General features: G+C 59.8%; 44 protein-coding genes, 1 other RNA gene and 2 pseudogenes. 20 read left to right on the top strand and 27 right to left on the bottom strand.

All coding sequences use genetic code 11. The features are described from left to right. Positions 1–104: 104 nt before the first annotated feature. From PMI21_RS07330 to PMI21_RS07340, 3 genes are all read right to left on the bottom strand, one after another. Complete coding sequence (locus tag PMI21_RS07330) at positions 105–743, bottom strand: peroxiredoxin (protein WP_007940388.1); 639 nt, start codon at positions 741–743, stop codon at positions 105–107. 291 nt (positions 744–1,034) lie between these two features. Next, a complete protein-coding gene (locus PMI21_RS07335; RefSeq protein WP_007940387.1) occupies positions 1,035–2,417 on the bottom strand; it encodes an OprD family porin in 1,383 nt (460 codons plus the stop codon). A gap of 392 nt (positions 2,418–2,809) precedes the next feature. Further along, positions 2,810–4,165 carry an OprD family outer membrane porin gene (locus tag PMI21_RS07340; protein WP_007940386.1) on the bottom strand — a complete coding sequence of 452 codons (1,356 nt, stop codon included), beginning with the start codon at positions 4,163–4,165 and terminating at the stop codon, positions 2,810–2,812. Between the two features lie 291 nt (positions 4,166–4,456). Between PMI21_RS07340 and tauA the strand changes: the two are divergent. Continuing rightward, positions 4,457–4,635: pseudogene (tauA, locus tag PMI21_RS29935) on the top strand (taurine ABC transporter substrate-binding protein); the annotation flags it as partial. A gap of 219 nt (positions 4,636–4,854) precedes the next feature. Here the strand turns inward: tauA and argA are convergent. Continuing rightward, positions 4,855–6,153 carry an amino-acid N-acetyltransferase gene (gene argA / locus PMI21_RS07345; RefSeq protein ID WP_007940384.1) on the bottom strand — a complete coding sequence of 433 codons (1,299 nt, stop codon included), beginning with the start codon at positions 6,151–6,153 and terminating at the stop codon, positions 4,855–4,857. Positions 6,154–6,288: 135 nt separating this feature from the next. After that, on the bottom strand, positions 6,289–7,446 hold the full coding sequence (gene argE, locus PMI21_RS07350) for an acetylornithine deacetylase (protein WP_007940383.1): 1,158 nt from the start codon (positions 7,444–7,446) through the stop codon (positions 6,289–6,291). Between the two features lie 157 nt (positions 7,447–7,603). Here argE and PMI21_RS07355 point away from each other — a divergent pair, with 157 nt between their 5' ends. After that, positions 7,604–8,971 carry a CYTH domain-containing protein gene (locus tag PMI21_RS07355; protein ID WP_007940381.1) on the top strand — a complete coding sequence of 456 codons (1,368 nt, stop codon included), beginning with the start codon at positions 7,604–7,606 and terminating at the stop codon, positions 8,969–8,971. 125 nt (positions 8,972–9,096) lie between these two features. Here the strand turns inward: PMI21_RS07355 and PMI21_RS07360 are convergent, their stop codons facing one another. Further along, positions 9,097–9,567, bottom strand: a complete 471-nt coding sequence (locus tag PMI21_RS07360; RefSeq protein ID WP_007940379.1) for an Lrp/AsnC family transcriptional regulator — start codon at positions 9,565–9,567, stop codon at positions 9,097–9,099. A gap of 126 nt (positions 9,568–9,693) precedes the next feature. Here PMI21_RS07360 and PMI21_RS07365 point away from each other — a divergent pair, with 126 nt between their 5' ends. The 5 genes from PMI21_RS07365 to PMI21_RS07385 all read left to right on the top strand — a co-directional run bounded on the left by PMI21_RS07365 (position 9,694) and on the right by PMI21_RS07385 (position 13,927). Then, positions 9,694–10,032, top strand: coding sequence for a hypothetical protein (locus PMI21_RS07365; RefSeq protein WP_007940377.1), 339 nt, complete (start codon positions 9,694–9,696; stop codon positions 10,030–10,032). Between the two features lie 101 nt (positions 10,033–10,133). Next, positions 10,134–11,918: a GspE/PulE family protein gene (locus PMI21_RS07370; protein ID WP_007940376.1), complete on the top strand. Its 1,785-nt coding sequence runs from the start codon at positions 10,134–10,136 to the stop codon at positions 11,916–11,918. Between the two features lie 256 nt (positions 11,919–12,174). Continuing rightward, positions 12,175–13,089 carry an SPFH domain-containing protein gene (locus PMI21_RS07375; protein WP_007940374.1) on the top strand — a complete coding sequence of 305 codons (915 nt, stop codon included), beginning with the start codon at positions 12,175–12,177 and terminating at the stop codon, positions 13,087–13,089. Positions 13,090–13,100: 11 nt separating this feature from the next. Further along, positions 13,101–13,538, top strand: a complete 438-nt coding sequence (locus PMI21_RS07380) for an NfeD family protein (protein ID WP_007940373.1) — start codon at positions 13,101–13,103, stop codon at positions 13,536–13,538. Positions 13,539–13,606: 68 nt separating this feature from the next. Beyond that, positions 13,607–13,927, top strand: a complete 321-nt coding sequence (locus PMI21_RS07385) for a DUF2388 domain-containing protein (protein ID WP_007940372.1) — start codon at positions 13,607–13,609, stop codon at positions 13,925–13,927. Between the two features lie 189 nt (positions 13,928–14,116). Here PMI21_RS07385 and gcvP read toward each other — a convergent pair whose 3' ends face one another. Continuing rightward, on the bottom strand, positions 14,117–16,990 hold the full coding sequence (gcvP, locus tag PMI21_RS07390) for an aminomethyl-transferring glycine dehydrogenase (RefSeq protein ID WP_007940371.1): 2,874 nt from the start codon (positions 16,988–16,990) through the stop codon (positions 14,117–14,119). A 153-nt stretch (positions 16,991–17,143) separates the two neighbouring features. Here gcvP and PMI21_RS07395 point away from each other — a divergent pair, with 153 nt between their 5' ends. Further along, the gene (locus PMI21_RS07395; RefSeq protein WP_007940370.1) at positions 17,144–18,283 is read left to right on the top strand and encodes a DegT/DnrJ/EryC1/StrS family aminotransferase; all 1,140 of its coding nucleotides are present in this window, start codon (positions 17,144–17,146) and stop codon (positions 18,281–18,283) included. Between the two features lie 96 nt (positions 18,284–18,379). On the opposite strand, the gene gcvH is transcribed toward PMI21_RS07395, so the two are convergent. From gcvH to PMI21_RS07435, 9 genes and pseudogenes are all read right to left on the bottom strand, one after another. Then, a complete protein-coding gene (gene gcvH / locus PMI21_RS07400) occupies positions 18,380–18,763 on the bottom strand; it encodes a glycine cleavage system protein GcvH (RefSeq protein WP_007940369.1) in 384 nt (127 codons plus the stop codon). Positions 18,764–18,813: 50 nt separating this feature from the next. After that, on the bottom strand, positions 18,814–19,914 hold the full coding sequence (gene gcvT, locus PMI21_RS07405) for a glycine cleavage system aminomethyltransferase GcvT (RefSeq protein ID WP_007940368.1): 1,101 nt from the start codon (positions 19,912–19,914) through the stop codon (positions 18,814–18,816). 156 nt (positions 19,915–20,070) lie between these two features. Beyond that, positions 20,071–21,687 carry an ABC transporter permease gene (locus tag PMI21_RS07410; protein ID WP_007940366.1) on the bottom strand — a complete coding sequence of 539 codons (1,617 nt, stop codon included), beginning with the start codon at positions 21,685–21,687 and terminating at the stop codon, positions 20,071–20,073. Between the two features lie 161 nt (positions 21,688–21,848). Next, positions 21,849–22,853 (bottom strand): extracellular solute-binding protein, encoded by a 1,005-nt coding sequence (locus PMI21_RS07415; protein ID WP_007940365.1) that lies wholly within the window; start codon positions 22,851–22,853, stop codon positions 21,849–21,851. Between the two features lie 161 nt (positions 22,854–23,014). Next, positions 23,015–24,232, bottom strand: a complete 1,218-nt coding sequence (locus PMI21_RS07420; RefSeq protein WP_177318301.1) for a 2-octaprenyl-3-methyl-6-methoxy-1,4-benzoquinol hydroxylase — start codon at positions 24,230–24,232, stop codon at positions 23,015–23,017. Positions 24,233–24,241: 9 nt separating this feature from the next. Next, positions 24,242–24,337 (bottom strand): annotated as a pseudogene (locus tag PMI21_RS29930) (tetrameric acyl-CoA thioesterase); the annotation flags it as partial. A 10-nt stretch (positions 24,338–24,347) separates the two neighbouring features. After that, on the bottom strand, positions 24,348–25,535 hold the full coding sequence (gene ubiH, locus PMI21_RS07425) for a 2-octaprenyl-6-methoxyphenyl hydroxylase (RefSeq protein WP_007940363.1): 1,188 nt from the start codon (positions 25,533–25,535) through the stop codon (positions 24,348–24,350). Continuing rightward, the gene (gene pepP, locus PMI21_RS07430; protein ID WP_007940362.1) at positions 25,532–26,866 is read right to left on the bottom strand and encodes a Xaa-Pro aminopeptidase; all 1,335 of its coding nucleotides are present in this window, start codon (positions 26,864–26,866) and stop codon (positions 25,532–25,534) included. Before pepP ends, ubiH begins: the two co-directional genes overlap by 4 nt. A 27-nt stretch (positions 26,867–26,893) precedes the next feature. Then, a complete protein-coding gene (locus tag PMI21_RS07435; protein ID WP_007940361.1) occupies positions 26,894–27,448 on the bottom strand; it encodes a YecA/YgfB family protein in 555 nt (184 codons plus the stop codon). Between the two features lie 125 nt (positions 27,449–27,573). On the opposite strand from PMI21_RS07435, the gene PMI21_RS07440 reads away from it, so the two are divergent. The 4 genes from PMI21_RS07440 to PMI21_RS07450 all read left to right on the top strand — a co-directional run bounded on the left by PMI21_RS07440 (position 27,574) and on the right by PMI21_RS07450 (position 28,999). After that, entirely contained in the window at positions 27,574–27,783 is a 210-nt protein-coding gene (locus tag PMI21_RS07440) for a TIGR02449 family protein (RefSeq protein ID WP_007940359.1), read from the top strand. Continuing rightward, on the top strand, positions 27,780–28,097 hold the full coding sequence (locus PMI21_RS07445) for a cell division protein ZapA (protein ID WP_007940358.1): 318 nt from the start codon (positions 27,780–27,782) through the stop codon (positions 28,095–28,097). The genes PMI21_RS07440 and PMI21_RS07445 overlap by 4 nt, the downstream gene beginning before the upstream one ends. A 30-nt stretch (positions 28,098–28,127) precedes the next feature. Next, positions 28,128–28,306: non-coding RNA, 6S RNA (ssrS, locus tag PMI21_RS29095), on the top strand. An 87-nt stretch (positions 28,307–28,393) separates the two neighbouring features. Continuing rightward, complete coding sequence (locus tag PMI21_RS07450) at positions 28,394–28,999, top strand: 5-formyltetrahydrofolate cyclo-ligase (RefSeq protein WP_007940356.1); 606 nt, start codon at positions 28,394–28,396, stop codon at positions 28,997–28,999. A gap of 35 nt (positions 29,000–29,034) precedes the next feature. On the opposite strand, the gene PMI21_RS29735 is transcribed toward PMI21_RS07450, so the two are convergent. Then, positions 29,035–29,184: a hypothetical protein gene (locus tag PMI21_RS29735; protein WP_007899400.1), complete on the bottom strand. Its 150-nt coding sequence runs from the start codon at positions 29,182–29,184 to the stop codon at positions 29,035–29,037. Positions 29,185–29,379: 195 nt separating this feature from the next. Here PMI21_RS29735 and PMI21_RS07455 point away from each other — a divergent pair, with 195 nt between their 5' ends. Further along, positions 29,380–29,829, top strand: coding sequence for an EVE domain-containing protein (locus PMI21_RS07455; RefSeq protein WP_007940355.1), 450 nt, complete (start codon positions 29,380–29,382; stop codon positions 29,827–29,829). Between the two features lie 106 nt (positions 29,830–29,935). On the opposite strand, the gene PMI21_RS07460 is transcribed toward PMI21_RS07455, so the two are convergent. After that, positions 29,936–30,343, bottom strand: coding sequence for a flagellar basal body-associated protein FliL (locus tag PMI21_RS07460; RefSeq protein ID WP_019580533.1), 408 nt, complete (start codon positions 30,341–30,343; stop codon positions 29,936–29,938). Between the two features lie 150 nt (positions 30,344–30,493). Between PMI21_RS07460 and PMI21_RS07465 the strand changes: the two genes are divergently transcribed. Both PMI21_RS07465 and glpT read left to right on the top strand, forming a co-directional pair. Next, positions 30,494–31,471 carry an NADPH:quinone oxidoreductase family protein gene (locus PMI21_RS07465; RefSeq protein ID WP_007940353.1) on the top strand — a complete coding sequence of 326 codons (978 nt, stop codon included), beginning with the start codon at positions 30,494–30,496 and terminating at the stop codon, positions 31,469–31,471. 204 nt (positions 31,472–31,675) lie between these two features. Continuing rightward, on the top strand, positions 31,676–33,025 hold the full coding sequence (gene glpT / locus PMI21_RS07470; protein ID WP_007940352.1) for a glycerol-3-phosphate transporter: 1,350 nt from the start codon (positions 31,676–31,678) through the stop codon (positions 33,023–33,025). On the opposite strand, the gene PMI21_RS07475 is transcribed toward glpT, so the two are convergent. The 7 genes from PMI21_RS07475 to PMI21_RS07505 all read right to left on the bottom strand — a co-directional run bounded on the left by PMI21_RS07475 (position 33,001) and on the right by PMI21_RS07505 (position 41,358). Continuing rightward, on the bottom strand, positions 33,001–33,669 hold the full coding sequence (locus PMI21_RS07475) for a gamma-glutamylcyclotransferase (protein ID WP_007940350.1): 669 nt from the start codon (positions 33,667–33,669) through the stop codon (positions 33,001–33,003). The two genes, glpT and PMI21_RS07475, sit on opposite strands and share 25 nt — an antisense overlap. Positions 33,670–33,891: 222 nt before the next feature. Beyond that, entirely contained in the window at positions 33,892–34,860 is a 969-nt protein-coding gene (locus tag PMI21_RS07480) for a CDP-6-deoxy-delta-3,4-glucoseen reductase (RefSeq protein ID WP_007940348.1), read from the bottom strand. Further along, positions 34,860–36,326 (bottom strand): 4-hydroxy-3-polyprenylbenzoate decarboxylase, encoded by a 1,467-nt coding sequence (gene ubiD / locus PMI21_RS07485; protein WP_007940347.1) that lies wholly within the window; start codon positions 36,324–36,326, stop codon positions 34,860–34,862. The genes PMI21_RS07480 and ubiD overlap by 1 nt, the downstream gene beginning before the upstream one ends. A gap of 80 nt (positions 36,327–36,406) precedes the next feature. Continuing rightward, on the bottom strand, positions 36,407–38,362 hold the full coding sequence (locus PMI21_RS07490) for an acyltransferase family protein (RefSeq protein WP_007940346.1): 1,956 nt from the start codon (positions 38,360–38,362) through the stop codon (positions 36,407–36,409). Between the two features lie 331 nt (positions 38,363–38,693). After that, positions 38,694–39,953 (bottom strand): transcription termination factor Rho, encoded by a 1,260-nt coding sequence (gene rho / locus PMI21_RS07495; RefSeq protein WP_007899384.1) that lies wholly within the window; start codon positions 39,951–39,953, stop codon positions 38,694–38,696. A 247-nt stretch (positions 39,954–40,200) separates the two neighbouring features. Beyond that, positions 40,201–40,530 (bottom strand): thioredoxin TrxA, encoded by a 330-nt coding sequence (gene trxA, locus PMI21_RS07500; protein WP_003206727.1) that lies wholly within the window; start codon positions 40,528–40,530, stop codon positions 40,201–40,203. A gap of 120 nt (positions 40,531–40,650) precedes the next feature. Beyond that, entirely contained in the window at positions 40,651–41,358 is a 708-nt protein-coding gene (locus PMI21_RS07505; RefSeq protein WP_007940344.1) for a FadR/GntR family transcriptional regulator, read from the bottom strand. Positions 41,359–41,615: 257 nt separating this feature from the next. On the opposite strand from PMI21_RS07505, the gene PMI21_RS07510 reads away from it, so the two are divergent. The 5 genes from PMI21_RS07510 (at position 41,616) to ppx (ending at position 46,210) form a co-directional block, all read left to right on the top strand. Then, positions 41,616–42,401 (top strand): transporter substrate-binding domain-containing protein, encoded by a 786-nt coding sequence (locus PMI21_RS07510; protein ID WP_007940343.1) that lies wholly within the window; start codon positions 41,616–41,618, stop codon positions 42,399–42,401. 22 nt (positions 42,402–42,423) lie between these two features. Continuing rightward, the gene (locus tag PMI21_RS07515; RefSeq protein WP_007940342.1) at positions 42,424–43,104 is read left to right on the top strand and encodes an amino acid ABC transporter permease; all 681 of its coding nucleotides are present in this window, start codon (positions 42,424–42,426) and stop codon (positions 43,102–43,104) included. Beyond that, positions 43,101–43,751, top strand: a complete 651-nt coding sequence (locus tag PMI21_RS07520; RefSeq protein WP_007940341.1) for an amino acid ABC transporter permease — start codon at positions 43,101–43,103, stop codon at positions 43,749–43,751. The genes PMI21_RS07515 and PMI21_RS07520 overlap by 4 nt, the downstream gene beginning before the upstream one ends. Beyond that, positions 43,738–44,475, top strand: coding sequence for an amino acid ABC transporter ATP-binding protein (locus PMI21_RS07525; protein WP_007940340.1), 738 nt, complete (start codon positions 43,738–43,740; stop codon positions 44,473–44,475). The genes PMI21_RS07520 and PMI21_RS07525 overlap by 14 nt, the downstream gene beginning before the upstream one ends. 232 nt (positions 44,476–44,707) lie before the next feature. Beyond that, positions 44,708–46,210 carry an exopolyphosphatase gene (gene ppx, locus PMI21_RS07530; RefSeq protein ID WP_007940339.1) on the top strand — a complete coding sequence of 501 codons (1,503 nt, stop codon included), beginning with the start codon at positions 44,708–44,710 and terminating at the stop codon, positions 46,208–46,210. Positions 46,211–46,363: 153 nt separating this feature from the next. Here ppx and ppk1 read toward each other — a convergent pair whose 3' ends face one another. After that, on the bottom strand, positions 46,364–48,586 hold the full coding sequence (ppk1, locus tag PMI21_RS07535) for a polyphosphate kinase 1 (protein ID WP_007940338.1): 2,223 nt from the start codon (positions 48,584–48,586) through the stop codon (positions 46,364–46,366). An 18-nt stretch (positions 48,587–48,604) separates the two neighbouring features. Next, positions 48,605–49,618 carry a porphobilinogen synthase gene (hemB, locus tag PMI21_RS07540; RefSeq protein WP_007940337.1) on the bottom strand — a complete coding sequence of 338 codons (1,014 nt, stop codon included), beginning with the start codon at positions 49,616–49,618 and terminating at the stop codon, positions 48,605–48,607. Between the last annotated feature and the right edge of the window lie 192 nt (positions 49,619–49,810).

Genomic DNA, 49,810 nt, shown 5'->3' with positions numbered 1-49,810 from the left:
CCACGCTCTGCGTGGGAATGCATCCATGGACGCTCCGCGTCCACTGTGACGCAGAGCGTCACGGGCGGCGCTCCCACGCAGAGCGTGGGAGCGATCTTTTGACGTTAACGATTCGGCTGCGGCGTCAGGCGCAGGTACGGTTTCACCGCGCGATAACCCTTGGGAAAACGTCGCTGGATTTCATCTTCGTCCTTGAGCGACGGCACGATCACCACCTCATCACCGTCCTGCCAGTTGGCCGGGGTGGCCACCTTGTAGTTGTCGGTGAGCTGCAGCGAATCGATCACCCGCAAAATCTCATTGAAGTTACGGCCGGTACTCGCCGGGTAAGTGATGGTCAGCCGAATCTTCTTGTTCGGATCGATCACGAACAACGAGCGCACGGTCAGGGTGTCGTTGGCATTCGGGTGGATCAGGTCGTACAGGTCGGACACTTTACGGTCCGCATCGGCGAGGATCGGGAAGTTGACGATGGCGTTCTGGGTTTCGTTGATGTCCTCGATCCATTTGTGATGCGAGTCCACCGGGTCCACGGACAGGGCGATGGCTTTGACGCCACGCTGGGCGAAATCTTCCTTGAGCCTGGCGGTGAAGCCCAACTCGGTGGTGCACACCGGCGTGAAGTCCGCCGGGTGGGAAAACAACACGCCCCAGCTATCGCCCAGCCATTCGTGGAAACGGAGGGTGCCGGCGCTGGAATCCTGTTCGAAATCGGGGGCGATATCGCCAAGTCTGAGGCTCATGGTGCTGCTCCTGGTGAGTGCTTGTTGAGCCCAACTGTGCCTGTGTTCTTATTGAATTAAAAAGAATAAATATTGATTTGTTTAGACCTTAAACGAATATTAAAGATCTGTTCACTGGACCTGCCTCGCCATCGGGACGAACATCGATCCCGAGGTTCGAGAAGGCCTTGAGTTGTTGCAAAAAGGGAACTTCAAGGAGGGTTTACGGGGGTGAGCCCGCCTTGAAAACGCAAAAGCCCCGCCCGGCGTGATGCCGGGCGGGGCTTTTTTATGTCGGTTACGCGAGCGCTATTACAACAGCGGGATCGAGTAGCTGACGATCAGACGGTTTTCGTCCTGGTCGCGCTGACCTGGGATGTCGTTGCGCCACATGGCGTTTTTCCACATGAAGCCCAGGTTTTTCAGCGTACCTTCTTGTACTACGTACGCCAGGGTCAGGTCGCGTTCCCACTCGGAACGGCCAGTTGCGTTGACGCTAGTCTGAGCCGCCCCCACTTTACCGGTTGTGTCGATGTTATCGCCACGCAGATAAACCATACCTGCGGTCAGACCCGGGACGCCGACTTTGGCAAAGTCGAACGAGTAGCGAGCTTGCCAGGTACGTTCGCCGGCACGGGCAAACTTGGAGATCTGACTGTCGGTAGTCAGGTAAGCCGACGAGCCATCACCCTGGTTCAGCCAAGGGAAGTCGCTATTACCATTGCTGGCCTGGTAACCGCCACCGAAGGTGTGACCGGCAACCGAGTACAGGAAAAGACCGCTATACAGGTTGTTGTCGACTTTACCTTTGGTAATGCCGGTACCGTAGTCACCTGTAGTGAAATAGGCAGAGTCATGGCCGTTGGCGCCATCGTCACGGCTGTTGAAGTAACGGAAGTCAGACTTCAGTACGCCTGGACCAATCGACCAGTTGTGAACCAGACCCAGGAAGTGCTGCTTGTAGAAATCTTCCAGGTTGCCGTAGTAGTACTGGGCAGTCAGGTCTTTGGTGATTTTGTAGTCGCCACCGCCATAGATGAACTTGTTGCTGTCACGACCGGCAGCAGTGTGAGCGTTGGCGCCAGCAATCGACAGCTCTTCGTTGTTACTGGAGTTACGCCCCTTGGCGTGCTCGATCTGACCGCCGACCAGTGTCAGGTCTTTGATTTCGTTCGAGGTAATCTGACCGCCCTGGAAGGTTTGCGGCAGCAGACGACCGTCGTTGGTCACAATCACCGGCAGTTTTGGCTGCAGGGTGCCCAACTTCAGTTCGGTCTGGGAGATCTTGGCTTTGGCAGTCAGGCCCAGGCTGGAGAAGTTATCAACCGCTTCGTGGTTGGACTCGCTTGGGAAAACAGTGCCGCCGTAAGAAGTCGAAGTGGCGCCGTTAGTACCGCCGCCGGTGTCCAGACGCACGCCCAACAGGCCGATGGCATCGATACCGAAGCCGACAGTGCCTTGGGTGTAGCCGGAAGTGAAGCGCAGATCGAAACCTTGGCCCCATTCTTCGTTCTTGCTTTGAACGCCGTTGGCCTTGACCTTGGCGGTACCCGCGTCGGAATCGCGGTTATCGGTGTTGATGTAGAAGTTGCGCAGCCCCAATGTAGCCTTGCTGTCTTCGATGAAACCGGCGGCGCCTGCCTGCTGCGCCAAAACCCCTACGGCCACAGCCAGGGCCAAGGTGGACTTCTTCATTGTTTCGCTCCTCTCATTTCTAATTCTGGGTTCCTGGTCCTGGGTCGAGTGCCCGGATCCAAAGATGCGCAATTAGCGCCGGATGGTCAGGCCACCTTGATTTTGGCCGGCATGACAAACTAAAAAGATCTACATATGCATTTTTAATGCGATTTAGATATATACATGCCGGAACACAAGGTATCGGCTCATGAACCAATTCCTTGACCTTCAAAATCGGGGTTGCTGAATCTGATACTCGTGTTGCTGCCAATGAGTACCTGATGGATTCATTTTATAGATTCGGGGTGAAAACAAAAAAGAATAAATAATAAACTGAAGCTATTTTTTTGGAATATCAAAAAACACAAAAAAAAGCCTCGCCAGCAGGCGAGGCTCTTTTTTGGGGGTTATTACAGGAAGCTGTAGGTGTAGTTGAAGATCAGACGGGTCTGGTCTTGGTCAGCGGTGCTGGTGTTACCACGATAGGTACCGTGACGCAGCGTCGTACCAAACCCTTTCAGCATGCCCGTTTGAATCACGTAATCCACGCGCGCGTCGGTCTCGTGCTCACTCAGGTCTTTACCCGCACCACTGGTTGCCCTGATGTCTTGGCCATTCAAGTAACCAATCGACGCTTTCAAACCTGGCACGCCCAGTGAAGCGAAGTCATAGGAGTACTGACCGTACGTGGTGTTTTCACCGGCACGGATAAAGCTGCCCACGGTGGCGTCGGTGAACGAGTAGAAGCTGGCGCCGCCGGCACCTTCTGGACGACCGTTGTCATTAACAAGGCTGCCTTGGTTCAAGAAAACAAAGCCGCCGTCATCGCTGACACGCTGATGCCCGAGCAGGAATGCGCTGCCACCCAAGGTATAGGTGAAGGTGGCGTTCCAGGTCTTGTTATCAACCACGCCCTTTTCCTTGGCGTAGCCACCGTTGTTGTTGAACTGGTAGCCGGCGTCGCCGTTCTTGCCGTCGGAGCTGCTGTCGAAATAACGAATATCGGTCTTGAATGACTGGTTGGCAGCAATCGGATAGACGTGCACCAGGCCGAGGAAGTTCTGCTTGTAGAAGTCTTCCAGATTCGCATAGTAGTACTGCAACGTAAGGTCTTTGGTGACCTTCCAGTCAGCACCGGCATACTGGAATTTGTTGCTGTCCTGAGTCGCGCCAGCCACAGACAGGCCAGTGGAGTTAGAGGAGGCGCGACCCGACGCGTGCTCCAGTTGACCCAGGTTGAAGGTCACGTTGTCGATTTCTTTGGAGGTGATGGTGCCACCTTCAAAGGTCTGCGGCAGCAGACGGCTGTCGTTCGCGATCAGGATCGGCAGGTTAGGTGCCAGAGCGCCACCCAAGTGGGCCTCGGTCTTCGAGAAACGCGCCTTGACGTTGGCATCCAGACGGCTCCACTCGTCGGCCGACTCCTTACCATCGCTAGGGAAGAATGAGTTGTCATTACCGGTCGGGTGATGACCCTTGCCACCATCCAGATGTAAACCGACCAACGCCTGGGCATCGATACCGAAACCAACGGTACCCTGGGTGAAGCCAGACAGGTAATCGAACTTTAGCCCCTCAGCGGTTTCACGCTGTCTGTACTTGGCATTAGCAGGACTAGTGCCACTCGGGGTATTACGCGTATCAGCGTCGTAATACATGGTCCGGGAACTGACGGAAGCCTTGCTGTCTTCGATGAAACCTGCGGCGCCTGCCTGCTGCGCCAAAACCCCCACGGCCACAGCCAGGGCTAAGGTGGACTTATTCATGTTTCGCTCCTCTCGTTTTCTAATTTTTGTGTTCTTTGGTCTTGGGTCGAAAGCCCTGGATCCACAGATGCGCGATTAGCGCCAGACCGTGACTACCAAGTCAATCTAACCATGTATGTCTACGACCAAGGTCTAACGTCGAATATTGAGTCCCTGCCGGCGGATCATCGAATCGGACATAACGGCATTGGCCTAAAAGCTAATTCCTAAAAGGCATTTATCAGCCTTTTTTTAGATCAATTAGCTTTGGCACATCCCGTACACGTCAATCCCTATCGAAAAGGCGACGTCATGATGGCTAAACGCGCACTATCTAGTCAATTTGTTACAGTTTGTGTATCGCTATTATTTTCTCTTTCCACTCAGGCGGCGACGCTCACGTTCGGTTATCAAACCAGCGTCGCCCCAGCAAAATCCCTCAAGCTGACAGCGATTACGGGAAAACCATAGGCCATAAAATCGATTGGAGAGACGGCGAAGTTCTTGAAGGAGCAAGGGAAGGTAGAAACGGTGCTGCCGGATTTTTCGCCGTATGTCAGCGCCAAATACGTCACTGAGTGATGATCGTTCCCACGCTCTGCGTGGGAATGCCTCTTCGGACGCTCTGCGTTCGGCTCTCGATGGGACGCGGAGCGTCCCGGGCTGCATTCCCACGCGGAGCATGGGAACGATCACACAGCCCCCCCAAATCAGAGGGCTTTTTCGAAGATCTTCGAATTACGCTGATAGTTGTAAAGCGACGCCCGCGCCGACGGCAGGCGATCGACGCTGCTCGGCACGAAACCCCGCTCACGGAACCAGTGGGCGGTCCGGGTAGTCAGCACGAACAAGGTTTTCAGGCCCTGCGCCCGGGCGCGGGCTTCAATGCGCTCCAGCAATTCATCCCCGCGACCGCCATGGCGGTACTCCGGGTTCACCGCCAGACACGCCAGCTCCCCCGCATCCGAATCGGCAATCTGATACAGCGCCGCGCAGGCGATGATCATGCCTTCACGCTCGACCACACTGAACTGCTCGATCTCGCGCTCCAGAACCTCGCGAGAACGACGTACCAGAATGCCCTGCTCTTCCAGCGGGCTGATCAAGTCCAGCAAACCGCCGACGTCCTCGATGGCCGCCTCGCGCACCACTTCGAATTGCTCCTGGGCCACCAGCGTACCGCCACCGTCACGGGTGAACAGTTCGGTCAGCAGCGCGCCATCTTCGGCATAGCTGACGATGTGGCTGCGCGCCACACCGCCCCGGCACGCTTCAGCCGCCGCGTCCAGCAGCTCGGCTTGGTAGTTGCTGCCCAGACGCTGCAGGTGTGCCGGCACCTGTTGCGGACGCAGTTCGCGAACCAGGCGACCATTTTCATCCAGCAGTCCGAGTTCGGCGCCAAACAACAGCAACTTGTCTGCGCCCAGATCGATGGCCGCGCGGGTCGCGACGTCTTCGCACGCGAGGTTGAAGATCTCACCGGTCGGCGAGTAACCCAACGGCGACAGCAGGACGATGGAGCGTTCGTCCAACAGGCGATTGATGCCCTTGCGGTCGACCCGGCGCACTTCGCCGGTGTGGTGATAATCGACACCTTCGAGCACGCCGATCGGCCGCGCAGTGACCAGATTGCCGCTGGCTACCCGCAGGCGCGAGCCCTGCATCGGCGACGAGGCCATGTCCATGGACAACCGCGCTTCGATGGCAATGCGCAGTTGACCGACCGCATCAATCACACACTCCAGCGTCGCCGCATCGGTGATGCGCATGCCGTGGTGGTAGTGCGGGGTCAGGCCGCGAGCAGCGAGGCGGGTTTCAATTTGCGGACGCGAACCGTGAACCAGCACCAGTCGCACGCCCAGGCTATGCAGCAGCACCAGGTCGTGGACGATATTGCCGAAGTTCGGGTGCTCTACGCCGTCGCCGGGTAGCATGACGACGAAGGTGCAATCGCGGTGGGCGTTGATGTAAGGCGAAGCGTGACGAAGCCAATTGACGTATTCGGGCATGAACCTGGGCCTGTAATAAATAGCAGCCGAAAAAAGAGTAACGCAGTAAACGCACAGCGGGCTGATGGTTATCGTCGGAACAGGCTTGGCGACACGCGCGCTCTCCTCATAAGTACGGGTTGTGACACGGGCAATTTATACGAGCGACGCCGGCGTCAGGCAGTAATGTTCGATCAGTTGACGTAATAGATGCACGGTAGGCTGCAAACGTGACATTTCGAGGTATTCACCCGGCTGGTGGGCACAGGCGATGTCGCCGGGGCCCAAGACCAATGTTTCGCAGCCAAGGCGCTGAAGATAAGGCGCTTCTGTGCCGAACGCCACTGCTTCGGCGCGATGGCCGGTGAGCTTTTCGGCGATCCTCACCAATTCCGAGTCCTCGGCCTGCTCGAAGGGCGGGACTTCGGGGAACAGCGGCGCGTAATCGATCTTCACCTGGTGCCGCTCGGCAATGGGGTTGAGCTTCTGCAAGATCGCTGCGCGCAGGGCGCCGGGATCCATGCCCGGCAGCGGGCGCAGGTCAAACTCCAGTGAGCACTGGCCGCAGATACGGTTGGGGTTATCGCCGCCGTGAATGCAGCCGAAATTCATGGTCGGCTGCGGCACGCTGAACTGCGGATTACGAAATTCCCGCTGCCACGCCAGGCGCAAGCCGCGCAGTTCGCCGATGGCATCGTGCATGGCTTCGAGGGCGCTATGGCCCAGGCTCGGGTCCGAGGAATGGCCACTCTGACCGAGGATGTCGATGCGCTCCATCATCACGCCTTTGTGCAGGCGGATCGGCTTCAACCCCGTCGGCTCGCCAATCACCGCCGCACGACCTAGTGGCCGCCCGGCTTCGGCCAAGGCACGCGCACCCGACATCGAGCTTTCTTCATCGCAGGTCGCAAGAATCAGCAAGGGTTGCTTGAATGGTTGGTCGAGCAAGGGTTTGACGGCTTCGATGACCAGGGCGAAAAAGCCCTTCATGTCGCAACTGCCCAGGCCGACCCAACGGCCGTCCACTTCCGTCAGTTTCAGCGGGTCGGTCTGCCACAGCGCCGCGTCGTACGGCACCGTATCACTGTGACCGGCCAGCACCAGGCCGCCGGGGCCTGTGCCGAAACTGGCCAGCAGGTTGAATTTGCCGGGGCTGACCTGCTGGATATCGCAGGCAAAACCCAGATCCCCGAGCCATGTCGCCAACAAGTCGATGACCGGCCGATTGGTTTGATCCAGGCTGGGTTGGGTACAGCTGACAGACGGCGCGGCGATCAGCGCAGCGAACTGATCTTTCATGGACGGCAAAGGCATCGCTGACTCCCAACTCCCGAATTGAAGTCCATCATAGAACCATCCGGCGACAGGAATAAACCGTCGCGGCGCGTAGGATGAACGAGTCCTGTACACTGCACGACCTTGGCAGCCACACATTCCCCCGGCTGCGCTCCCGATCCTGGATTTTCCGGCCATGCAGAAAGAAACCGAAATCAAACTCCGCGTCAGCCGCGAAACCCTCGCCGCCCTGCGCGAGCACCCGTTACTGAAAAAACGCAACAAAAGTGGCTGGGAACGCCGTGAGTTGATGAACCAGTACTTCGACACGCCCGAGCGCGACCTGGCCCGCGCCAAGGTTGCCCTGCGCCTGCGCCGCGATGGCGAAGAAGTGATTCAGACCCTCAAGACCCGTGGCCAGAGCGTCGCCGGTCTGTCCGAGCGTCACGAGTACGACTGGCACCTGCCCAAAGCCAAACTCGATGTGAAGAAGCTCGACGGCGAATGCTGGCCCGAGCAGTTGGCCGAACTGGACAAGAAAACCCTGAAAGCCATCTTCACCACCGATTTCGTGCGTGAACGCGCGGAAATCGCCTGGGGCCGTGGCAAGACCAAAGTGGTCATCGAAGCCGCGCTGGACCTGGGCCACGTGGTAGTCGGCAAGCAGAAAGAAGAAATCTGCGAGCTGGAACTGGAACTGCGCGAAGGCGAACCGGCCGCGCTGCTGGAACTGGCCGCCGAACTGGCCGCGACGCTGCCGCTGATGCCATGCGACATCAGCAAGGCCGAACGCGGTTATCGCCTGTTCGACGCCAACAGCTATTCGCTGAGCTTGCCGGCACCGCAGATCACCGCCGAAATGCCACTGGACGATGCGTTCGCCGCCCTGAGTTGGCATTTGCTCAGCAGCAGCCAACGTCTGGCCGAGCAGTATCGCTTCAATGGCCACTGGCGTCTGTTGCAGGACTGGGTCGAAAACCTCGCTGAAATGCGCGCGCTGATCAGCAGCCTCGGTCAGGCCGCGCCACGTCAGTCGACTCACGATCTGCGGGTCGCACTGGATGCCTTGCTGGAAGACTGGCGCCCGCTGGTACAAGCCGGCCTGGACGACGAAGACGTGCGCAAAGCCGCGCCGGAGCAGTTCCTCGAAGAGCTGGAAGACCCGCGCTGGGGCCTGTTCTCGCTGAACACTTCACGCTGGTTGCTGGCCCGCACCTGGGCTGCCGATCGCAACACCCGCGGCAATCGCCAGGGCGCCGCGCAACTGGGCAGCTGGCTGCCACGCCTGCTGGGCGAAGAAGCCAACTCGCTGCAATTGCAGCGTTACCAGCAACAGCCGGAAGACCTGGCCGAGCAACTGCCGCGCATCGAGCGCATCCAGGCCTGGCTGCACCATGCCCGTAGCGTGCTGGACATCCCGGAAATGGATCGCCTGTATGGCGAGCTGAAACAGCTTGCCCTGCTAGCTAACGAGCCGATCACCGATGAGTCGCTGGATGCGCGCAAGCAGCAGGCGATTGCGGTGTATCAGAACCGTGCCTGGAAGACTCTGCTGCGCATGTAATACCGCGATGATGATCGTTCCCACGCTCCCGCGTGGGAATGCAGCCGGTGACGCTCCGCGTCACCTGGACGCGGAGCGTCCCTTGAGGCATTACCACACAGAGCGTGGGAACGATCAGTGTAGGGTCAGCGCAACACCGGCAAACTCGTCGTGGATTTGATTTCCGACAAAGCCACGATCGAGTTGACCTCCTGAATCCCCGGCACCATCGACAGCTTCTCGAAGAAGAAGCGCTCATAAGCCTCGATGTCCGCCGTGACGATCCGCAGCAAGAAATCCACCGCCCCCATCAGCACATAACATTCCAGCACTTCGGGAAAACCGCGAATCGCCTCGGTGAATTCGGTGAAGTTCGAACGTCCGTGGGCGTTGAGTTTGATCTCGGCGAAGATCTGCGTGTTGAGGCCGATTTTCTTGCGGTCAAGCAACGTCACCTGACCACGAATGATCCCCTCCTCCTTCATCCGCTGAATCCGCCGCCAGCACGGCGACTGCGAGAGCCCCACCTGTTCGGCGATCTGCGCGCTGGAAAGCGAAGCGTCCTCTTGCAGCAACGCGAGAATCTTGCGGTCGTAGCCATCCAGCTCGCTATGCATAGAAAAACCCGAAATTAATATGATCTTGAATTGATCGATTCGATAAATCGTCAATACACCCAATCATAGATAAGAAATACCCGGCACCGAATGTAAAAATTCCTCCAGTGATTTTGGAGCCCGACCATGCCGCCCCTTGAAGCCGTGAACACCCCGCCCGCCCGCGCCGATGTCTGGAACGTCAGCAACGCCCACTGCCGCGTTCAATATCAACTGCTGGCCGAGGCCGAGCCGGATCTGCTGTGCCGCGCGCTCAACCTGTTCGCCTTGCAGTTTCTGACGCCGCAGCAGGTCAACGTGCAGCGCCTGGACGATCTGCTGTCGATCGACATCGTCATGGACGGCCTGAGCTGGCACCGAGCCCAGGTGATCGCGGAAAAATTGCGTAACCTGATCAGCGTCTGCTCGGTGAATCTGCAAGCCGCTGATTCGGCGTGGCAAGAGCCGGTTCAGGCGGCTGGTTAAAAAAAGCCCTGAAAAACCCGACACGTGTTGGTCCGGTAGTGGCCCAACGGTCTGCGGGAGCGCGGCTATCCTTTGCGAACGGTTGTTCATAAGGAGCCCGCATGTCCGTTCAACTTGCCACTCAGGACCGCTGGCTGGACCTTAACGATTTGCTGCGTGAACTGGTCGCCCAGGGCTTTGTCAGCCAGGACTCGGCCGAACACGCACTCAACGCCCGCCGCCGTCACGCCACCAATGGTCAGCAACACCCGCTGGAGTTCATCGCCAGCCAACACCTGGACGACCTCAGCCGTCCCGGTAAACACCTCGATCTGGAAAGCCTGACGCTATGGCTGTCCCAGCAGGCCGGCCAGCCGTACTTGCGCATCGACCCACTGAAAATCAACGTCGCCGCCATTACGCCGCTGATGTCCTATGCCTTCGCCCAGCGCCACAAGATTCTGGCGGTGTCCATCGACCGCGATGCCGTCACCGTGGCCAGCGCCCAGCCCTTCGTCAGCGGCTGGGAAGCCGACCTGACCCATGTGTTGAAACTGCCGATCAAGCGCGTGGTAGCCAACCCGGTGGACATCCAGCGCTTCAGCGTGGAGTTTTTCCGCCTGGCCAAATCGGTCACCGGCGCCACCAACGCCGATCAGCAGACAAGCAACCTGGGCAACTTCGAACAGTTGCTCAACCTCGGCGCCAGCGACCAGGAGCCGGACGCCAACGATGCGCACATCGTCAACATCGTCGACTGGCTGTTCCAGTACGCGTTCCAGCAGCGGGCCAGCGATATCCACATCGAGCCCCGGCGCGAGCAAGGCACGGTGCGTTTTCGCATCGACGGCGTGCTGCACAACGTCTATCAATTCCCGCCGCAGGTGACCATGGCCATCGTCAGCCGCCTGAAAAGCCTGGGGCGGATGAACGTCGCGGAAAAGCGCAAACCCCAGGACGGCCGGGTCAAGACCAAGACCCCCGACGGCGGCGAAGTCGAGCTGCGATTATCGACATTACCGACAGCGTTCGGCGAGAAGATGGTCATGCGGATCTTCGACCCGGAAGTGCTGCTCAAGGACTTCGATCAACTGGGTTTTTCCGCCGATGACCTGCGCCGCTGGCAAGACATGATCCGCCAGCCAAACGGCATCATTCTGGTGACCGGGCCGACCGGTTCGGGCAAGACCACCACGCTGTACACCACCCTCAAGAAACTGGCGACACCGGAGGTCAACCTCTGCACCATCGAAGACCCGATCGAAATGGTCGAGCCGGCGTTCAATCAGATGCAGGTCCAACACAACATCGACCTGACCTTTGCCGCCGGCGTGCGCGCACTGATGCGGCAAGACCCGGACATCATCATGATCGGCGAGATCCGCGACCTCGAAACCGCCGAGATGGCAATTCAGGCCGCACTCACCGGCCACCTGGTGCTGTCGACGTTGCACACCAACGATGCCCCGAGCGCCATCAGCCGCCTGCTGGAACTCGGCGTACCGCATTACCTGATCAAGGCCACGGTGCTCGGGGTCATGGCCCAGCGTCTAGTTCGTACGTTATGCCCTCACTGCAAGGCGCCCTTAACATTGGGCGAAGACGACTGGCAAACCCTGACCCGGCCCTGGCAAGCGCCACTGCCGACCAATGCCCAGCGCGCCATCGGTTGCCTGGAATGCCGCGAAACCGGCTATCGCGGTCGCGCCGGGGTTTACGAAATCATGCAGCTGACGGACGGCATCAAAGCGCTGATCAACCCCGACACCGATTTGCTGGCGGTCCGGCGTCAGGCGTTCAAGGAAGGCATGCGCAGTTTGCGGTTGTCGGGGGCACAGAAAGTGGCGGCGGGTTTGACCACGATCGAAGAGGTGTTGCGAGTGACACCGCAGAGTGAGCAGAGATAGACCATGACCTCTAATGCCGCACACTTCTTTTTGTAGCAGCTGGCGAAGCCTGCGTTCGGCTGCGCAGCAGTCGTAAAACCAGAACTTGCGGTGCGTCAGACAGACCGCATCAGCCGGATTCACGACTGCTTCGCAGCCGAACGCAGGCTTCGCCAGCTGCTACGGATTGCGCTCGGATGCTTCCCCAAAGTCGCATACGAGCCTTTTGCCCTACACTCTGGTCATCGCAACTCAACCAGACTGGACAGGGACCGTTATGAGCATTGCACTGATTCTCTTCGTCGCGCTGGTCGTGGCTATCCTTTTCATGGGCTTCAAAGTGGTGCCCCAAGGGTTTGAATGGACGGTCGAACGCTTCGGCCGTTACACCAACACCCTCAAGCCAGGCCTGAGCATCATCATTCCGGTGATGGACCGCATCGGCCGCAAGATCAACGTGATGGAAAGCGTGCTGGACATTCCGCCTCAGGAAGTCATCACTGCCGACAACGCTACCGTGCAGATCGACGCCGTGTGCTTCTTCCAGGTGGTCAATACCGCCCAGGCCGCCTACGAGGTGAACAACCTCGAACATGCCGTCCGCAATCTGTTGCAAACCAATATCCGCACCGTGCTCGGTTCCATGGAGCTGGACGCGATGCTCAGCCAGCGCGACAACATCAACGAAAAACTGCTGCGCACCGTCGACGAAGCCACGGCGCCGTGGGGCATCAAGATCACCCGGATCGAGATCAAGGACATCAGCCCTCCCGCCGACCTGATGGCCGCCATGTCCGGCCAGATGAAAGCCGAGCGGATCAAACGCGCACAGATTCTGGAAGCCGAAGGTTTACGCGCGTCGGCGATCCTCACCGCCGAAGGCAAGAAGCAGGCGCAGATTCTCGAAGCCGAGGGCAGCCGTCAGGCGGCGTTCCTCGAAGCCGAGGCCCGGGAACGTCAGGCCCAGGCCGAAGCCCAGGCCACCAAAGTGGTGTCCGAAGCCATCGCCGGCGGTAACGTGCAGGCGGTCAACTACTTCGTCGCACAGAAGTACATCGATGCCTTGGGCAAACTGGCTTCGGCCAACAACAGCAAAGTGATCCTGATGCCGCTCGAAGCCGGTTCGATGATCGGTGCAGTCGGTGGCATCGGCGAAATCGTCAAGGCCACCTTCGACGGCAAGAAAGGCTGAGGTCGCTGCCCATGGAACTGTTTTCGTTCTGGAGCTGGCTGGCCCTGGGCACGGTGTTGCTGATCCTCGAGGTGTTCGGTGCCGGCGGTTATCTGCTGTGGATCGGCATGGCAGCTGCCGCCGTCGGCGTGCTGACGTTCCTGATACCGGGTTTGCCCTGGGAATGGCAGGTGCTGTTGTTTGCCGTTTTTTCGATCCTCACCGCCCTGTACTGGTGGAGACGTCAGCGCAGTGTGGTGCGGGCCAGCGATCAGCCGAACCTGAACCTGCGAGGGCAAGAGCTGATCGGCAAGGTGTTCGTGGTCACCGAAGCGATTGTCAACGGCCGCGGCAAGATCAAGGTCGCCGACGGCGTGTGGATGGCCCGAGGGCCTGATACCGCGTCCGGCAGCCGTGTTCGGGTGATCGGGCAACAAGGGGCGATTTTACTGGTAGAGCGGGCCGACTAACGTCACGGAACTCGATTGGGTTATTGGCAATCAAAGCCCGCAGTTAAAACCCAGTGGAGTCACCTTTTATGCGTCTCAAACTTGCTGTCGCTACCTTCGCCGTGTTGTCCCTTCAAGTCGGTTCGGCGATGGCTGATGACAGCTTTTTGCGTAACGTCCTTACTTCCGGTGCCACCACCGGTACGTCCTACCTGACCTCCAGGGATCACAAGCTGATCGTCGCCGCCCAGGACGACGCCGGTAGCTTTGTCGCCAGTGACGGCGCCATTCGCGGCCCCTATCTGGAAGCCGCCATGCAGAAAGTCCGCGCTGAAAACCCTGGCCTGCAAGCCACGGACATGGAACTGGCGAACGCCATCCTGGCGAAGAATGCCATCGCCTCGAAATAAGCTTCTTTGCTGAACAAAAAATGCCGCTCTAAATGAGCGGCATTTTTTTTGCCTGAAATGCGATCCATGATGATCGCTCCCACGCTCCGCGTGGTAGCGCCGCCATGGACGCTCTGCGTCCGCTCTTGGGACGCGGAGCGTCCCGGGATGCATTCCCACGCAAAGCGTGGGAACGATCAGCGCCCCCTATCAGCGGTATTCATCCACCGGCACACACGCGCAAAACAGGTTGCGATCGCCGTAGACATTGTCCACACGGTTCACCACCGGCCAGTACTTATGGGCCTTGGTGTGAGCATCCGGCGTCACCGCCTGCTCGATGCTGTACGGCCGCTCCCAGACACCGGTGATGTCGGCCAGGGTATGCGGCGAACGCTTAAGCGGGTTGTCCTCGGCCGGCCAGTTGCCGTTTTGCACCTCGTTGATTTCCGCGCGAATGCTCAGCATCGCATCGATAAAGCGGTCCAGTTCCGCCTTCGATTCACTCTCGGTCGGTTCAACCATCAACGTCCCCGGCACCGGGAATGACATGGTCGGCGCATGGAAACCGTAGTCCATCAGCCGTTTGGCAACGTCTTCTTCGCTGATCCCGGTCAGCGCCTTGAGTGGCCGCAAGTCGAGGATGCATTCGTGGGCCACTCGCTCGTTGCGCCCGGTGTAGAGCACCGGGAACGCCCCGGACAAATGCTGCGCCAGGTAATTCGCGGCGAGGATCGCCACCTCACTCGCATCCGCCAGTTGCGGCCCCATCATCGCGATGTACATCCAGCTGATCGGCAGAATACTTGCACTGCCCCAAGGGGCTGCGCTCACCGCGCCGTTCCCCGGCAGCGGGCCATCAATCGGTACCACCGGGTGATTGGCGACAAACGGCGCCAGGTGCGCCCGAACCCCGATCGGTCCCATCCCCGGCCCGCCTCCCCCATGGGGAATGCAGAACGTTTTGTGCAGGTTCATGTGTGACACGTCGGCACCGATGTCTGCCGGCCGCGCCAACCCGACTTGCGCGTTGAGGTTGGCACCATCCATGTACACCTGACCGCCATGGCGGTGGATAACTTCACAGATCTCGCTGATGCCTTCCTCGTAGACCCCGTGGGTCGAAGGATAAGTCGCCATCAGGCAGGCGAGTTTGTCCCCTGCCTCTATGGCCTTTTCTTTCAGATCTTCCAGATCGACATTGCCCGCCTCGTCGCACTCGACGATCACCACCCGCATCCCGGCCATTTGCGCCGAGGCCGGGTTGGTGCCGTGGGCCGAGGACGGGATCAGGCAGATATCCCGCGCACCCTGATGACGGCTCGCATGATATTTGCGGATCGCCAGCAACCCGGCGTACTCACCTTGGGCGCCCGAGTTGGGCTGCATGCAGATTGCATCGAAACCGGTGATCGCGCAGAGCCAGCGTTCCAGTTCCTCGATCATCAGGGAATAACCCATTACCTGCTCTTTCGGCACGAATGGGTGCAGGTTGGCGAACTGCGGCCAGGTGATCGGGATCATCTCGCTGGTGGCATTGAGCTTCATGGTGCAGGAGCCCAGCGGGATCATCGATTGATTGAGCGCCAGGTCTTTGTTTTCCAGCTGCTTCAAGTAACGCAGCATTTCGGTTTCGCTGTGATGAGCGTTAAACACCGGATGACGCAGATAAGGCGTGCTGCGCTGCAATCCTGCCGGAATGCCGGACACCAGGGCCTCAGCATCCAGTTCGTCGACGTTGAGCCCATGATCGGCACCGAGAAACACATCGAACAATTTCGCCACGGTGGTTTCGTCACAGGTCTCGTCGAGGCTCAAGCCCAACCGCCCACGGCCGAGAATGCGCAAGTTGATCTGCGCCGCCTGGGCACTTTCGATGATCGCGGTCTGAGTGCCACCGACTTCCAGGGTCAGGGTGTCGAAGAAGTGTTGGTTCAGACGGGTAATGCCGTGGCGCTCCAGGCCGGCGGCGAGAATGCAGGTCAGCCGATGGACGCGCTGGGCAATATTTTTGAGCCCTTCCGGGCCATGGTAGACCGCATAGAAACTGGCGATATTGGCCAGCAGCACTTGGGCGGTGCAGATGTTCGAGTTGGCCTTCTCCCGGCGAATATGTTGCTCGCGGGTTTGCAGGGCCATGCGCAAGGCCACGTTGCCGCGAGCATCTTTCGACACGCCGATGATCCGCCCGGGAATCGCCCGTTTGTATTCGTCGCGGCTGGCAAAAAAAGCCGCGTGCGGCCCGCCGTACCCCATGGGCACGCCGAAACGCTGGGACGAACCGAACACCACATCGGCGCCCAACTCTCCCGGCGGAGTCAGCAACAACAGGCTGAGCAGGTCGGTGGCGACGCAGGCCAAGGCTTGCTGGGCATGCAGATGATCGATCAGCGGACGCAGGTCGCGAATTTCGCCATGGGTGTCGGGATATTGCAGCAACGCGCCGAACACTTGATGCTGCTTCAAGTTATCCACAGCGTCGACGACCAGGTCAAAACCGAACCCTTCGGCCCGGGTCTGCACCACGGAAATCGTCTGCGGGTGGCAGTTTTCGTCGACAAAGAACAGATTGCTTCTGGACTTGGCGACACGCTTGGCCAGCGCCATGGCCTCGGCTGCCGCCGTGGCTTCATCCAGCAGCGAGGCGTTGGCCAGTTCCAGGCCGGTCAGGTCGATGGTCAGCTGCTGGAAATTCAGCAACGCTTCGAGCCGGCCTTGGGCAATCTCCGGTTGATAAGGCGTGTACGCGGTGTACCAACCGGGATTTTCCAGCACGTTGCGCAGGATGACGGCTGGTGTGAGGGTGCCGTGATAACCCATGCCGATCAGGCTGATCCAGACCTGATTCTGTTCGGCATAGCTGCGCAGCTTGGCCAGCGCGGCTTCTTCGTCGAGGGCGGGCGGCAAGTCCAGCGGTCGGTTGAGGCGGATTCCCGGCGGCACCGTCTGCTCGATCAACTCGACGCGGCTACCAAGGCCGAGGCTGTCGAGCATTGCCTGCTGCTCGGCGGCATCGGGCCCGAGATGGCGGCGCAGGAAGGCATTGGGGTCGCGTAACTGACTCAAGGACGGCAACTGGGACATGACGGGCTCTCTCTTGACTGGCGCTCAGCGTCGATGCAACTCGGTCAAACCAGCATAGCAGTCGATACCCGCACGGATGGCGTGGCGCTATTGGACAATCCGTATCATCATCCTCGGCGCCTACAAACGTTCGCTGATCGGGTGTCTATATTTATGAGCCAATTGTCTTTCCTGCCTTTCTCCAAACCCACCATCGATGAAGCCACGATTGCCGTTGTCGGCGATGTGCTGCGCTCGGGCTGGATTACCAGCGGCCCCAAGGTTCAGGCTTTTGAAGCGCAACTCTCGGAATATTTCGGCGGGCGCCCGGTGCGTACGTTCAATTCCGGCACCTGCACCATGGAGATCGCGTTGCGAATTGCCGGCGTCGGACCGGGGGATGAAGTGATCACCACGCCAATCTCCTGGGTGGCCACCGCCAACGTGATTCTGGACGTTGGCGCCACGCCGGTGTTTGCCGACATAGACCCGGTCACCCGCAATATCGACCTGGATCAACTGGAAGCGGCCATCACCCCGCGCACCAAAGCCATCATCCCGGTGTTTCTCGCGGGACTGCCCGTGGACATGACGCGCCTTTACGCGATTGCAAAAAAGCATGGTTTGCGAGTGGTGGAAGATGCGGCCCAAGCATTGGGTTCGAGCTGGAACGGACAACGCATCGGTTCGACTGGCGATTTCGTGTCCTTCAGTTTCCAGGCGAACAAGAACGTCACCTGCTCAGAGGGCGGTTGCCTGGTGCTGAACAATGCCGAGGAAGCGCGGTTGGCGGAAAAGTACCGGTTGCAGGGCGTCACCCGCAGCGGTTTCGATGGGCTGGACGTTGATGTGCTGGGCGGCAAGTTCAACATGACCGACGTCGCGGCAGCCATTGGCCTGGGGCAATTTGCCCACATCGAGGCGATCACCGCTCATCGTCGTGAGCTGGCCAAGCATTACTTCGCCTGCTTCGGCGAGGACTTCGAAGCGCAATACGGGGCTCAACTGCCGCCGGCGGATTTCGAGAACAGCAATTGGCATTTGTTCCAACTGGTGCTCCCGGAACGCCAGGATGGCAAACCGGCACGGGCTACTTTCATGGAACAGATGCAGGCACTGGGAGTAGGTATCGGCTATCACTACCCGCCGATTCACCTGCTGAGTCTTTACCGCGAACGCGGGTTCAAGGAAGGCATGTTCCCGGTCGCCGAGCGGGTCGGACGACTGATCGTTTCGCTGCCGATGTTTACGGCCATGGATAAAGCGGATGTCGAGCGTTCGGTAGCTGCGGTGAAAGCCGTCTTGCGGCCTTGATACGGCCTTTGTAGGCGCTGCCAAAGGCCGCGATCTTTTGATGTTAGAAACAGGATCAAAAGATCGCAGCCTGCGGCAGCTCCTACGGGGCGAGCATTACTCGCCGATGGCGGCCTTGTAGCCCACCGGGTCGAGCAGGTTGTTCAGTTCAGAGGTATCGCTTGGCTCCAGTTTGAAGAACCAGCTGTCATAAGGCGCGCTGTTGACCAGTTCCGGGCTGTTGGCCAACTCTTCGTTGACGGCAATGACGGTACCGGAGACTGGCGAGTAGATATCCGACGCGGCCTTGACTGACTCGACGACACCCGCAGCCTCACCGGCAGCGAACACTTTGCCGATTTCCGGCAGCTCGACGAACACCACATCACCCAAGGCTTCCTGAGCATGGTCTGAAATACCCACTTTCACGCCACCATCATGGTCTAGACGGGCCCATTCGTGACTTTCGGCAAAACGCAGGTCGACAGGGATTTCGCTCATGTTCTGTGTCCTCAAGAAAAATGTCGGCGGTCATTGCCCGCCCAAAAAGGTTAGATCAAGGTTTTGCCGTGGCGTACGAAGGTCGGCTTGACCACTCGAACCGGGTACCACTTGCCACGGATTTCCACTTCGGCACGGTCAGCGGTGGCCGCCGGCACGCGCGCCAGTGCAATCGACTTGCTAAGCGTAGGAGAGAAACTACCACTGGTGATCTCCCCTTCGCCAACATCGGCGATGCGAACCACCTGATGAGCCCGCAGAACCCCACGTTCCTCAAGGACCAGACCGACCAGTTTGTGCTGTACGCCGGCGGCCTGTTCGGTTTCCAGTGCAGTGCGGCCGATGAACTGGCGCGTGGCCGGTTCCCAGGCAATGCTCCAGGCCATGTTGGAGGCCAATGGCGAAACGTCTTGATGAATATCCTGACCGTACAGGTTCATGCCGGCTTCGACCCGTAAGGTATCGCGCGCCCCGAGGCCGATCGGGGAAATGCCCGCGCCCACCAGATCGTTGAAGAAGCCCGGCGCCTGATCGGCCGGCAGCACGATTTCCAGACCGTCCTCACCGGTGTAACCGGTGCGCGCGATGAACCAGTCACCGTCGGCCTGACCCTCGAAAGGTTTGAGTTGCTGGATCAGCGTGCCGCGGGACTGGGTCACCAGTTCGGCAATCTTGTGCCGGGCGTGAGGCCCTTGAATGGCCAGCATCGCCAGCTCGGAGCGCTCGTTGAGCTGCACATTCTCGTTGAGCTGCGCATTGAAGTCGGCGAGATGAGCCTGCATCCAGGCCAGGTCCTGATTGCGGGTGGAGGCGTTGACCACCAGCCGATAGCCGTCATCGAGGCGATAGACGATCATGTCGTCGACGATACCGCCGTGCTCGTTGAGCATGGCGCTGTACAAGGCACGGCCAGGGCTGTGCAGGCGTTCGACGTCGTTGGCCAGCAAATATTGCAGCCAGGCCTTGGCCTGGGGGCCGTCGACATCGATCACGGTCATGTGGGATACATCGAAAACCCCGCAATCGCGGCGCACCTGATGGTGTTCCTCGACCTGCGAGCCGTAATGCAGAGGCATATCCCAACCGCCAAAATCGACCATCTTCGCGCCGAGGGCGAGATGAAGGTCATACAGAGGCGTGCGCTGTCCCATGGGTTTCTCCTTCCGGGCGTGGCGAAGGTGCGGACAGCCGCTGTACGGGGTGAAACGCCTTGAAATAAAGGCTTTCAGCCGATTTCAGCAACCCGGTCTGAAAGACGGACCGCACCGAATGCCGCGCATTGTAGCCGCAAGGTGTAGGACTGACACCTAGCCGTTTCGATGTGCCGACCTTCTGATCAATCCGATGACCGGCAACAGCCCGACCAAAACCAGAGTCAGTGCCGGCAACGAGGCCCTGGCCCACTCGCCTTCGCTGGTCATTTCAAAGATCCGCACCGCCAGCGTGTCCCAGCCGAACGGGCGCATCAGCAGGGTTGCGGGCATTTCCTTGAGCACGTCGACGAACACCAGCAATGCAGCGCTCAACGTGCCCGGCAGCAGCAGCGGCAGATACACTTTGAAAAACAGTCGTGGCCCACTGACGCCAAGGCTACGTGCCGCTTCGGGCAAAGAAGGCCGTATTCGCGCCAGGCTGCTTTCCAGCGGCCCATAAGCCACGGCGATGAATCGCACCAGATAGGCCAGCAACAACGCCGACAGACTGCCCAACAGCAGCGGTTTGCCCGCGCCGCCAAGCCAGCCCGACAGCGGAATCACCAGTTCGCGATCCAGATAACTGAACGCCAGCATGATCGACACCGCCAATACCGAGCCGGGCAAGGCGTAGCCGAGGTTGGCCAGGCTGATGCCGGAACGGATCGCCCGGGTCGGTGCCAATCGACGGGCAAAGGCCAGCAGCAGCGCGACGCTGACCGTGATCAACGCCGCCATGCCGCCCAGGTACAAGGTATGCACGATCAACCCGGCATAACGCTCGTCCAGATCGAAGCGCCCGCGTTGCCAGAACCACACCAGCAGTTGCAGCACGGGAATGACGAAGGCGCAGGCGAACACCAGACCACACCAGCTCATCGCCGCCAGTGCCTTGACCCCATGCAGGTGATACAGCGCCTTGACCCGTGGCCGTTCGTTGCCCGCCCGGTTGGCTCCCCGAGCGCGACGCTCGCCATACAACACGACCATCACCACCAACAGCAACAGGCTGGCCAGTTGCGCGGCGGTGGAGAGACTGAAAAAGCCGTACCAGGTCTTGTAGATGGCGGTGGTGAACGTATCGAAGTTGAACACCGACACCGCACCAAAATCCGCCAGGGTTTCCATCAGCGCCAACGCCACCCCCGCGCCGATCGCCGGACGCGCCATGGGTAACGCAACCCGCCAGAACGCCTGCCACGGGGATTGCCCGAGGACTCGCGCCGCTTCCATCAGGCCTTTGCCCTGGGCCAGGAATGCGGTGCGCGCCAACAGATAAACGTAGGGATAGAAAACCAGCACCAACACCAGAATCACGCCACCGGTGGAGCGCACTCGCGGCAGCCTCAGACCACTGCCGAACCATTCGCGGAGCAGGGTTTGCACGGGGCCTGCGAAATCCAGCAGGCCGACGAAAACGAATGCCAGCACGTAGGCAGGAATAGCGAACGGCAGCATCAACGCCCAATCCAGCCACCGCCGCCCCGGGAACTCACAGAGGCTGGTGAGCCAGGCCAGGCTAACGCCCAGCAGCGTTACACCGAAGCCAACGCCGACGACCAGCGTGAGGGTATTGCCCAGCAACCGCGGCATTTGCGTGTCCCACAGGTGGGACCAGATCTGCTCATCGATGGTTTGCCAGGAGAGAAGCAGGACGCTCAGCGGCAGCAGGACCAGCGCAGCGATGGCGAAGACCAGAGGATACCAGCGGCGTTGGGCGGGATGGGCCAAGGAAAGTTCTCGTTTAAATGATTGTGCCCACGCTCTGCGTGGGCACACCTCTTGTGACGCTCTGCGTCACGCCTCGACGCGGAGCGTCGGTGGATGCATTCCCACGCAGAGCGTGGGAACGATCAGGCCGGCAGGGACTGTGGCGCAGTATATCGACAGACTCAGTTCCAGCCGACCCGATCCATCATCCGGATCGCTTCAGCCTGACGCTTGCCGGCGATTTCCACTGGCAAGGTATCGGCGACGAACTTGCCCCAACTTGCGACTTCAGCTGAAGGCGGAACAGCAGGGTTGGCCGGGAACTCCTGGTTTATGTCAGCGAAAATCCTTTGCGCTTCAGGCGTGGTCATCCACTCCACCAACGCCTTGGCGGCTTCCGGGTGCGGTGCATGTTTGGTCAGGCCGATGCCCGACAGGTTGACGTGTACGCCACGGTCGCCCTGATTCGGCCAGAACAGCTTCACCGGCAGGTCCGGCTTCTGCTTGTGCAGACGGCCGTAGTAGTAAGTGTTGACGATGCCGACGTCGCACTGACCGGCGTTGATCGCTTCCAGCACGGCGATGTCGTCGGAGAACACGTCGGTGGACAGGTTGTTGACCCAGCCTTTGAGGATCTTCTCGGTTTTCTCTGCGCCATGGACTTCGATCATGGTGGCGGTCAGGGACTGGTTGTAGACCTTCTTCGCCGTGCGCAGGCACAGGCGGCCTTCCCACTGTTTGTCGGCCAGCGCCTCGTAGGTGGTCAGCTCACCGGGTTTTACCCGATCGGTGGAGTAGGCGATGGTCCGCGCCCGCAGGCTCAGGCCGGTCCAGGCATGGGAGGACGCACGGTATTGCAGCGGAATGTTGGCGTCGATCACTTTGGATGTGAATGGCTGGAGGATGCCCATCTGCTCGGCCTGCCAGAGGTTGCCGGCATCAACGGTCAGCAGCAGGTCGGCGGTGGCGTTTTCGCCCTCGGCCTTGATCCGCTGCATCAATGGCGCTTCCTTGTCGGTGATGAACTTCACCTGTACGCCGGTTTTCTGGGTGTAGGCATCGAAGACCGGTTTGATCAGTTCATCGATACGCGAGGAGTAAACCACCACCTCGTCGGCGGCCTGGGCGGCGGCGGTGCCAATCAGGGTCAGGGCCAGTGCGGTCAGTAGACGCTTGGGTGCCAACATGGAAGCGGTCTCTCGAAATGGGGAAGTGAGGCCAAATGATAAGGACTCACATTTCGCTTCTCAATCGAACAGTGGGCGGAGGAGTTACCGGATGTTGCACAATCGAATGAATGACAATGTGGCGAAGGGGCTTGCCCCCTCGCCACAGGGCCGTGCCCGCTTCAGGCCTTTGCAAGTGCCGGCAAATCCCCGATCAACCCAAGCGCTTCGCGCACGAACAACGCCTTGGCCTCGGGCATCTGGTCGACCATCTTCAACCCGGTATTGCGCAACCAGCGCACCGGCAACGGATCGGCCTGGAACAAGCGCTCGAACCCTTCCATCGCCGCCATCAACGCCAGGTTGTGGGGCATGCGCCGACGCTCGTAGCGACTGAGCACTTTCACATCCGCCAACCGCTCGCCGCGCGCGGCCGCTTGCAGCAGCACTTCGGCCAATACCGCGGCATCGAGGAAACCGAGGTTCACGCCCTGCCCGGCCAGCGGATGGATGGTGTGGGCCGCATCGCCGATCAACGCCAGGCCTTCAGCCACGTAACGCTTGGCATGACGCTGACGCAGCGGCACGCACAGACGCGGGTCGGCGCTGAGCACCGTGCCGAGGCAGCCTTCAAAGGCCCGCTCCAGCTCCTTGCAGAAGCCTTCGTCGTCCAGCGCCATCAAGCGTTCAGCTTCGCTCGGGGTGGTCGACCAGACGATCGAACACCAATCGTGCTCGCCGTCCCGTTCCAGCGGCAGAAATGCCAGCGGGCCATTGTCGGTGAAACGCTGCCACGCGGTCATTTTATGCGGTTTGGCGCTGCGCACACTGGTGACGATCGCGTGGTGCATGTAATCCCACTCGCGGGTTGCAACGCCGGTCAGGCGCCGCACCGCCGAGTTGGCGCCATCCGCCGCGATCACCAAAGGCGCCCGCAGCGTGCGGCCATCGGCCAGGGTCAGCAGCCAGTCGTCACCGGAGCGGCGCATCTGCTCCAGGCGTGCATTGGCCAGCATCCCGAGATCGCAGTCGTGCAGTCGGTCGAGCAAGGCGTCCTGAACCACGCGGTTCTCGACGATATGCCCTAGCACATCGGCATGTACGCTGGTCGCCGAGAAATGGATTTGCCCGGTGCCGCTGCCGTCCCAGACGTGCATGTCGGTGTAGGGGCTGCTGCGCCGGTTGACGATGCCGTCCCAGACGCCCAGGCGTTCGAGTATCCGCTGGCTGGCCGCCGACAAGGCGCTTACCCGTGGCTCGAACGGCGCCTGGCCATCGAAGGGTTTGACGCTCAGGGGGCTGCCGTCCAGCAGCAGGACTTCGAGCCCGCTGTTTTGTAACGCCAGCGCCAGGGCGCTGCCGACCATTCCGGCCCCGACAATCAGCAGATCTGCGCGCATTTCCATGCTTTAAGCCTGTCTCGCTTGCGGCTTGAGCCGCAGGTAAAGGGGTTTCTCGACGCGCGTCACCAAAGTGCTCGCGCAGTCATGAATATCGACGTGCAGGTGCGCCCGCTTAAACATCGGGACGCGTACCCAGGCCCATGGCCTGTCGGGCGAACCAGCGCTTGGCGGGCGGCAGCAGATCGAGACCGAGCAGGCCGATGTTACGGCCCAGGGAAACCAGCGGCTGGGTGCTGCCGAACAACCGGGTGACCTGATCGGAGAAACCCACGGTCAGGTTCTGGTCCAGACGCTGGCGCTCGCGATAAGCCTGCAAGGTCGCGAAGTCGCCGAGCGCGGTCTCGCTGCCCAATAACGTGTCGGCCAAGGCCTGGGCATCGCGCAGGGACAGATTGAAGCCCTGTCCGGCAATCGGGTGCAGGCTGTGCGCGGCGTTGCCAAGAATCGCCAGATGCGGGCGAACTTGTTCCTCGGCTTCGATCAGCGACAGCGGATACAAATTGCGTGCACCGACCTGTTTCAACGTGCCGAGGCGATAACCGAACACGCCCTGCAGTTCGCTGAGAAAGCTGCGGTCATCAAGGGCCGCCAGCCGTTGCGCGTCCATGCCCAGACGGGTCCAGACCAAGGCGCAGCGGTTTTCCGGCAGCGGCAACAACGCCATTGGGCCGTCGTCGGTGAAGCGCTCGAAGGCCATGCCGTTGTGCGCTTCGCTCGGGGTGATGTTGGCGATCAGCGCGCTCTGGTTGTACGGGCGTTTCTTGATGCCGATGCCCAGCTGCTCACGCAGGCCCGAACGGCCGCCATCGGCCAACACCGCGAGGTCGCATTCCACCAGGGTTTCATCGTTGAGCGTCAGGCGATAGCCGTCGGTCAGGGGTTCCATGCCCGTGACCTCCGCCGGGCAACGCCAACTGATCACATCCTTGTCCAGACTGTGCCAGAGGCATTGGCCGAGCCAGGCGTTTTCCACCACATAACCCAGTGCCGGAACGCCCTCTTCCATCGCCGACAACCGCGCCGTGGAAAAACGCCCACGGTCGGAGACATGAATTTGCTTGATCGGCTCGGCGCGGCGGGAGATGTCCTGCCACACGCCCAGCCGTTGATAAATCTGCCGGGCGCCGAACGACAGCGCCGAAGAGCGAGCGTCATAGCTCGGTTGGTACGTGTCGCCGGGGGCAAAGGGTTCGATCAGCACGATCTTCCAGCCACGGGCCTTGGCCCCGGCCTGCAACGCCAACGCCAGGCTGGCGCCAACCAGGCCACCACCGATGATTGCCAGATTGACTCGACTCATGCCGCTTGTGTCCGTGCGGCGGCCATCAAGGCCTCGATCTCGGCGACCGTTTTCGGCACGCCGTTCGTCAGGATTTCACAACCGGTTTTGGTGACCACCACGTCGTCCTCGATGCGCACGCCAATGCCGCGCCATTTCTTCGCCACGTTCTGGTTGTCCGGGGCAATGTAGATGCCCGGCTCGACCGTCAGCGCCATGCCGACTTCCAGCACGCGCCATTCACCACCGACCTTGTACTCGCCGACGTCATGCACATCCATGCCCAGCCAGTGGCCGGCGCGGTGCATGTAAAACGCCTTGTAGGCTTCGCTGGCGATCAGTTCATCGACCTCGCCCTGCAACAGGCCCAACTTCACAAGGCCCGCGGTAATGACCCGAACCGTGGCTTCGTGCGCCTGGTTCCAGTGTTTGTTCGGTGCGATTTCGGCAAACGCCGCTTCCTGGGAAGCCAGCACCAGCTCGTAGATCGCCTTCTGCTCCGGTGAATACTTGCCGTTGACCGGCCAGGTGCGGGTGATGTCGCTGGCGTAGCAGTCGATCTCGCAACCAGCGTCAATCAGCACCAGATCGCCGTCCTTGAGCACCGCGTCATTCTGCTGGTAATGCAGGATGCAACTGTTGCGCCCGGCGGCGACGATCGAACCGTAGGCCGGCATTTTCGCCCCGCCCTTGCGGAATTCGTAATCGAGCTCGGCTTCGAGGCTGAACTCATGCAAACCGGCGCGGCTGGCCTGCATCGCCCGAATATGGGCCTGAGCGGAAATCCGCGCGGCTTCGCGCATCACCTTCACTTCTGCCGCCGATTTATACAGGCGCATGTCGTGCAGCAGATGATCCAGGGCAACGAATTCGTTCGGCGGCTGGGCACCGAGATTCGCCTTGGAGCGGATCACGTTGATCCAGTCCATCAGGTGCCGATCAAATTCCGGGTTGCTGCCCATGGCCGAATACACCCGGTCGCGGCCTTCGATCAGGCCCGGCAGGATGTCGTCGATGTCGGTGATGGGAAAAGCGTCGTCGGCACCGAAGTCGCGGATCGCGCCTTCCTGGCCGGCGCGCAGACCGTCCCACAGCTCGCGCTCGGCATTGCGTTCACGGCAGAACAGGATGTACTCGCCATGTTCGCGACCGGGTATCAAAACGATAACGGCCTGAGGCTCGGGAAAGCCGCTGAGGTACTGGAAGTCGCTGTCCTGACGGTAAACGTGCTCGACGTCACGGTTGCGAATGGCAACCGCGGCGGCGGGCAGGATGGCGATGCTGTTGGGTTCCATCTGCGCCATCAAGGCCTTGCGGCGACGGCTGTATTCCGATTTCGGGATATGAATCATGGGCAGATGGCTTTTCCTGGCTCGCGATTAATGCAACGACGGTTTGGCGGCTGCTTCGTCGGTTTTCTTGGTTTCAGTGAACAGCAGCAACGGTGCGACGCGCAGGTACTCCATGACTTCCATGTAGTCGCTTTCGCCATCGTCGGACTCTTCCAGGGCGTCTTGCACCTGAGAAATGGCGGCCAGATCCTGCAGCACTTCAGTCGCTTCAGCGCTGAGGGCATATTCGCGACGGGTCAAACCGAAGCCGGTGAGGAAGCCCTGGCACCACTGGCCCAGCGCGGCCGCGCGCTCGGTGAGCGGCGCGTCGTCGCTCGGCAGCAGCAGAACAACGGTCATGTCGTCGCTGGTAAGCTCGCCCTTGACCATTTCCTGCAGGCCGATCAAGGCGTTGCGAACGTTGTCTTGCGGCTCGCCTTCGAGCAGCTCGGCGGCGTCTGCCAGCCAGCTGTCGGCATCGAAACCGGCACCGGCGCAACTGCGACCGAGCAGCAGGCCGTGTAACTCGGCAGGCGAGACGGGATGGCCGCTGGTGCTCAGCAGGGTGGCGAAGGCTTGGTACGGAGAATTCTGAATGGGCATGGGTAGCTAGGCGCCAGACGGCGCTATGTCTAGAATGAAGGCCTTGTATCCTACATCGACAGACTCGCCAAGACTATTAAAGGCTGTCCGCCAGCTACCTCCCATCAGACGAACACGTGGACACAATGGAAGACACCGACCTGCAAGCGCTGATGGCCAGACTCGAGCTGCTGATTACCCGAGTCGAGCAACTAAAGAGTCAAAACGCACTCTTACTAGCTCAAGAAAAGACCTGGCGCGAGGAACGCGCGCACCTCATTGAAAAAAATGAAATCGCCCGGCGTAAGGTCGAATCGATGATTTCGCGCCTCAAGGCCCTGGAGCAAGACTCATGAGTTCAAGCAATAGCGTTACCGTGCAGATCCTCGACAAAGAATATTCGATCATCTGCCCCCAGGAAGAGCGCAGCAACCTGATCAGCGCCGCCCGTTACCTGGACGGCAAGATGCGCGAAATCCGCAGCAGCGGCAAAGTCATCGGCGCCGACCGCATTGCCGTGATGGCCGCGCTGAACATCACGCACGATCTTCTGCACAAGGAAGAACGCCCGGATGTGCAGGTCAGCGGTTCGACCCGTGAACAGGTTCGCGACCTGCTGGACCGCGTCGATCTGGCGCTGTCGACCGATCCGGATGTCACCAAGGGCTGATTCGCCTGGCCGCTTGGGTTATACTCGCATCACTCCCTGGGGTGCTTGCCAGTTGACCACGTCCCTGAGCCGATTCGCACTACCCTGGAGGTTGCACGTTGGGCTGGTGTGCATGTCCGCTAGACGGAAAGCCTTAAAGCCTACTGCATCTTCCACCTTGAACTTTCGGGTTCAAGGGCTAAGTCAGCAGCGGTTCATCCGGGGAGCCTGATTTCAATCCGATGCCGGTTTTCATACCGGCATCGGCATGTTTACGGGTACGCTTTTAGTACTCGCACTTTCTGAAGCCTGAATCCATGACCGAACCTGCGCTGCTGCCCCGACCGCAACTTCGACGCATGCTGCGCAAGGCCCGCCGCGCACTGACCCCCAGTCAGCAGCGCGAGGCTGCTCGCGGGCTGTATAAACAATTGGCCCAGCACCCGCTGTTCCGCCGCGCAAAACACATCTCCCTGTACCTGCCCACCGACGGTGAAATCGACCCGCGCCTGCTGATGCGTGCCGCGCAACGCCGGGGCAAAGCCACGTACCTGCCGGTACTCAGCGCCTGGCCGCGAACCAAAATGGTGTTCCAGCGGATTCGTCCCGGCGAAAAACTCAAACCCAACCGTTTCCGCATTCCCGAACCACGGGCAAACATCGCCCGGCAACGCAAGGTCTGGGCGCTGGATCTGGTGTTGCTGCCGTTGGTGGGGTTTGATGATGTCGGCGGACGCTTGGGCATGGGCGGTGGCTTCTACGACCGAAGCCTGGCGTACCTGGCGCGCCGTAAAAACTGGCACAAGCCGACGCTGCTGGGCCTGGCCCATGAATGTCAGAAGGTTCAACGATTGGCTCAGGCGAGCTGGGATGTACCGCTGCAGGGCACGGTTACCGACAAGGCGTGGTATTTCGCGGGCTAGACGCCACTGATATCAGCGACGTCCAAAAGACAGGTTCAGCGCTTGAAGGCCGACGGCTGTTGCTGCGCGATCTCGACCGGAGCATCGGTCTTGTTGGCCCACAGGCTTTGGGCATAGCCGGTGGTCACGACGCCCAAACCGAACAAAATAACCAATATCCAGAGTAAATCCGGTTTGCGTTTCATCGATTGCCCCCCTCAAGGCACATCAACACGATGACAGCAGCGGTTTCCGTTGTAGGCCGTGCAGCAGCGTCAAGCTTAGAAGGCCGGCATTTTGCGACAACGTGAACCGACACGCAAACGCTGGCGTCAACCGACTGTCGGTTTGTCATAAAATTGACCGTCAACTTGCCCACTCACCTCGCAAGGAGCAAAACCATGGCCTATTGGCTGATGAAATCCGAGCCCGACGAACTCTCCATCAAAGATCTGGAGAAGCTTGGCCGAGCGCGCTGGGACGGGGTTCGCAACTACCAGGCGCGCAACTTTTTACGGGCCATGGCAGTGGGTGACGGGTTTTTCTTCTATCACTCCAGTTGCCCGGAACCGGGGATTGCCGGGATCGGAAAGATCGTCGAGGCGGCGTACCCGGACCCGACGGCGCTGGAGCCCGAGAGTCATTACTTCGATCCGAAGTCCACTGCCGAGAAAAACGCCTGGAGCGCGATTGATGTCGCTCATGTCGAGACGTTTTCCAAGGTGCTGAAGCTGGATTATCTGAAGCAGCAAACGGCGCTGGCCGAGATGCCATTGGTACAGAAAGGCTCACGACTGTCGGTGATGCCAGTGACGGCCGAGCAATGGGCGGCGGTTATGGCTCTGCGTTGAAGATCGCTAAAAGATCGCAGCCTGCGGCAGCTCCTACAGGGAACGCGCTCGGCGTAGGAGCTGCCGCAGGCTGCGATCTTGGCAATCAATCAGACAAAGCAAGAACTCACTGAATGATCAGGTTGTTGAACAACAGATCCTCAACCACCGGCTTGCCGGTTTCATCGTTCATCACTTGCTGGGTCTGCTTCAAGGCTTCCTGACGCAGCTTTTCCTTGGCTTCGACGTTGTTCATGGTTTCGGTGGTCTGCTGGGCAAACAACGCCACCAACTGATTGCGGATCAACGGCTCATTGGCCTTTACTGCTTTGGTCGCCTCGTCACCGGTCACCCGCAACGCCACATCGGCCTTGTAGACCTTGAGCTTCGGCGTACCGTCCAGCCCATAGTTGCCCACGAACGGCGGGCTCAGGGTGATGTAGTTGACCTTCGGGGCTTCACCTTCTTTGGCTTCTTCGGCCATCGCTGCCACAGGCAGAGACAGGGCCAGCATCAACATGATCCACGCTTTCACAATTCGCTCCTTATCCGGTTTGCGGCCTAGCATAACGACCCGCCGCTCAAGCACAAGCTTATGGCTGACTATCAGGGTCGGGCATGCTCGTTGACCCGTTGACTCACACACCTACACTTATCGGCCATCACTCCCAAAGGAATAGCCCTGATGAAAGCCGTGCTGTGCAAAGCCTTCGGCCCTGCCGAATCGCTGGTGCTGGAAGACGTCGCCAGTCCTGTTGCGAAGAAGAACGAAATCCTGCTGGACGTGCACGCGGCCGGGGTGAATTTCCCGGACACGCTGATCATCGAGGGCAAATACCAGTTCAAACCACCCTTCCCGTTTTCACCGGGTGGCGAAGCGGCCGGCGTGGTCGGCGCGGTGGGCGAGAAGGTCAGCCACCTCAAGGTCGGTGACCGGGTCATGGCCCTGACTGGCTGGGGCAGTTTCGCCGAGCAGGTCGCGGTACCGGGCTACAACGTGCTACCGATCCCGCCATCGATGGACTTCAACACCGCCGCCGCCTTCAGCATGACCTACGGCACTTCGATGCACGCCCTCAAGCAACGGGGCAACCTGCAACCCGGCGAAACCTTGCTGGTGCTCGGCGCTTCCGGCGGCGTCGGCCTCGCCGCCGTGGAAATCGGCAAAGCCATGGGCGCCCGGGTGATCGCCGCCGCCAGCAGCGCGGAAAAACTCGCGGTGGCCAAAGCCGCCGGCGCCGATGAGCTGATCAACTACAGCGAAACCAGCCTCAAGGACGAAATCAAACGCCTGACCGACGGCCAGGGCGCCGACGTGATCTACGACCCGGTGGGCGGCGACCTTTTCGACCAGGCCATCCGCGCCATTGCCTGGAACGGCCGTCTATTGGTGGTCGGTTTCGCCAGCGGACGCATCCCTGAATTGCCAGTGAACCTGGCATTGCTCAAAGGAGCCGCGGTGGTCGGGGTGTTCTGGGGCTCGTTTGCCCAACGCCAACCACAGGACAACGCGGCAAACTTCCAGCAGTTGTTTGGCTGGTTTGCCGAGGGCAAGTTGAAACCGCTGGTGTCGCAGGTGTATCCGCTGAGTAATGCGGCGCAGGCGATCAATGACCTTGGCCAGCGCAAGGCGGTCGGGAAGGTTGTTGTGCAGGTTCGCTGATTATTTTCCAGCCGGGTCGCAGCACTGCGCCCCGGCTCTATCATCCCCACACCGACCCTCATTTACACCTGAGCGACATGTTCATAAAGGAACATGCAATCTCCAACATTTCCGCTGTTTTGCCGATGCGAACCGGTGCTATTTTCGGTAACGAAACTGTAACATTCGCATCCGCAGTCAAAACAAGAAATCTGGAGCTCTTGAATGTTTGCTTTCTTTCGTCCTGCCGCACATCAGGCTCCATTGCCTGAAGAAAAAATAGACAGCACCTACCGACGCCTTCGCTGGCAGATCTTCGCCGGGATTTTCATTGGCTATGCCGGTTACTACCTGCTGCGCAAGAACTTCACCCTGGCGTTCCCGGACCTGATCGCCCAAGGCTATACAAAAGGCCAACTGGGTGTGGCGATGTCGGCGATTGCAATCGCCTATGGCCTGTCCAAGTTTCTGATGGGCATCGTGTCCGACCGCTCCAACCCGCGTTACTTCCTGCCCTTTGGCTTGGTGGTGTCCGCCGCGGTGATGTTCGTTTTCGGTTTCGCACCTTGGGCCACGTCGAGCGTGACCATGATGTTCATCCTGTTGTTCATCAACGGCTGGGCGCAAGGCATGGGTTGGCCGCCGAGCGGGCGAACCATGGTGCACTGGTGGTCGCAGAAAGAGCGTGGCGGTGTGGTTTCGGTCTGGAACACCGCGCATAACGTTGGCGGTGGCTTGATCGGCCCGCTGGCGATTCTCGGCATGGGCTGGTTCAACGACTGGCACAGCAAGTTCTACGTCCCGGCTGCCGTGGCCTTACTGGTCGCCGTGTTCGCCTTCATCGTGATGCGCGATACGCCGCAATCGACGGGCCTGCCGCCGATCGAGAAGTACAAGAACGATTACCCGGAAGGCTACGACGCCAGTCACGAAGAAGAATTCAGCGCCAGGGACATCTTCGTCAAATACGTGCTGCGCAACAAAATGCTCTGGTTCATCGCACTGGCTAACGTCTTCGTCTACCTGCTGCGCTACGGCATTCTGGACTGGGCGCCGACCTACCTCAAAGAGGTCAAGCACTTCGACTTCGACAAGACGTCGTGGGCTTACTTCCTGTACGAGTGGGCGGGCATTCCCGGCACGCTGCTGTGCGGCTGGATGTCGGACAAGATCTTCCGTGGCAACCGTGGTCTGACCGGCATGGTTTTCATGGCGTTGGTGACCGTTGCGACGATCGTGTATTGGCTGAATCCGCCGGGCAACCCGATGATCGACATGATCTCGCTGTTCGCCATCGGCTTCCTGATCTACGGCCCGGTGATGCTGGTCGGCCTGCAGGCGCTGGAACTGGTGCCGAAGAAGGCCGCGGGTACGGCCGCAGGCTTTACCGGCCTGTTCGGCTACTTGGGTGGTTCCGTCGCGGCCAGTGCCATGATGGGCTACACAGTGGACTATTTCGGCTGGGATGGCGGCTTCATTCTGTTGGTCGTTGCCTGCCTGCTGGCGATGGCGTTCCTGGCACCTACCCTGGGCCACAAAAACGTCGCCAGTCAGGGCCGCGAAGCGCTCGCCTGATCTGCCTTTGATTTGCAGCGCTTGAGCCGCGCCTCCAGATTCCGGTCTGGCATGGCGTGGCTACGCAGGGCGTGGGCGGTCTGCTCGACATACTCGCGAGTGGTGCCGTAACGCCCGCAAGCGTTTTCAAATACCTGGCTCAGCACGTGATCCGGCAAGTTGCCGGCATAGCTGGGCAGGTGCCGCTCCAATACAAATCCCAATGCCTGAACCTGGTTTCCGTTTTCAAGACGGCAGTTGAGCCAATGTGGACGATAGGACGGGAATGGCATTTCACGCTGCCACAGCGCATAAAGCGAAGCGTCGAGCTGTTCTTCGGGCAAGCGATAAGCGAAGCCGCTGCAAGAACCACCGCGATCCAGGCCAAATACCAGCCCCGGCACTTCCGGCGTGCCGCGATGCTCGTGGGACCACAGGTACAAACCGCGATGGTAGCCATGCACCCGGCCGCGCACTCGCTCAACCGCCGCACATTCAGGCCGCCAGATCAGCGAACCATACGCGAACAGCCAGACCGGCCCACCCTTGTGGCGCGCCATGGTCGACTGCATCGAGCTGAGCAATTGTTCGTGCGTAAGCTGCGGCCCCAGGTCGAGCCGCGGAGGGTAAGCCAGATTCAAAAAAGCAGATTCAATGGCGCTCATGGCGAATAGCGTTCAGCTCCCCGCGGGTGAAGAATTACTTAATAGAACGCACCGCTGTAACAATAAGGCACATAACGTTTAAGGCAATTTAAGTGCCATGGCACAGTTTTAAACTGATTGCCTGCATGAGATATAACCTACCGGCATTTACATAAATTCATAAATACCGATGGGCTATATAGAGAGTTATAACGATCAGGCTCGCAGATCAGGATCTGCGGATCAAGATCGCGGCGCGTAAGCGAATACATCCGCGCGCATTTGATGGGCATCCATGCCGGCTTCGACCAGCGCATCCAGAGTGCCATAGACCATGGCCGGAGAGCCGCTGGCGTAGACGTGCAGTGCTTTCAGATCAGGGAAATCTTCACACACCGCCTCATGCAACATGCCGCAGCGCCCTTGCCAGCCGCATTGATCGCTGACGACTTTATGCAGGAACAGATTGGGCAACTTCAGCCATTCATCCCAATGCTCGACGTTGTAAAAGTCTTCAGGTCGACGCACGCCCCAATACAGGTGAACTGGATGCTTGAAACCCGTGGCGCGGCAATGCTCGATCAGGCTGTGGATCTGCCCCATGCCGGTACCGGCAGCAATCAGTACCAGAGGACCGTTCGGCAGTTCCGCCAGATGGGTGTCGCCGAACGGCATCTCGATCCGCACCATCGGGTTGCGCTGGAGCTGTTCGATCAGGCTCAGCGCACTGCTTTCGCGCGCCAGTACATGAATTTCCAGGTCGCGGCCGGAATGCGGTGCAGAGGCCAGGGAAAAAGCGGATTTTTCGCCATTCTCACGTTCGATCATCAGGTACTGGCCAGCGTGATAACGCGGTGGCTTGCCCGCAGGCGCACGCAGACGCACGCGCCAGGTATCGCCGCCGACGTCCCTGCATTCAATGACCTGACACGACACGCTGCGCACCGGCAGTTCTCCCAGCGCGAGCACGCCATCCCACAGCACGATGCAGTCTTCCAGCGGCTCTGCAATGCAAGTGTAGAACTCGCCATGGTCGCGCACATCACCAGCCTGTTCGACCCGCCCTTCCACCAGCAACGCGCCGCACACATGGCAATTGCCGTTACGGCAACTTTGTGGGCATTCATAGCCCAAGCGCCGCGCGCCATCGAGAATCCGCTCGCCGGGCAGAATCTCAAGCACTGCTCCGGAGGGCTGCAAGGTTACACGCATCAATCTATTCCTAACTGATTCCAGATGGCATCGATCCGTTGGGTAACGGCTTCATCCTTGACGATGACCCGGCCCCACTCGCGGGTGGTTTCGCCTGGCCATTTATGCGTGGCATCGAGCCCCATCTTCGAACCCAGGCCGGAGACCGGCGAGGCGAAGTCCAGGTAGTCGATCGGCGTGTTATCGATCATCACCGTGTCGCGCTTGGGGTCCATGCGCGTGGTAATGGCCCAGATCACGTCGTTCCAGTCCCGTGCGTTGATATCGTCGTCGGTGACGATAACGAACTTGGTGTACATGAACTGTCGCAAAAACGACCAGACACCGAGCATTACCCGCTTGGCGTGGCCGGGATACGACTTCTTCATGGTCACGATGGCCATGCGGTACGAGCAGCCTTCGGGCGGCAGGTAGAAGTCAGTGATCTCAGGGAATTGCTTCTGCAGGATCGGCACGAACACTTCGTTCAGCGCCACACCGAGAATCGCCGGCTCATCCGGCGGACGGCCGGTGTAGGTGCTGTGGTAGATCGGCTTGATCCGATGGGTGATGCGCTCGACGGTGAACACCGGGAAGCTGTCGACTTCGTTGTAGTAGCCGGTGTGGTCGCCGTACGGACCTTCATCGGCCATTTCGCCCGGATGGATCACGCCTTCGAGGATGATTTCGGCAGTGGCCGGCACTTGCAGGTCGTTGCCGCGGCATTTCACCAGTTCGGTGCGATTGCCCCGCAGCAGACCGGCGAAAGCGTATTCGGAGAGGCTGTCCGGCACCGGCGTCACGGCGCCAAGAATGGTGGCCGGGTCAGCGCCCAGGGCCACGGACACCGGGAACGGCTGGCCGGGATGTTTCTCACACCACTCGCGGTAATCCAGCGCGCCGCCACGATGGCTCAACCAGCGCATGATCACCTTGTTGCGACCGATCACCTGTTGACGGTAGATGCCGAGGTTCTGGCGATCCTTGTTCGGACCTTTGGTGACGGTCAGGCCCCAGGTGATCAGCGGGCCGACATCGCCTGGCCAGCAGGTCTGCACCGGCAACATCGCGAGGTCGACATCGTCGCCTTCAATGACCACTTCCTGGCACACCGCGTCTTTGACGACTTTCGGCGCCATCGAGATGATCTTGCGAAAGATCGGCAGCTTGGACCAGGCGTCCTTCAAACCTTTCGGCGGCTCGGGCTCCTTGAGGAACGCCAGCAACTTGCCGATTTCGCGCAACTCGCTGACCGACTCGGCGCCCATGCCCATGGCCACCCGTTCGGGGGTGCCGAACAGGTTGCCGAGCACCGGAATGTCATAGCCGGTGGGTTTTTCGAACAACAGCGCCGGGCCTTTGGCCCGCAGCGTGCGATCACAGACTTCGGTCATCTCCAGCACTGGAGAGACGGGGATCTGGATGCGTTTCAACTCTCCGCGCTGCTCAAGCTGCTGCACGAAATCCCGAAGGTCCTTGAATTTCATTGATGATGGCACCCCTAAAATAGGCGTACATCCTACCTGCTCTGCCGGCCAAACAGCAGCCTGTCAGTGCGCAGCAGCAATCAATTGTGATTTGCACCCAGCAGCAACGGGGCAAACAACGGGCTCAAGCGGGCACCGCCGGTGTCCGACAGATGATCCTCGTCCTTGTACTGCGAATGACCATTGACCTCGATACTGCAAATCTGGCCCACACACATCATTGGCGTAGGATCGATGACATGTACACCTGGGTCGGCGGCACTCATCGAGTCGAACAAGGTATTGAGAAAATGCTGGCGCGCCAGGTGCTCTTCGAGCGGGCGGCCCAGCCCCTCGGCCGAACGCCCGATCCGGGCCAGGCTCGTCAGTCGGTCAATGGTGCCCTTGCGCTGCAGCGGCACTTCCTTGAACAACCAGACTTGCGCGCCCGCCTCCCTTAACGCCGCCACCCGCGCCTTGAGCGCCGTGGTCATACGCGTCTCGGCCTGGGCCGTATTGTCATACTGATTAAGCAGAACCTTTTTATCGCCGTCTTCGCGACCGTAAACGTAAAGACTCCAATTGGATGCCAGTACCACATCCTTAATCTGCAGGCTGCGAACCCGCTCCATTGTCTGTTCGTTGAAATCCTTGCAACGCTGGCGCAGGTCATCGCTCAGAACCGGCGGACAGGCACTCATGCTGTAAAGCCATACCGGGCGACCCTCGCGCTTTGCGCTACTTTCGATCGCCGGCAACAGCGCGGCAGCGTGACTGTCGCCCCAGAACATTTGCGTCGCCGGAATCTCTTCGTTACCCCCCACCAGACACGCCTTGTCCAGTTTTTTGTCCGAGGTCACCGACATGCATTTCATCTGTCCGGCCCGCCACTCCCGCGACAGCGCATATTCCAGCGCTTTGCCGGTAAGGCGTTGAGGAAAACCATCCGCCGATCGCACCATCGAACCGGTGATCGCCAGCGCGACCATGGCCAGCAGCCCCCCCAACAACACGGGTTTGCGTCCGGCAAGCAAGCGCCTTTCACGGAATGGGAGTTCGACGAAGCGCCAGCTCAGCCATGCAAGGCCGAGCGCCAATAGCATCCAGCCCGCAGCCTCCAAGGGCTGAATGCCGTCGATCGAAATGGCATTGGCGTAGACATAGACCGGCCAGTGCCACAAATACAAGGAATAGGAGAGCAAGCCGATCCATACCAGCGCGCGAGCACTCAAAACCTGAGCGCTCCATGTAGAACCGTGCCCGCCTGACCAGATCAGCGCGGTTGCACCGAGCACAGGCAGCAAAGCCGCCCAGCCTGGGAACACCGTGGCCTTGTCGAAAGTGAAAACAGCCACCAGGACCGCCATTAACCCGGCCACTCCCACAGACTGATAGAGCCAGGGCCGCACAGCGTGTCTTGGTGCGGGCAAGACCGCGAGCATGGCACCGCACAACAGCTCCCAGGCCCGTGTCGGCAGCGAGAAGAAGGCGACGTCGGGCTTGCGGTCGATATAGGCGATATTCAGCCCGAAAGACACCAGCAGCACGGCAAACAACATCCAGCGCCAATGGCGCACATGACGCATCAACAACACCATCAACAGCGGAAAGAAGATGTAGTACTGCTCTTCAACGGCCAGGGACCAGGTATGCAGCAACGGCTTCAATTCCGACGCGGGCTGGAAGTAGCCGTCTTCACGCATGAACAGAATGTTGGAAATGAACAGCGACTGATAACGAACCGTCCTTCCCAACTCAGAGAAGTCCTTGGCCGTCAGCAACAACCAGCCCAGAGCCAGCGTCGCCAACAGCACCACGCTCAGGGCTGGAATAATTCGTCGTGCACGGCGAGCCCAGAAATCGACGAAGCTGAAACGCTGCGCGCTGATCTCACGGAACAGGATGCTGGTAATCAGGAATCCGGAAATGACGAAGAAGACATCGACACCGACAAAGCCACCACTGAACGTGCTGAAGCCAAAATGAAACAGCACGACCGGAATAACGGCCAAAGCCCGCAATCCGTCAATATCACGGCGATTGCCAAATGTGTGCATAACATTCCTTGTCATTTCAGATACAAAGACGATTGAAAAGGGACTCACCGATAGCGCGACTGCGGATATTCGACGGAGATCAACTTAGGGAAAGACCTGTCAAAACACTTGACTCAATCGCCAGCAAGATTGGATTCAGGGGCAATTGATCTGCTGTTAGCGGGCGGCGACACCCATTGAATGGGCGCCAGTTTACAGCACAGTAAGTATCAATCCAGATACAAAATACCGGGCGCAAAAAAAAAGCGCCCTTTTCGGGGCGCCCTTTTCTGAAGCGTTTGTCGCCTCCTGAACAGGCTTAACCTGCTTCAGGACCAGACAGTACTTCGTGTTACTTACGTTTCATCGACAAGAAGAACTCGTCGTTGGTCTTGGTCTGTTTCAGCTTGTCGACCAGGAACTCGATGGCAGAAACTTCGTCCATCGGGTGCAGCAGTTTGCGCAGAATCCACATACGCTGCAGTTCATCGTCGGCAGTCAGCAACTCTTCGCGGCGAGTACCGGAACGGTTGATGTTGATGGCCGGGAACACACGTTTTTCGGCGATCTTGCGATCCAGAGGCAGCTCCATGTTGCCGGTGCCTTTGAATTCTTCGTAGATCACTTCGTCCATCTTCGAGCCGGTTTCAACCAGCGCGGTAGCGATGATGGTCAGCGAGCCGCCTTCTTCGATGTTCCGTGCAGCGCCGAAGAAACGTTTCGGTTTCTCCAGGGCGTGGGCATCGACACCACCGGTCAGCACCTTGCCGGAGCTCGGGATCACGGTGTTGTAGGCACGCGCCAGACGGGTGATGGAGTCGAGCAGAATCACCACGTCCTTCTTGTGCTCGACCAGGCGTTTGGCCTTCTCGATCACCATTTCAGCAACCTGCACGTGGCGGGTTGGCGGCTCGTCGAACGTCGAGGCAACCACTTCGCCGCGCACGGTGCGCTGCATTTCGGTCACTTCTTCCGGACGTTCGTCGATCAGCAGCACGATCAGATGAACTTCAGGGTTGTTACGCGCAATGTTTGCCGCGATGTTTTGCAGCATGATCGTTTTACCGGCTTTCGGCGGAGCAACGATCAGGCCGCGCTGGCCTTTGCCGATCGGGGCGCACAGGTCGATGACACGACCGGTCAAGTCTTCGGTGGAACCGTTGCCGGCTTCCATCTTCATGCGCACGGTCGGGAACAGCGGGGTCAGGTTCTCGAAGAGAATCTTGTTTTTCGCGTTCTCGGGACGATCGTAGTTGATCGTGTCGACCTTGAGCAGCGCGAAATACCGCTCGCCTTCCTTTGGAGGGCGGATCTTGCCAACGATGGTGTCACCGGTGCGCAAGTTGAAGCGGCGGATCTGGCTCGGCGAGACGTAAATGTCGTCCGGGCCGGCGAGATAGGAAGCATCAGCGGAGCGCAGGAAGCCGAAGCCGTCCTGGAGAATCTCCAGCACGCCATCACCGGAGATTTCCTCGCCGCTTTTAGCGTGCTTTTTGAGCAGGGAGAAAATCACGTCCTGCTTGCGCGAACGGGCCATATTTTCTATGCCCATCTGTTCGGCCAATTCGAGCAGTTCGGTGATCGGCTTTTGCTTGAGTTCAGTCAGATTCATATAGGAATGACGTAATCATTTATGGAGGGGGGAAATTAAGCTTTTGGCTTAATGAGGCCGCGCCGCGGAGAAGGCGACAGGATCGCGTACTTATTCGAAAAGGAGTGCGTCGGCGACGGCTAGCAGGGGGCAGTGGAGAAACCAGTGCGGGGCCGAATGTACCACCTGAGTTTCGGAGCGTCTAGCCCTCAATAACGAAAAGGCCCCGCATAATGCGGGGCCTTTTCATGACGCTTTATAACAACGCTCAGATGTTGGCGTCGAGGAAAGCGGCCAGTTGCGACTTCGACAGCGCGCCGACCTTGGTGGCTTCGACGTTGCCGTTCTTGAACAGCATCAGCGTCGGGATACCACGCACGCCGTGCTTGGCCGGGGTTTCCTGGTTCTCGTCGATGTTCAGTTTGGCAACGGTCAGCTTGCCTTTGTAGGTCTCGGCAATTTCGTCCAGAACAGGAGCGATCATTTTGCAAGGGCCGCACCATTCAGCCCAGTAGTCGACCAGTACAGCGCCTTCGGCCTTGAGTACGTCGGCCTCGAAGCTAGCGTCGCTAACGTGTTTGATAAGATCGCTGCTCATGGAAGTCTCCAGGTTGTAAGCAAAAAAACGTGGCCCATCATAGCTGCCCTTCCCCCGTTCAGGAAGCCGCAGATGATTGAGTCTCGCTATGGTGGCCCATGAATTTGGGTATAGCTCAAGTCACGAGGTGGCGGGAGCGACGAAGGCAATTCCGGTGCGCAGGGCGGCGTTGCGCACATGTTCCTGCATGGCCTTCTGTGCGGCGCCGGACGATCGGCGCGCCAGGGCACGGAGGATTTTACGGTGTTCCTGCCAGGTTTCCATGGCCCGTTCGGCCCGGATGAACGGTAGCTTCTGGCTCTCCAGAAAGATGTCGGCGCTGGCTGTCAGGATGCTCAGCATCGCCTGATTGCCGCTGGCCAGGAGGATGCGCCGGTGAAACTCGAAGTCCAGTCGCGCCGCCGCATCGAAGTTGGCGGCACGCAGTTCGTTGCGCATGGCGGCGACGTTGTCTTCCAGGGCATCGAGATCCTCGGTGCTCAGGGTTACGGCTGCCAAACCTGAGGCAAAACCCTCCAGCGCATAGCGCAACTGGAAGATGTCCAGCGGCGATGCCTGGGCCGCGAATGGCCAGCCTGGCACCGCATCGCCCCGGGGCAGATCGACCGGTGATTGCACGAACACGCCCTTGCCCGGCTGGATGCTGATCACGCCCAGCGCACTCAGGGACGACAACGCCTCGCGCAACGACGCCCGGCTGACCCCCAATTGCACCGCCAGGTCCCGTTGCGAGGGCAAGGCATCCCCCGGCCCGAAACCTTGCTCGGTGATCAGTTTGCGGATGGCTTGCAGCGCCACTTCAGGTACTGCGCGGGAGATCGAGTTCATGGTTTCTTCAGACGAACCAGGCCAATGAGCGGCTAGTTGTAAAGCTATTCGCGACGTCCGGCAAGTCGTGCCCCATGGGGGTTCGGGATTTTTCACGGGTGCGCCATCAGGGTGCGAAACACCACCCAACTGTTCAGACCAGTAAGACCGAGCGACACCAGCAAAACCGTGGCCTGCACCCCCTAAAAACGAATCTTGGCATGGCCCGTGCTCTGTCGATCCGCAGAAATCACTTCCCGCCGATCCGGAGATTTGCCATGACCCAGCGTTACAGCGCCCTCCTCGCAGCCCTGTTTGCCAGCCTGATGCTGAGCCAGGCTCCCGCCCACGCCGACGGTCTGGAGGATGTGGTCAAACGCGGCACCCTCAAAGTCGCCGTGCCCCAGGACTTCCCGCCGTTCGGTTCGGTCGGCCCGGACATGAAACCTCGCGGCCTCGACATCGATACCGCCAAACTGCTGGCCGACCAACTCAAGGTCAAACTCGAGCTGACCCCGGTCAATAGCACCAACCGCATCCCGTTCCTGACCACCGGCAAGGTCGACCTGGTGATTTCCAGCCTCGGCAAGAACCCGGAGCGCGAGAAAGTCATCGATTTCTCCCGTGCCTACGCACCGTTCTACCTCGCCGTGTTCGGCCCGCCAGACGCCGCCATCAGCGGCCTGGATGATCTCAAGGGCAAAACCATCAGCGTCACCCGTGGCGCCATCGAAGACATTGAGCTGACCAAAGTCGCCCCCGAAGGCGTGACCATCAAACGCTTCGAAGACAACAACTCGACCATCGCCGCCTACCTCGCGGGCCAGGTCGACCTGATCGCCAGCGGCAACGTGGTGATGGTGGCCATCAGCGAGAAAAACCCGAAACGCGTACCGACCCTGAAAGTGAAGCTCAAGGACTCGCCGGTGTACGTCGGCGTAAACAAGAACGAGCCGGCGTTGCTGGACAAGGTCAATCAGATCCTCACCACCGCCAAGGCTGACGGTGCGCTGGAAAAGAACTCGCAAACCTGGCTGAAAGAACCGCTGCCGGCCGATCTCTGATCGTTCGCGCGGGAGACGACTTATGGCTTATCAGTTCGATTTCTTGCCGGTGGTAGAAAACACCGACCTGCTGCTGCGCGGTGCGCTGTTCACTCTTGAGCTGACGGCCGTTGGCGCAGTGTTCGGGGTCGCTCTGGGCATCGTCGGCGCGTTGGTGCGGGCGTGGAACATCCGCCCGTTCGCCGGCATTTTCGGGGTCTACGTCGAGTTGATCCGCAACACACCCTTTCTGGTGCAGTTGTTTTTCATCTTCTTCGGTTTGCCGTCGCTGGGCCTGCAGATTTCCGAATGGCAGGCGGCGGTGCTGGCGATGGTGATCAACCTGGGTGCCTATTCGACCGAGATCATCCGCGCCGGCATTCAAGCGATCCCCCGCGGGCAACTGGAAGCCGCGGCCGCCCTGGCGATGTCGCGTTTCGAAGCCTTCCGTTATGTGGTTCTGCTGCCGGCACTGGGCAAGGTCTGGCCGGCCCTGAGCAGCCAGATCATCATCGTCATGCTCGGCTCGGCGGTCTGTTCGCAGATCGCTACCGAAGAGCTGAGCTTCGCCGCCAACTTCATTCAATCGCGCAACTTCCGTGCCTTTGAAACCTATGCCCTGACCACGCTGATCTACCTGTGCATGGCGCTGCTGATCCGCCAATTGCTGAACTGGATCGGCCGCCGCTACCTGTCCAAAAGCAGCGCAAGGAGCAGCCAATGAGCGATTTCACCTTCTGGGACATCCTGCGCAACCTGCTCACCGGCCTGCAGTGGACTCTGGCGTTGTCGCTGGTGGCGTTTATCGGCGGTGGGCTGATCGGTTTGCTGATCATGGTGATGCGGATTTCAAAGAAATCCCTGCCCAACCACTTCGCCCGCACCTACATCGAATTGTTCCAGGGCACGCCGTTGTTGATGCAGCTGTTTCTGGTGTTCTTCGGTGTGGCCTTGGCCGGTGTGGAAATTTCACCGTGGATGGCAGCGGCGATTGCCTTGACGCTGTTCACCAGCGCCTACCTGGCGGAGATCTGGCGCGGTTGCGTCGACTCGATCCCCAACGGCCAGTGGGAAGCCTCGTCGAGCCTGGCGCTCAACCCGCTGGAGCAATTGCGTTACGTGATCCTGCCGCAAGCGCTGCGCATCGCCGTAGCGCCAACCGTAGGCTTCTCGGTGCAAGTGGTCAAAGGCACCGCCGTCACCTCGATCATCGGCTTTACCGAACTGACCAAGACCGGCGGCATGCTCGCCAACGCGACCTTCGAACCGTTCATGGTCTACGGCCTCGTCGCCCTCGGTTACTTCCTGCTCTGCTACCCCTTGTCCCTCAGCGCGCGCTACCTGGAAAGGAGACTGCATGCCTCTGCTTAGAATTTCCGCCCTGCATAAATATTACGGCGACCACCATGTACTCAAAGGCATCGACCTGAGTATCGAGGAAGGCCAGGTGGTGGCGATCATCGGTCGCAGCGGCTCGGGCAAGTCCACCTTGTTGCGCACTCTCAATGGTCTGGAGTCGATCAACGACGGTGTGATTGAAGTCGACGGCGAATACCTCGATGCTGCCCGCGCCGACCTGCGCAGCTTGCGGCAGAAAGTCGGGATGGTGTTCCAGCAGTTCAACCTGTTCCCGCACCTGACCGTCGGCGAAAACGTCATGCTTGCGCCACAAGTGGTGCAGAAAGTGCCGAAAGCCAAAGCCGCCGAACTGGCGCGACAGATGCTGGAGCGGGTCGGGCTGGGCGAGAAATTCGACGCCTTCCCGGATCGACTCTCTGGCGGCCAGCAACAGCGGGTGGCGATCGCCCGGGCGCTGGCCATGTCGCCGAAAGTCTTGCTGTGCGACGAAATCACCTCGGCCCTGGACCCGGAACTGGTCAATGAAGTGTTGAGCGTGGTCCGGCAACTGGCCAAGGAAGGCATGACATTGATTATGGTCACCCATGAAATGCGTTTTGCCCGGGAGGTTGGGGATAAGTTGGTGTTCATGCATCAGGGCAAGGTGCATGAGGTGGGAGATCCGAAGGTATTGTTTGCCAATCCGCAGACGGCGGAGCTGGCTAACTTCATTGGGACCGTGGAGGCGACGGGCTGAGAGTTCTTCAGCGCATCTGAGGCCGCCTTCGCGGGCAAGCCTCGCTTCTACAGGGTTTTGCGCCGTCCGTGCAATTGAGAACCTGTAGGAGCGAGGCTTGCCCGCGAAGGGGCCAACAGCAACACCACAAGTCCCCGTGGTGAAAGATCGCAGCCTTCGGCAGCTCCTGTGCGTTGGCGCGAGCGTTTGATCGTGGCAGGATGTCGAGGTTATCGACCGAGACCCCCTGACCATGCCGCTATCCCAAGTCAAGAATCTGTCCCTGATCGCCGCAATCGACCTGGGCTCCAACAGCTTTCACATGGTCGTGGCCAAGGCCCAGAACGACGAAATCCGGATTCTCGAACGTCTCGGGGAGAAGGTTCAGCTGGCCGCCGGCATCGACGAAGAGCGTCAACTCAGCGAAGAATCCATCCAGCGCGGGCTCGATTGCCTGAAGCGTTTCGCCCAACTGATCAACGGTTTGCCGCCTGGCGCTGTGCGGATCGTCGGCACCAACGCCCTGCGCGAAGCCCGTAACCGTGGCGAATTCATCCGTCGCGCCGAAGAAATCCTCGGCCATCCGGTAGAAGTCATCTCCGGCCGTGAAGAAGCCCGTCTGATTTACCTCGGCGTCTCCCACACCCTCGCCGACACCCCGGGCAAGCGCCTGGTGGCCGACATCGGCGGTGGCAGTACCGAATTCATCATCGGGCAGAGATTCGAGCCATTGTTGCGCGAAAGCCTGCAAATGGGTTGCGTCAGCTACACCCAACGCTATTTCAAGGACGGCAAGATCACCCCGGCCCGCTACGCCCAGGCGTATACCGCAGCGCGGCTGGAGATCATGAGCATCGAACACGCCCTGCACCGCCTGACCTGGGATGAAGCCATCGGCTCCTCGGGCACCATTCGCGCCATTGGCCTGGCGCTGAAGGCCGGCGGGCATGGCACTGGCGAAGTGAACGCCGAAGGCCTGGCCTGGCTCAAGCGCAAGCTGATCAAACTCGGCGATGTCGAGAAAATCGACTTCGAAGGCATCAAGCCCGACCGCCGGGCGATCTTTCCCGCCGGGCTGGCGATTCTCGAAGCGATCTTCGACGCCCTCGAACTGCAACGCATGGACCACTGTGAAGGCGCCCTGCGCGAAGGCGTGCTCTATGACCTGTTGGGCCGTCATCATCACGAAGATGTCCGTGAGCGCACGCTCAGCTCGCTCATGGAGCGTTACCACGTTGATCTGGAGCAAGCCGCGCGGGTCGAACGCAAGGCGCTGCATGCCTTCGATCAAGTGGCCGCAGACTGGGAGCTGGATGATGGCGTCTGGCGCGAACTGCTGAGCTGGGCGGCCAAGGTCCATGAAGTGGGCCTGGACATCGCCCACTATCAGTATCACAAACACGGCTCGTACCTGATCGAGCACTCGGACCTGGCCGGATTCTCCCGCGAAGACCAACTGATGCTCGCGCTACTGGTGCGTGGCCACCGTCGCAATATTCCCAAGGACAGGTTTGCCGATTTTGGCGACGACGGCATCAAGCTGATTCGCCTGTGCGTGCTGCTGCGCTTTGCGATTCTGTTCCACCACATCCGTGGCACCCAGGCAATGCCACAGGTCGTGCTGCACGCCAACGGCGACAGCCTGGATGTGTTATTCCCGGAACATTGGCTGGATGACAACCAGTTGACCCAGGCCGACTTCGCCCTGGAAGCGGAATGGCTGACCCGCGTCGGCTTCGTACTGAACGTTCGCTAAACCCCACTCCTGTAGAAGCACGGCTTGCCGGCGAAGGCGATCTCACGGACGCCTTCGCCGGCAAGCCGTGCTCCTACAGGGGGGCGTGATTAACGTTCGATAAAAAAATGGCGATCCGCATGGATCGCCATTTTTTATCACCCAAGGTTTGCGTTAACGAACCGCCAGAATCGGGCTACCCAACCGCTCCAGCAAGGTTGCTTGGGCACTGCGCGGGTTCTGGTTGCCGGTCGGGGTGTTGCGGATGTAGCGACCGTCCGACTGCAGGCTCCAGCTGTGGGTGTTATCGGTGAGATAAAGCTCCAGCTCTTTCTTGACCCGCAAAATCAGCTTCTTGCCCTCGACCGGGAAGCAAGTCTCGACGCGCTTGTCGAGGTTGCGTTCCATCCAGTCGGCACTGGACAGGAACATCTGCTCTTCACCGCCATTGAGGAAGTAGAAGACACGGGTGTGTTCCAGGAAACGACCGATGATCGAGCGCACGTGGATGTTGTGCGACACCCCGGCGATACCCGGTCGCAGGCAGCACATGCCGCGCACCACCAGATCGATGCGTACCCCGGACTGGCTGGCCTTGTACAACGCGCGGATGACTTTCGGATCGGTCAGCGAGTTGAACTTGGCGATGATGTGCGCCGGTTTGCCATCGAGGGCGAATTGCGTCTCCCGGGCAATCATGTCGAGCATGCCCTTCTTCAACGTGAACGGCGCGTGCAACAGCTTCTTCATGCGCAGGGTTTTACCCATGCCGATCAACTGGCTGAACAGTTTGCCGACGTCTTCGCACAAGGCATCGTCGGAGGTCAGCAAGCTGTAGTCGGTGTACAGACGGGCGTTGGCGGCATGGTAGTTGCCGGTGCCCAAGTGGGCGTAGCGGACAATCTCGCCGGCTTCGCGACGCAGAATCAGCATCATCTTGGCGTGGGTCTTGAAACCGACCACACCGTAAATCACCACGGCACCGGCCGCTTGCAGACGGCTGGCCAGTTGCAGGTTGGATTCTTCGTCGAACCGCGCGCGCAATTCGATCACCGCCGTCACTTCCTTGCCGTTGCGCGCGGCATCCACCAGTGCATCGACGATCTCCGAGTTGGCGCCGCTGCGATACAACGTCTGGCGAACCGCCAACACGTGCGGATCCTTGGCCGCCTGACGCAGCAAATCGACCACCGGGGTGAACGACTCGAACGGGTGCAGCAGCAGGATGTCCTGCTTGCTGATCACGCTGAAAATGTTCTCGCTGTTCTGCAGCAGTTTCGGGATCTGCGGGGTGAACGGGGTGTATTGCAGCTCCGGATGACTGTCCAGGCCGGTGATGCTGAACAGCCGCGTCAGGTTGACCGGGCCGTTGACCTGATACAGCTCGGTCTCCTGCAGGTTGAACTGCTTGAGCAGGTAATCGGACAGGTGTTTCGGGCAGGTGTCGGCCACTTCCAGCCGCACCGCATCACCGTAGCGACGGGAGAACAATTCGCCGCGCAGGGCGCGGGCCAGGTCTTCTACGTCTTCGGTGTCGACCGCGAGGTCGGCGTTCCGGGTCAGGCGGAACTGGTAGCAGCCCTTGACCTTCATGCCCTGGAACAGGTCATCGGCGTGCGCGTGGATCATCGACGACAGGAACACGTAGTTGTCGCCAGGGCCGCCGACTTCTTCCGGCACCTTGATAACCCGCGGCAGCAGACGCGGCGCCGGGATGATCGCCAGGCCGGAATCGCGACCGAAGGCGTCGATGCCTTCGAGCTCGACGATGAAGTTCAGGCTCTTGTTCACCAGCAACGGGAACGGGTGCGTCGGGTCGAGGCCGATCGGGGTGATGATCGGCGCGATCTCGTCACGGAAATAACGGCGGACCCAAGTCTTGAGTTTGGTAGTCCAGTAACGACGACGGATGAAGCGGACCTGATGTTTTTCCAGCTCCGGCAACAGAATGTCATTGAGGATCGCGTATTGGCGGTCGACGTGACCGTGCACCAATTCGCTGATGCGGGCCAGGGCCTGGTGCGGTTGCAGGCCATCGGCGCCGGCCTGTTCACGGGCGAAGGTGATCTGCTTCTTCAGGCCGGCCACACGAATCTCGAAGAACTCGTCCAGGTTGCTGGAGAAGATCAGCAAAAACTTCAGCCGCTCCAGCAATGGGTAGGACTCATCCAGCGCCTGTTCCAGCACGCGGATATTGAACTGCAGTTGCGAGAGCTCGCGATGGATGTACAGGCTGCTGTCATCCAGACCGGGAATGGCAATCGCTGGCGCCGCCACAACGGGCTCGGCCACCACCGCGGGTGGAGCGGGCTCCAGCTCCGGCGGGGTTTCGGCGATTTGCTCCACCACGGGTTGAGCGTCTTTTACGGCAACTTCAGTGAGTCCTTCGGTATTCATCGAATGTTCCTGGGAGGGCTATTTTTGCTCTCGTAACAATTGAGCAGCACGGACGGCAAAGTAAGTCAGGATGCCATCAGCGCCTGCACGTTTAAAAGCGGTCAGGGATTCGAGGATAACCCCTTCGCTCAACCAGCCATTCTGGATCGCTGCCATGTGCATGGCGTATTCGCCGCTGACCTGATACACAAAAGTCGGCACTTTGAACTCTTCCTTGACCCGATAAAGGATATCCAGATACGGCATGCCTGGCTTGACCATGACCATGTCTGCGCCTTCTGACAAGTCCGCCGCCACTTCGTGCAGGGCTTCGTTGCTGTTGGCCGGGTCCATCTGATAGGAGGCCTTGTTGGCCTTGCCCAGGTTCAACGCCGAACCCACCGCATCGCGGAACGGGCCGTAGTAGGCACTGGCGTACTTGGCCGAGTAGGCCATGATCCGCACATTGACGTGCCCAGCCAGCTCCAGCGCTTCGCGGATCGCCTGAATGCGGCCGTCCATCATGTCTGACGGAGCCACCACCTGAGCGCCGGCTTCGGCGTGGGACAGGGCCTGTTTAACCAGTGCGTCGACGGTAATGTCGTTCTGCACGTAGCCTTCTTCGTCGAGAATGCCGTCCTGACCGTGGGTAGTGAACGGGTCCAGGGCAACGTCGGTGATCACACCCAGCTCAGGGAACTGCGCACGCAAGGCACGAGTAGCACGCTGAGCGATGCCGTTGGGGTTCCAGGCTTCAGCGGCGTCCAGGGATTTGAGCTCAGGTGGCGTCACCGGGAACAGTGCCAGCGCCGGAATTCCCAGCTCGACCCATTTGGCTGCTTCTTCCAGCAACAGATCGATGGTCAGGCGTTCGACGCCCGGCATCGACGCCACTGCTTCGCGACGGTTTTCACCGTCCAGCACGAACACCGGCAGGATCAGGTCATCGACGGTCAGTACGTTTTCACGAACCAGTCGACGCGAAAAATCATCACGACGGTTGCGACGCAGGCGGGTTGCAGGAAACAAACGGTTGGCGGGGGTAAAGCTCACGGCAGACTCCTGAGCCCGCGCTGGCGGGCGAGCGTGACAGTTATAAGCGGCCATTATGACCAACGTATTACAGTTATGTGCACCCCTGTGACTAGGGGGCGTTCTCAATTAGTTTCCCCGCCGCGTTGTCGCCTTAAAGCGGGCCAGGCAAGGCGCAGGCCGCTGGGAATGGTTGTTCCCTTTCCAAGGCCT

The organism is Pseudomonas sp. GM18, from assembly GCF_000282195.1.
Lineage (GTDB): Bacteria > Pseudomonadota > Gammaproteobacteria > Pseudomonadales > Pseudomonadaceae > Aquipseudomonas.
The sequence above is the reverse complement of the archived record's forward strand: the minus strand, read 5'-3'. Positions and strand labels throughout refer to the sequence as shown.

Coding starts and splice junctions, on each gene's coding strand:
- PMI21_RS07475 (WP_007940350.1), bottom strand. CDS start 33,669: ATGAGCGCCATTGAATCTGCTTTTTTGAATCTGGCTTACCCTCCGCGG.
- PMI21_RS07415 (WP_007940365.1), bottom strand. CDS start 22,853: ATGTTGGCACCCAAGCGTCTACTGACCGCACTGGCCCTGACCCTGATT.
- PMI21_RS29735 (WP_007899400.1), bottom strand. CDS start 29,184: ATGAAACGCAAACCGGATTTACTCTGGATATTGGTTATTTTGTTCGGT.
- PMI21_RS07370 (WP_007940376.1), top strand. CDS start 10,134: ATGTCCGTTCAACTTGCCACTCAGGACCGCTGGCTGGACCTTAACGAT.
- PMI21_RS07465 (WP_007940353.1), top strand. CDS start 30,494: ATGAAAGCCGTGCTGTGCAAAGCCTTCGGCCCTGCCGAATCGCTGGTG.
- PMI21_RS07490 (WP_007940346.1), bottom strand. CDS start 38,362: ATGCACACATTTGGCAATCGCCGTGATATTGACGGATTGCGGGCTTTG.
- PMI21_RS07365 (WP_007940377.1), top strand. CDS start 9,694: ATGCCGCCCCTTGAAGCCGTGAACACCCCGCCCGCCCGCGCCGATGTC.
- glpT (WP_007940352.1), top strand. CDS start 31,676: ATGTTTGCTTTCTTTCGTCCTGCCGCACATCAGGCTCCATTGCCTGAA.
- PMI21_RS07435 (WP_007940361.1), bottom strand. CDS start 27,448: ATGCCCATTCAGAATTCTCCGTACCAAGCCTTCGCCACCCTGCTGAGC.
- ubiH (WP_007940363.1), bottom strand. CDS start 25,535: ATGAGTCGAGTCAATCTGGCAATCATCGGTGGTGGCCTGGTTGGCGCC.
- gcvH (WP_007940369.1), bottom strand. CDS start 18,763: ATGAGCGAAATCCCTGTCGACCTGCGTTTTGCCGAAAGTCACGAATGG.
- rho (WP_007899384.1), bottom strand. CDS start 39,953: ATGAATCTGACTGAACTCAAGCAAAAGCCGATCACCGAACTGCTCGAA.
- gcvP (WP_007940371.1), bottom strand. CDS start 16,990: ATGTCCCAGTTGCCGTCCTTGAGTCAGTTACGCGACCCCAATGCCTTC.
- PMI21_RS07505 (WP_007940344.1), bottom strand. CDS start 41,358: ATGAACTCGATCTCCCGCGCAGTACCTGAAGTGGCGCTGCAAGCCATC.
- PMI21_RS07515 (WP_007940342.1), top strand. CDS start 42,424: ATGGCTTATCAGTTCGATTTCTTGCCGGTGGTAGAAAACACCGACCTG.
- PMI21_RS07360 (WP_007940379.1), bottom strand. CDS start 9,567: ATGCATAGCGAGCTGGATGGCTACGACCGCAAGATTCTCGCGTTGCTG.
- PMI21_RS07455 (WP_007940355.1), top strand. CDS start 29,380: ATGGCCTATTGGCTGATGAAATCCGAGCCCGACGAACTCTCCATCAAA.
- ubiD (WP_007940347.1), bottom strand. CDS start 36,326: ATGAAATTCAAGGACCTTCGGGATTTCGTGCAGCAGCTTGAGCAGCGC.
- PMI21_RS07375 (WP_007940374.1), top strand. CDS start 12,175: ATGAGCATTGCACTGATTCTCTTCGTCGCGCTGGTCGTGGCTATCCTT.
- PMI21_RS07330 (WP_007940388.1), bottom strand. CDS start 743: ATGAGCCTCAGACTTGGCGATATCGCCCCCGATTTCGAACAGGATTCC.
- PMI21_RS07340 (WP_007940386.1), bottom strand. CDS start 4,165: ATGAATAAGTCCACCTTAGCCCTGGCTGTGGCCGTGGGGGTTTTGGCG.
- argA (WP_007940384.1), bottom strand. CDS start 6,153: ATGCCCGAATACGTCAATTGGCTTCGTCACGCTTCGCCTTACATCAAC.
- PMI21_RS07520 (WP_007940341.1), top strand. CDS start 43,101: ATGAGCGATTTCACCTTCTGGGACATCCTGCGCAACCTGCTCACCGGC.
- PMI21_RS07480 (WP_007940348.1), bottom strand. CDS start 34,860: ATGCGTGTAACCTTGCAGCCCTCCGGAGCAGTGCTTGAGATTCTGCCC.
- PMI21_RS07395 (WP_007940370.1), top strand. CDS start 17,144: ATGAGCCAATTGTCTTTCCTGCCTTTCTCCAAACCCACCATCGATGAA.
- PMI21_RS07385 (WP_007940372.1), top strand. CDS start 13,607: ATGCGTCTCAAACTTGCTGTCGCTACCTTCGCCGTGTTGTCCCTTCAA.
- argE (WP_007940383.1), bottom strand. CDS start 7,446: ATGCCTTTGCCGTCCATGAAAGATCAGTTCGCTGCGCTGATCGCCGCG.
- PMI21_RS07440 (WP_007940359.1), top strand. CDS start 27,574: ATGGAAGACACCGACCTGCAAGCGCTGATGGCCAGACTCGAGCTGCTG.
- PMI21_RS07510 (WP_007940343.1), top strand. CDS start 41,616: ATGACCCAGCGTTACAGCGCCCTCCTCGCAGCCCTGTTTGCCAGCCTG.
- PMI21_RS07335 (WP_007940387.1), bottom strand. CDS start 2,417: ATGAAGAAGTCCACCTTGGCCCTGGCTGTGGCCGTAGGGGTTTTGGCG.
- PMI21_RS07380 (WP_007940373.1), top strand. CDS start 13,101: ATGGAACTGTTTTCGTTCTGGAGCTGGCTGGCCCTGGGCACGGTGTTG.
- PMI21_RS07355 (WP_007940381.1), top strand. CDS start 7,604: ATGCAGAAAGAAACCGAAATCAAACTCCGCGTCAGCCGCGAAACCCTC.
- gcvT (WP_007940368.1), bottom strand. CDS start 19,914: ATGGGACAGCGCACGCCTCTGTATGACCTTCATCTCGCCCTCGGCGCG.
- trxA (WP_003206727.1), bottom strand. CDS start 40,530: ATGAGCAGCGATCTTATCAAACACGTTAGCGACGCTAGCTTCGAGGCC.
- PMI21_RS07450 (WP_007940356.1), top strand. CDS start 28,394: ATGACCGAACCTGCGCTGCTGCCCCGACCGCAACTTCGACGCATGCTG.
- ppk1 (WP_007940338.1), bottom strand. CDS start 48,586: ATGAATACCGAAGGACTCACTGAAGTTGCCGTAAAAGACGCTCAACCC.
- PMI21_RS07525 (WP_007940340.1), top strand. CDS start 43,738: ATGCCTCTGCTTAGAATTTCCGCCCTGCATAAATATTACGGCGACCAC.
- PMI21_RS07420 (WP_177318301.1), bottom strand. CDS start 24,232: ATGCGCGCAGATCTGCTGATTGTCGGGGCCGGAATGGTCGGCAGCGCC.
- PMI21_RS07445 (WP_007940358.1), top strand. CDS start 27,780: ATGAGTTCAAGCAATAGCGTTACCGTGCAGATCCTCGACAAAGAATAT.
- pepP (WP_007940362.1), bottom strand. CDS start 26,866: ATGATTCATATCCCGAAATCGGAATACAGCCGTCGCCGCAAGGCCTTG.
- ppx (WP_007940339.1), top strand. CDS start 44,708: ATGCCGCTATCCCAAGTCAAGAATCTGTCCCTGATCGCCGCAATCGAC.